The sequence below is a fragment of the Pedobacter xixiisoli genome (genome assembly GCF_900215335.1).
In the GTDB taxonomy this organism is placed as follows: Bacteria; Bacteroidota; Bacteroidia; order Sphingobacteriales; family Sphingobacteriaceae; genus Pedobacter; species Pedobacter xixiisoli.
The window spans coordinates 1,095,757-1,153,427 of the sequence record NZ_OCMT01000001.1; the positions used below are offsets into that span (position 1 = coordinate 1,095,757).

Below are 57,671 nucleotides of genomic sequence, written 5' to 3' on the forward strand. Positions count from 1 at the left end.
TAGATAATCTTAAAAAGTTATAAAACCTGGCTCTACGATCCTGAAATAAATTCAGGATGACGACCGATCGAAGTTAGCAATGATGAAAAACAGTACCGCTTCCCCTCACCATCTCGTCAAACAAAAAGTTTTTTCAAAAAAAATTGCTTTTTCAAAAATAACTGATACTTTTGATTAAAATAAAAACCAAACCAAACCAAACCAATATAAATCTTTTAATTAAACTCACTTACGGGTTTTGCACAAGCTAATCATCGAATGTTTCCTCGTATAATAAGTATGGTTTCATTCATCAAAGTTTTAGATGCTTCTTAACCAACTCGTATTATTTAAAATCCTGATATGAATAAAAAACTTTTACTAACCAGTTTATTTGCAATTGTTGTAGGTAACGCTTTTTCTCAAACTGCATTTACTTCAGGCAGCCTGTCGGTATTAAGGGTTGGAGATGGAACAACTTTGGGAACATCCGCTCTTCCTGTATTTATCGACGAGTATTCGACCAGTGGAAAGCTGATTAGAAGCATTGCATTACCAACTGCATCGACGGGAAAAAACAAACGACTGACCTTAGATGGAAATACCCCTGGTGTTTCTTCCTACGAAGGACTTTTATCGCTTTCTCAAGATGCTAAGAAACTTTCGTTAGCAGGTTACGATGCTGCTGTGGGTACAGACGCTGTAGTTGCTTCAGAAAGTGATCAAACTAACAGGGTAATTGGTGTAATAGACGGTGCGGGTAATGTAAATACTAGCACCTCGTTAAATATTTATTCTAAGGTTTATATCAGTTCGGCAGTAACCGATGGAAATAAGGTTTGGGTTGCTGGTGGAAGCGCAAATATTTACACAACTACGATTGGTTCAACCGATGCAACTTCCATTATTGGTCGTTCTGGAAGGTCTATTCGCATCTTTAAAAATCAATTATATGTTTCTCAGTCATCTGGCTTGGTAGGTCCTTTGGTTACTATTGGAAATGGCCTGCCGGTAACAGGTAAACAAATTGCAGCCGCTATACCTGGCATTACCATAAATGGAACTAGTCCAACTGGTAGAGAATTTTTCTTTGCAGACCTAAATCCAAATATCCCAGGTGATGATGTACTATACATTGCAAATACAGGAATCACTGACGGGATTACGAAATACTCTCTAGTAGATGGTTCTTGGGTTTCAAATGGAACGGTAAAAGGGCAATACACTGGTCTTACTGCTACGGTATCTGGTAACGAAGTAACCGTTTACGGAATTAAATATGGAGCTACTTCATCAGAACTATTTAAAATTACCGACAATACAGGTCACGATGGGTCTATTTCAGCACTAAGCCGCTCGATATTGGCTAAAACTGGTGCCAATACAGTATTTCGTGGACTTTCATTATCGCCTCAAAAACCCTAACCTTTTAAACCAAACTATGATGAAAAGAAAACTACTATTAAGTTGTTTGTTTGCAGTGGCTGCCCACACAGGGTTTTCACAAGTTGCATTCACCGCAGGCAGTTTATCAGTGCTGCGGATTGGCGACGGTTCAGCAACCTTAGGAGCAAATGCTACACCCGTATTTATTGATGAATATTCTACCAGCGGTATTTTGCTTCGAAGTATTGCTTTGCCTACTGCGGTGGTGGGTGCTAACCGAAAATTAACCTTATCCGGTAATTCGTCATCGGAAGGACTTTTATCACTTTCGCAAGATGGTAAAAAGCTCACCTTAACAGGTTATGATGCACCTGTAGGCACAGCTTCGATAGCAGCATCGGCTAGTGCAACCTATAACAGGGTGGTAGGGGTAATAGATGGAACGGGTAATGTAAACACAAGTACTGCACTAGATATTTTTAATACACAATTCATATCCTCAGCTGTTGTAGATGGAAATAACGTATGGATGGGTGGTGGTACAATCAATATTTATCATGCTACCATTGGGGCGACTACGGCAACTTCAATAATTGCTCGTACTGGAAGGTCTATGCGAATTTTCAATAACCAACTTTATGCCTCGCAAGTATCAGGTACAAATGGTCCCGTAGTTTCTATTGGCGCAGGCTTACCCACAACCACTGGACAGACCGCTGCAGGATTGCCTGGTATGCCAACCGCTACACCATCTGGCAGGGAGTTTTTCTTTGCGGATGTTGATGCTACGATACCTGGCTATGATGTTTTATATGTTGTTAATACAGCAATAACTGATGGTATTGCCAAGTACTCACTGGTAAATAACAATTGGGTATTAAATGGTAACATTTCGGGACAGTATACAGGTTTAACAGGAGTAGTTTCTGGAAATGAAGTGACGCTTTACGGGGTGAGATTTGGCACATCAGCTAATAAATTATTTAAAATTACAGATGCAACTGGTCACAATGTTGCAATGACTGCTACTGCTACAGATATTGCTACGGCAGCAGCCAATACTGTATTTCGTGGTTTATCCTTTTCTCCAACCGTAACCACTACGCCAGTAAAGCTACTTTCTTTTACAGGCAAAGAAGCTGCCAATGGTGTACGCTTAAGTTGGTCTACGGCTTCCGAGCAAAATAACTCACATTATGAGATTTACAGATCGACCGATGTACAGAATTTTACCAAAATTGGTACCGTTAAAGGAAACGGAACCACCAATGAGGTCCTGAACTATTCGTTCACAGATTTATCACCATTATCGGGAACGGTTTACTACAAATTACGTCAAGTAGATTTCGATAGTCGTTTTGAAGACTATGGTCCAATTCCAGTAAAATCGAGCCTTCAGAAAAACGACTTAAAAGTTCAGGTGAAAGATAACAGCTTACAGGTTTCTGTATTTGCGTCAACCAATTCAACTTCAGAAATTAAGGTCTATAACATTTCGGGAAATGCCTTGGCAAAAGTAAGCGCAAACCTAACCAGCGGTTGGAATACCGTTGAGGTACCATTTACTGCTAGCAGAGGTGTATATATCGTAGCTTCTAAAATTGGTAGTGAAATCACCAAAACAAAAATTGCAAAATAAATAGGGAAGAGGTTGCCCGAAATTGACCTTTGTCTTCATTTCGACGACGATAGGAGGAGAAATCTAGCATAATGCTATTTGAACGCTAGATTTCACTCCACTTTGTTCCGTTTTGAAATAACAGACTATTTTTTTGAGAACCCTTTTCACTTTATAAAAAGAACTGCTGTTATCAATTATTACAGCGGTATCCAATAACTGTTGCTATTACAATAAGTTAAACTAACCAAAGCTGTGGTATGAAACGATATGGCTATTTACTACTGCTGCTCATCTGCTGCATAGTACTGGAGCTGCATGCTCAAAATTTATCCAACAGAAACATTTTCGTAGTAAGAATTGGCGATGGCAGTGCCTCGCTCACTACTGCTGCAACTCCCGTTTATTTGGATGAATACAATACTTCTGGAACTTTAATCAGAACGATTGCGATGCCCATTGTCAACTCAGGAACTCATAAAAAGTTGACGCTGTCAGGTAAATATGCTTATGAAGGTTATCCGGTGCTATCTCCCGATGGGCAATCCGTTTGTTTATTTGGTTATGATGCCGCCCTTGGAACAGCTTCCGTTGGTACTTCCGTAAGCGGTACCATCAACAGAACTGCGGGTATTATTTACGCCAATCATACCATCAATACTTCGACCAGTGTTACCGATGCCTTTTCGGCCGTAAATGCCCGTTGTGCTGTTTTTGATGGAAATAAAGGTATTTGGATGACAGGTGGAACTACTGGAGTTCGTTATGCGCAAGTTGGTACTACTACTTCTACGGCATTAACCACGGTTACGGGGCGGGCCATTAATGTTTTCGATGGGCAATTGTACATGTCTTCTACCAGTGGTGATACTAGAATTGCTATCGTTGGACCAGGTGTATTACCTATTACAGGGCAAGCAGTAGCCAATTTGCCTGGTTATCCTTCAACAGGTAGTCCTTGTCAGTTTTTTTTGGCTGATGTATGCAATACGGTACCTGGTCCAGATGTACTTTATGTAGCTGATAATACCGCTGGAGTTTTTAAATACTCCTTGGTTAATGGAACATGGGTAAGTAATGGGAAAATAGGAGTAGCCAATGATCAATATGTGGGAATAACAGGTAATGCCACTAATGGAAGTGTGGTGATGTACGCCACTCGTAAAAGTGGTACTAGCGATGCAGGCGGTGGAGAGTTGGTGAGCATTACAGATAATAGCGGTTTAAATGGAACTTTTTCGGCTACACCAGTAGTTTTGGCAACCGCCGCCGCAAACACCGTTTTCAGAGGTGTGTGTTATTCATTTACTGCCGTTCCTCAAAATGACGTGCTGCCTATTTCATTGCAGGCATTTTCATTGCAAAAAAGCAACCTTACTACTACACTTAACTGGTCTTCATCTTCAGAAAAAGAAAGTGCCTACTTTGAAATACAGCGGGCACAAGACGATGGATTATTTAAGGAAATAGGGAAGGTTTTAGCCAACGGTTATTCCGATAAGCCCATTCATTATAGATATGTAGATGCCAGTCCGTTCAAAGGGTTAAACTATTATCGCTTGAAATCGGTAGACACTAATGGGCAATTCAGCTTATCTGATGTTCGCTTTATGCAATTCACCAATACCACGAAAGCTACTATCCAAGCCATTTATCCCAATGATAAAGTGTTGGAAATGCTCATTAACATGCCCGAAGTCGCTTTAACCACCTTAAGGATTATTGATATGAGCGGAAAAGTAATGAGCACCGAGCAACTCAAGCTAGAGGTAGGCTTTACCAAGATAAAACCACGGGTTAACCTAATTCCAGGAACCTATATAGCGAGCATAAGCACTATACAAGGAGAGATAACTACAAAATTTATTAAACAATAATGTTTGAGGTATGAAACAACCTAAAGTATTGCTCACAGGCTTTCTTTTTTTCATCAGTTGTCTGATTCAAATTAAAGCACAAACCACCTCCAACACCTTTTTGGTAGAAGCCGAAGAATTTCAGTTTCCCGATCGGTGGATGGCTAGTAATGAAATTGGTGTATCAAGCGGTGCCATTTTAAGTGTGGGGCAAACCGCTACGCCAAACGCCAATGCCTACACTGCTATCAACGTTAAAACCGCTGGCACTTACGATATTTGGACCCGCTCTAGGGATTATCCCGATAATAGGCCTGGTACACGGCGATTCTTGATTTACGTAAATGAGGTTGCCATGAGTCAGGAATCTGGCATACACGGACAGGATGGCTATTACTGGGAAAAAGTAGGCACCGCTACGCTTGATACAGCAGAAACGCTTTTACGTATCAAAGACACCAGAGGTTATTTTGGACGTTGCGATGCCTTGCTGTTAACTACGGTTACTTCGTTTAACCCTAATCTGCAAAGTTTAACGGCATTGCAGGCTTTCAAAATAAGTCCTAAAAAACTGGAATCAATTCCGCCCTCAGCTTTAGTGGCAGCGCCGTATCTACCCATAACCAGCTCCGCAACAACAAATGCCGAAATGAACAACGGTAAGTTAAAACTGCAGTTTGTTACGGTATTAGATGCGGCCACTAATTTACCGCGTATCGTGAGCACTACTAGTTTGTATAATGGTGGCCAATGGACTGCCGTGAATACGGGAGTGGAATCCAACAGGATTTTTTTACTACATGAAGCTACGCCTGACGTCAATTATATTGGCGTTAACCCTGCTTGGGAAAATGCTGCAGGAATGAGTACGTTCCAAAGCATGGGACAAACCTTTTCAGTATTTGACCAAGCCAACGGTAAAAATCCATTTAGTGCTGGCCAATTATTATTGTGCAGGGCTACTTCTGTTATCAAAATATCCGACGAGCAAATAAATGTGACCTATGCGAGCGATAGTGGATATACCTTAACAGGAATATGGAAATTGGCAGCAGGAGTAAATCATTTGAGTTTAACGCTTAATTACCAAGCAACCGCAACAGGCTATTACAGTTTTGCCGTGGCCGCTTTACAGCCCATTGCTGCAAGTGCGGTAAAAAATGTGCAGTTACCTCCTATGTTTCAATATCAGCGTTTGCCCAGCCAACCACTAATGGTTCCAAGTGCGCTTACGCCACAACCTGTAAGTATTGTTGAAACTACGGTGAACAATACGCCGTACAGTTATTTTGTAGCAGGTGCATTATCAAACTTTCCTTTAGAATGGGCCACTGGCGAAACTTCTCCGATGGGATTTTCGCTTAAAAACGAAAGTAACCAGGTACAACCTTTAGCTTTCGGACCCATTTTAGGTTTTGCCGACTCAAAGCTGAATACAGGTCAGTCCACTACTCGCGAATTTATGATAGGTGCCCTGCCAAGTACTTGGGATGGAGCTTTAGAATACCTATCCAACAAAGTTTACGATGTTAAAGATTATCGCAAGCAAGGCACCACATCCTTAACCAATGCGGCCTTAAATATGGTAGACCTGATTAAAAATGACAATGCATCAGGTTGGGATACCAACATGAAAGGATTTTATGACATTGAACAAGACCCTGTCATTGCTCCAGTAGTGGTGAATACTTCGCCCTTGATGTTACTGTCGGCAGCGGTACTTGGACAAGATGAAGATATGTACCTTAAAAGAGCCCTTCCTGCTATCGAATATACCCTGTCACGACGTGGCTACAGATGGTCTAACAAGCAAGGAACTTTGTATACACCTACCGAAAGCTCGCTCAAATTAAGTCCATACAGTAAGGAGTTTAATGTAGCCTATTTTGAAGGTTTGGATAAGCTGACCAAAGGGGCTAACCCTTGGTTGGTTGATTTGGCATTGCCCAATGGGGAACTGAGAACCACCACCAATAGTTGGACGGAAAAACTAGCGGCCTACCGAATGACCCAAATCGCATCTTGGTTAAGCGATGCCATTCGGGGTGCTGATTTGTTTTTGACCAACGACGTATATGCTACCAAGACCACTGCACTGGATGAACACGGTTTTTACAATACTTCATTTTATCCTAATTGGTGGGATTTGATGGATATTTATGAGCTCACAAAGTATAGTCGCTACTTAACGGCGGCAGAGAAATCAGCCTTTTATACCATTGCGGGCATCAGGTCTTATCCTAAAGTAACCACCAATCAGCAAACCATTCACCCAGGAAATAACTACAGTGGAACTACCACCATTTGGTGGAAAGGCACGCAGCAATATCGTTTGGGCTATCCTCGTGTGGCTGGTGATGTGCAGGAAAAGCAAGTTGCTCAAGACCTTGTTTCGCCTGTAGGTTTAGGTTTTGAACAACCTGTGACGCTTTTCTTTCCCAAAGCTCAAATTTTGCATGTTTACATGTCCAATTGGGCACCCAACTTGTTGCGTATATTCCAATACAATAATCGAGAAATTTTCCAGACTTATGCACGTAACTCCATTATTGGACGTTTCGCCAACTATCCAGGTTATTATGCAAGAGGTTTTACTGATGTACCGCTAAAGGTAGATTATCCGTACGTAGGGCCTGATGTAAGTTCTATCTACTACCATCATATTCCTTCTCAACTTGCTTTTTCGGTTGATTTTTTAGTCACCGAAGCCATGCAACGTTCGCAAGGAAATATCAATTTTCCATACAGTAGGCAAGAAGGGTTCGTTTGGTTCAACAATCGGATTTTTGGGGGAGGAAAGGGGAAAATCTATACGGATAAAGAGGCCACACTAGTGTTAAAGAAAGATTTGGTTCAATCGAGTAATCCCGATGTAAATTATCTTACGGCTGTTTCTGAGAACAAATTTTGGGTTATCGCTTTAAATGAATCTGCTAACCCCGCTGCGGTAAGTTTAACGCTTACAGATAGCGTAAAAGTGGCCTCTAACTCATCAAGTGAGCTTTACACCAACGATAATTGCACACCAACTACTACGTTGATGAATGGTCGTACCACACAGCTTACCTTAGGTGCAAAAAGCGTTTCGGCACTTTCATTTCCATTAATCACCCCATTTACGGAAGCCAAGCCTCCTAAATTGCCACAAGGAATGTACACCACTACGATAGATAGTCATTGGGGCACTTTTTATGCGTTCAGGATCAGGTCTCCATTTGGTTGGGATTCTATTTACGCCTATTTGGATACACCGCCATTGGAAAATGCAGAAGCTAATTTGACCACTAATCTTGATGCAAATGCCCAGCAACGAGTGGCTTATCCCTATGAGTGGTCTTTGAAAAAAATCCCTTACGACAAGCAGGTGGTACTCAACTTACAATTAACACTTAATGGTGTGGATAAGAACCTATCCGTAACGGTAAATGGTACCAATAACTGATAATTTTCGGTTGAATGGAAATTTATAAGATTTATTAATATATTTGTAGACCAAACCAAACCATACCAAATTTATAATAACCAAGATAACGAGTATTTAATATGATCATATCAGAGGCAACACATTCCCGTAATTTAAAATCTAATCAATTAACCACAGATTTTGCAGTTATTGGCGGTGGACTGGCAGGCGTTTGTACTGCCATTACGGCTGCACGTAAAGGTGTAAAAGTAGTTTTAGTACAAGATAGACCCGTTTTAGGAGGTAACTCATCCAGTGAAGTTCGTTTATGGATTTTAGGGGCAACCTCTCACATGGGTAACAATAACCGTTGGAGTAGAGAAGGTGGTGTTATCGACGAAGTTTTGGTAGAAAATACCTATAAAAACAAAGAAGGAAATGCTTTAATATTTGATACCATCCTATTGGATAAAGTATTGTCTGAGCCTAATATTACACTTTTGCTAAACACAGCAGTTCACGAAGTACATAAATCTGACTCAGAAAAAATTTCATCAGTAAAGGCTTTTTGTAGTCAAAACTCTACCGAATACCATATTCATGCTCCTTTGTTTTGTGATGCCTCTGGTGATGGAATTGTAGGCTTTTTAGCAGGTGCCGCTTTTAGAATGGGCGCCGAGAGTACAGAAGAGTTTGGTGAAAAATTTGCACCATCCAAAGAGTATGGCGAACTGCTTGGTCACAGTTTGTATTTCTACACTAAAGATACTGGCAAACCAGTAAAATTTACGGCACCAAATTTTGCCCTGCAAGACATTGCTACAGAAATTCCACGTTTTAGAAACTTTAACACCAAAGAGTACGGTTGTAAACTGTGGTGGTTGGAATATGGTGGAAGATTAGATACAGTACACGACACCGAAAAGATTAAAATGGAACTGTGGAAAGTAGTTTATGGCGCTTGGAATTACATTAAAAATTCGGGCAACTTCCCAGAAGCAGCAACCATGACCTTAGAATGGGTAGGTACCATTCCTGGTAAAAGAGAAAGCCGTCGTTTTGAAGGCGATTATATATTGCGCCAACAAGATATCATCGAACAAAATACACATGATGATGCTGTAGCATTTGGTGGATGGTCGATAGATCTTCACCCGGCAGATGGCGTATTTAGTGAGAAACCTGGCTGTAACCAATGGCATAGTAAAGGGATTTACCAAATTCCTTACCGTTGTTTATACAGCAAAAACATCAAAAACCTTTTCCTTACTGGACGAATTATTAGTGCTACACACGTAGCGTTTGCTTCTACAAGGGTAATGGCAACAGCAGCACACGTGGGCCAAGCGGTGGGTATGGCTGCTTTTGTAGCGAAGGAGAACGGTGTAAACCCAGCAGAAATTATTCATCAAAATCTGATTGGTCAATTGCAGGATGAATTGCTCAAAAGTGGTCAACATATTCCGGGATATGAATTAAACGATAGAGCAGATTTGGTACAAACAGCCAAGCTATCCGCATCAAGTGAATATGTGTTAGATGAACTGCCATCAGAATTATTGAAAAGCCTAGAAATTGCTACTGCACAAATGCTGCCTTTAAGCGAAGGAAAAGTGCCTCAGGTAATTTTTCATGCCGAGGCTGATGAAGTTACAGCACTAGAAGTCGAACTTCGAATCAGCGGAAAATTGGCAAATTATACACCTGATGTTATTCTTGAAAAGCAAACTTTGGCCATACAACCAGGTCGCAACTGTTTGCACGTAGATTTTTCTGCCCAGCTTACAGAAACAGCTTATGCATTTATCGTTTTCCATAAAAATCCTAAAGTAAAACTACATCTTACCCAACAACGTGTTACAGGAGTAATTTCTGTATTCAATTCTGTGAATAAGGCCGTATCCAATTTTGGAAAGCAAATTCCCACAGAAGATATTGGCGTAGACGAATTTGAATTTTGGTGCCCTCAACGTAGGCCAGAAGGACATAATATAGCTTTCAAATTGAATCCATCCTTAATAAAATTTGGTAAGGAGAATATTAAAACTGGTGTGTATAGGCCTGTTAACGAACCAAATGCATGGGTGGCCGCAAAAGAAGACAAAGCGCCTAGCCTTAAGATAGCATGGGAAGAAGCCCAAACTATTCAAAAGATAGAACTATTCTTTGATACCGATTACGACCATCCTATGGAAAGTGTTTTAATGGGGCACCCAGAAGACGTGATGCCTTTCTGTGTGCGTAATTATACTGTTAAAGATGATTTAGGCAATGTTGTTTTTGAAAAGACAGCCAATTATCAAACAATCAATTCCATTTTTTTAGATCAACCGATTACAACAAAATACTTAACCATAACATTAGAGCATCCTTCGGAAAATGTGCCTGCAGCTTTATTTGGAGTAAGATGTTATTGATGCGATGAAATAAATTTGATAACAAAAGTTGATTATAAAGGTCTGGTATAAATCATGAAATTTTCCAACTTAATTAAGGGTAGACGCTAAATTTTTATAAATTTTATGGATTTAGTAGCTACTTCTTGATTTAACTTTATGAAATAGATACCTGCTGGCAATTTGGCTACATTAAAGTTATGGAAAGTTGCACTCGAATCAATCTTGCTTGTTTCTATCAAACGACCATTCAAGTCAACTAAGTCAATTCTGCTTGTTTGCTGAGAGAATTTTACTTTGACGGATGTAGTTGCTGGATTTGGAAACAGTGTGATTAGATTTTCTGCATCCAAGCCAAATTCCGCAGCTTTAATTCCTATTTGTTTAGAATCGCCGTTATAGTCGGTTTGTACGAGTTGATAGTAGTTTGTACCTGCCGATGGCAATCGGTCATTAAAAGTATACTCCGTTTTGGTTTGTTTGTTTCCTTGTCCGTTTATGGTAGCAATAGGGTTGAAGTTTATTTTATTATCGGAACGTAATAAGGTAAATGATTTATTGTTGTTTTCCGATTGGGTAGTCCAGTCCAATCTTATCGAATTATTTTCGGTTTTAGCCGTGAAAGATATCAAATCTACAGGAAGTACGGTATTTGGGCTTGTAGTGAAATTGTCGATAGCAAAATAGTCATAATTTGCACTCAATTGAATTTCTAGCTGGTCGATAAGGGTGTTACTGTTATCCATTCCTTCTAGGTTAGAAAAATTAACGAAAGTAAAGCCATTTCCAGGCGAAGCATATCCAATATTGCTGCTAACATTGCTTTTTGTAACTGTAAATTTGGTTGATCCAGCAAGTTTACCTATAAAGGTAACTGAGCCTGGAGCGCCATCATTTGTTACATTAGGCTCTTGTAGGGCGTTGCCGGCAAGATAAATCCATAAATTGTTAACCTTAAATCCAGAAGGAGAAGAAATAATTCCTTTTTGTTCATAGCTGTCATCTGCATGGATGAATTTTTTGGAGTTGGAATAGCCTTGGTTCGCTGATCCAGAATCATAAACGTAAAAATTTATGCCGTTGGTACTTAAACTAAAGGTTTTACCATTGCTGACAAAAGATTTTGCATTAGCTGGAACCGTTTCGAAGGTTTCCGTAGTTTGTGCCGAAAGCCCCGTTATACTAAAGATGGAAAGTAATAGAATTAAGTAATTTTTGATCATATGAGTGAATTAAATTTGTGAAATGTGTAAAGCGACCACCTAGAAAATTTATAGCTTATATCTCATAAATAGAGGCAATGGTAATAATGCGCTGCTCATTTATAAAAGTTAGATTTTAATAATGGCAAATATCTATCTTGGTGCCAGGCCTATCACTCCAATTCGATAGAACCGGAGTTCTATTTTATAAACTAGAACTCCTCTAAAATGTATTTAGGGACTTTTGATGAGTTGAAGAAGTTAGAATGCGATTTGGGTTTTATGGAGACTATTTCTTTTTTCAACATTTAAACGTGTTTTGCTCTTATTGAATATATCATGTTTAGCTTGCTGAATATTATTACTTCATGGCAAAATAAACTCTACGTGCTTCGCTAAAAAATGATAATCATTTGCTGAGTTTTTACTTTTGTACAACTGCCTTGTGCTTCACAAGATTATATCATCAATGCATTTTTAATTGTAACATTTGGCTATCAATAATTGCATTTTTACCTCATTTGGCTAATTTTGGAGCGTTGAAAAGAACGTTGCACATATCGTTACTTAGCTTTTATCTGCTTTCTTGTACTGGTTTGCAAGAGTTTACAAGGGTGCCTGTGCTTTTTCAACATTATTTTGAACACAAAAGTCTTGATAACAACATCACTTTCTTCAGTTATGTAGAAAATCATTACAACGATGTGCCACATACAGATAATGATGAGGAAAGAGACAATCAGCTCCCTTTTAAAACACATGAGTTTTTTGCAGGTAGCGTGACTAGTCCAGCTTTACCACCTTCTTTTGAGGTGATTCCTAAAAAAGTTTATCAAATTCTGCCTAAGCAAAAGATCTTAATCAATAACGATTATATCCCTAATTCGGCATTTTCCGGAAAAATCTGGCAACCGCCAAAATTTGTTTCTTAATCACACATAGTTGAACTATTTGTCGGCTTTGCGGTGGGTATGCTAAAATAATTTTAGTGTAGCGTGTGCGAGCTATTTAGAAACGATTATCCCCATTTTTTCATGCTGAATAAAATTATTGAGTTTGCCATTAGGAACAAACTCATTATCGGGCTATTTACCATTGCCCTAATCATATATGGCAGTTTTGAGCTGACCAAATTACCCATAGATGCTGTGCCTGACATCACCAATAATCAGGTGCAAATTATTACCACAGCTCCTTCATATGGTGCCACGGATATTGAGCGATTGGTTACTTTTCCAGTGGAACAGGCCAATAGCAATATCGCTGGTATCAAAGAAATTAGAAGCTACAGTCGATTCGGTTTATCGCTAGTTACGCTGGTTTTTAATGACGATGTAGACGTTTACTGGGCCCGACAACAGGTGGCCGAACGGTTGCTTGTGGTACAGGAACAAATCCCGAAAGGTATTGGTAAGCCCGAAATGGGGCCTATTTCTACAGGATTGGGAGAGATTTACCAATACGCAGTAAAACCGAAAAAAGGCTACGAAAAGCGTTATGACATTACCGAATTACGTACCATTCAGGATTGGGTGGTTAGACGGCAGCTACTTGGTGTTAAAGGTGTAGCCGAGGTGAGTAGTTTTGGTGGTAAGCTGAAACAATATCAAGTGACTATTGACCCCAATAAATTGGTAGCGCACAAGGTGACCATTAGCGAAATTTTTGATGCCTTAGAGAACAATAACCAAAACACGGGTGGTGCTTATATCGAAAAGCAAGCAACGGTTCAATATATCAGAACTGAAGGATTGATTGGCACTAAAGAAGACATCGAAAACGTAGTAGTTAGAACTAATGAAGGTGCTACGCCATTACTCATTAGAAATGTGGCTAATGTGGAAATCGGCTTTGCTACCAGATACGGAGCCTTAACCTTTAACGATGAAGGTGAAGTTTCTGGCGCTATTGTGATGATGTTGAAAGGCGCCAATAGCAATGTGGTGATCGATAACATCAAAGCGAAGATTGAGCAGATTTCAGAAACCTTACCCGAAGGCGTAGAAATTGTGCCATTCCTAGACAGAACTAGTATGGTGAACAACGCCATTAAAACGGTAGAAACCAACTTACTTGAAGGTGCTTTAATTGTCGTATTTGTACTCGTAATTTTCTTAGGGAATTTAAGAGCTGGCTTCATTGTAGCTTCAGTTATTCCGCTTTCTATGCTGTTCGCCATTATCATGATGAACATTTTTGGCGTAAGTGGTAACCTGATGAGCTTAGGAGCGCTAGATTTCGGTTTAATTGTAGACGGAGCTGTCATTATTGTGGAAGCGGTGATGCACCAACTTGGACATAGTAAAAAGTTTGCGGGAATTTCCTTCCTCAAACAAGACCAAATGGATTTGGAAGTGAAGAGCGCCTCATCCAAAATGATGAACAGTGCAGTGTTTGGTCAAATCATTATCCTGATTGTTTATCTGCCAATTTTCAGTTTGCAGGGCATTGAAGGAAAGATGTTTAAGCCCATGGCGCAGACTGTTGCCTTTGCCTTGTTGGGTGCCTTCATCCTTTCTTTAACCTATATTCCCATGATGTCGAGCTTATTTTTAAGCAAGAAGATCAAAACCGAACCCAATATTTCGGACAAGGCGATGGCGAAAGTAGAAAATCATTACGAGAAGCTATTACAAAAAGTATTAGGTTTCCCAAAAACAGTGATTGCAGTTGTATTGGGCTTGTTTGTAACTGCCGTTGTCATTTTAGCCAATCTGGGTGGCGAGTTTATTCCGTCTATTGAAGAAGCTGACTTTGCAGTAGAAACTAGAGTGCTTTCGGGCAGTAACCTGAATACTTCTATCGAGAATATACAAAAGGTAGCTGGCATCCTAAAGGCAAGATTTCCAGAGGTAAAAAATATAGTAACCAAAATAGGAAGTAGCGAAGTGCCAACAGAACCTTTGCCAATGGATATGGGCGATATGATCATCAATCTTAAACCTAAAAGCGAGTGGACTTCTGCTAAAACCTTTGATGATTTGTCTGAAAAAATGGGCGAAGCTGCCAATGAAGTTCCAGGAGTAACTACCAGTTTTCAATTTCCAGTGCAAATGCGCTTTAATGAGTTGATGACGGGTGCTAGACAGGACGTAGTATTGAAGATTTTCGGTGAGGATTTCGACACGCTGGCGGTATATTCAAAAAAGCTGGGCAATTTGGTTAGAACGGTAAAGGGAGCTACAGAATTATACGTAGAACAAATATCGGGAACACCACAAATTGTCGTTCAATACAATAGGGCTGATATTGCGCAGTACGGTTTAAATGTTGCCGATATTAACAGAAATGTAAATACCGCATTTGCTGGACAAAGTACAGGTTTGGTATTTGAAGGCGAGAAACGCTTTGATTTGGTAGTTCGCTTACATAACGATAAACGAATGGACATTAAGGATGTACAAAATTTGCTGATTCCAACTCCAAACGGTAATCAAATCCCATTGTCGCAGGTGGCGAATGTTTCTTTGGTAAACAGCCCTAGCCAAATCCAAAGGGAAGATACCAAACGTAGAATTTTGGTAGGTTTTAACGTTAATGGGAGAGATGTGGAAAGCATCGTTAACGAACTGCAAGAGAAAGTAAAAGCAGAAATTAAATTGCCAACGGGCTATACCGTTACTTATGGTGGTTCTTTTGAAAACCTAAACGAAGCAAAATCTAGGTTGATGGTTGCTGTTCCAGTCTCGCTAATCCTTATTTTATTGTTGTTGTATTTCGCTTTTGGTTCTATCAAATACGGCTTGCTGATTTACACAGCTATTCCATTATCTGCTATTGGTGGTATATTCTTGTTGGCACTCCGTGGATTGCCCTTCAGTATCAGTGCTGGAGTAGGTTTTATTGCATTGTTTGGCATTGCGGTACTCAACGGGATTGTGTTAGTAGCCGAGTTCAATAACATTAAAAAAACAGGAGAACAGGACATGAAGAAAGTAGTATTAAAAGGCACCAAAACTCGTTTAAGGCCAGTATTAATGACGGCTTTTGTAGCATCTCTGGGTTTCTTGCCAATGGCGATCAGCAACGGTGCAGGAGCTTCGGTACAACGCCCCTTGGCCACTGTGGTGATTGGAGGTTTAATGATTGCTACTTTACTAACACTGTTTGTGCTGCCAATTTTATATGTAAGCTTCGAAAAAGGTTTGCTTCGTAAAAAGAAAATGCCAAAAGTGGCTACTATGATTTTGGTATTGATTGGGTTTTCTGTTTCATCGGCTAATGCCCAACAGCCAATTACTTTAAATGCGGCTTTAGATAGTTTGTACAAGAACAATATCAGTTTAAAAAGCAGTCAATTGAAAGCTGATTATAGCCAACAGTTAAGCAAGACTGCTACTACCATTGCTCCGCTAAACGTAAATGGCGAGTATGGTAAATTCAATAGTAATTTGGTGGATAATAAATTTAGTGTAAACCAGAGTTTTAGTTTACCAAATGTATATGCAAGGCAGAAGGACAAGTTTTTGGAAGAATGGAAAACTTCGTTAATGCAAAAGGAGCTAAGCAAAGCCGAACTCACTAAAGCAACTACACAAATATTCTACGATTTGGTAGTGTTGGAAAAACTTCAGCAGCTTTATTTACAGGCCGATAGTTCTTACAAAAAATTAAAGCAATTGGCAGAACTGAGGTTGAAAAGTGGAGAAAGCAGTTTGTTGGAAAAAGCCAGTGCCGACAATCAGTTGTTGCAGGTAAACACGAAGTTGAGGAATCTTAAAATTCAAGAACTGGTTTTACAACAACAACTGGCATTTTTGCTGAACACTAATTTACCATTGAAACCGAAAGCGGAAAGTTTAAAGGTGAAATCTACCTTCGCTGATACCTTGCAATGGGCAAATCATCCATTCATTAAACTGCAACAACAGGAAGAAAAAGCAGCATTGGCAACTACAAAAATGGAGCAATCTAAATTGTTGCCAGAGTTTAACGTGGGCTATAACAATACCACGCTGAGAGATGGTGTAAACTTTGACCAAAGCGACCGTTTTCAGTCGTTCCAATTAGGATTGAGCATTCCTTTGTTTGGTGGTTCGCAACGTAATAAAGTTAAATCTGCCAAAACTTACCAAGAGTTTAGAAAATCGGAAACTGCAAATGCGAACAAGCAAATCAGTACAAATTTGAAGGCTGCTTATACCCAATATCAACAACAATTGCTATTGGTAGAAAGCTTAGAAAAAGACGGTTTAAAAACTGCTCTAGAAATTACCTCGACCTTAAATAAACAGTTGAAAAGCGGAGAAATCAATTATTTGGAATGGACCACGTTGAACAATCAGGCCATCAGCATGAGAGAAAGTTATTTTGAAGCCATCCAACAATTGAACCGAAACATTACAGAATTGAATTACCTTTTACCGCAATAATACAAATGAAGTACTATTTATATTTAGGAGCTTTAGCCCTAACCATGACATTCGCATGTAGCAGCAACGAAACGAAAGAGGAAAAAGCTGTTCCCATCAACGAAAATGAAGTGAGCCTAACTGTTGAGCAGGCAAAAAATATCGATTTACAAATAGGAGAAGTAGGTTTTGGAGAAGTTAATGAGACTTTAAAGCTGCAGGGTAAAATTGACGTGCCGCCTCAAAACTTGGTTTCGGTAAGTATCCCTTTGGGTGGCTATCTAAAAACTACCAAAATGCTGCCAGGTACACAGGTTCGTAAAGGGCAACTTATTGCCGTAATGGAAGACCCGCAATACATTCAATTGCAACAGGATTATCTGAGCATTCACAACAAACTGAACTATGCTAGCAAAGAACTTGCCCGTCAAAAAGAACTGAATTTAAGCAAAGCCAATAGCGATAAGACTTTGCAACAAGCAGAAATAGAATATCAAAACCTGAAAGTAGAGCATACTGCATTGATAGAAAAACTGAAGTTGATCAACATTCGTACTGCTCAATTGGAAGAAGGTAAGATTTCGAAAGCAGTAAATGTGTACTCGCCAATTAATGGTTATGTGAGCAAGGTAAACGTGAATATTGGTAAATACGTTACCCCGTCTGATGTAATTTTTGAACTGATTAACCCAAGTGATATCCATTTGAACTTAACTATTTTCGAGAAAGATTTGCATCAAATTGGTATTGGTCAGCGAGTTTTAGCCTATACCAACGTACAACCCGATAAGAAATACGAAACGGAAGTGATTTTAGTTAGTCATAACGTGGAAGGTGGCAGAAGTGAAGTGCATTGCCATTTCGAAAAGTACGATAAAAGCTTGGTTCCTGGTATGTACATGAATGCTGAACTACAGTTCAAAAACCAAAAAGTACAGTTCTTACCAGAAGATGCGATTGTCAGTTTCGAGAATAAAGATTATGTTTTTGTAGAAACCAGTCCGCGTAAATTCGTTATGATGGCAGTACAAACAGGCGAAACTTCGGAAGGGAAAACAGCCATTACGAACGATTTGAAAGGTAAAAAGGTTGCCGTTAAAGGTGCTTATTCTTTACTGATGAAGTTGAAGAACACTACGGACGAAGAGTAAATAACACTACTGTAAATAGCAATCTTATCAGCCAAAATGTCCATCGATTAATTTCGGTGGACATCATATCACAAATTTGAATACGTACTTAATTGATAGTGGTAAAATCTGCATGGTTTTTAATTAAATCAACAATGTTGAAACCATATCAATAAACCTATGTTAAATTTCATTAACACACTTGCAGGATGCTGTCCGATTTTCTATTTTGCGCACTTATTTTAATTAGATTTATATGGCCTCTGGTATTTTTGCAGTTTTAGATGATATTGCAGCTTTAATGGACGATGTAGCGGTAGCTGCAAAGGTAGCGACCAAAAAAACTGCCGGAATTTTGGGAGATGACTTGGCCGTAAATGCAGAAAAAGCGACTGGTTTCCTTTCTTCACGAGAAATACCTGTATTATGGGCTATTACCAAAGGTTCGTTCTTGAATAAGCTGATCATTGTACCTTTAGCATTGCTACTCAACGCATTTTTTCCGGTTGCAATTATCGTGATATTAGTGTTGGGAGGAGCTTTTTTGGCTTACGAAGGGATGGAGAAGATTGTAGAGTACTTTTTTCATAAAAAGGAAACTCATGAAACTGCGGTAGAAGTTATCGAAGATGCGGCAGTAGCAGAAAAAGCAAAAGTGAAGTCTGCAATAACCACTGATTTTATCCTATCTGTTGAAATTGTGATTATAGCTTTAGGTTCTGTATTGGCCGAATCATTAACCATCCAGATCCTTACCGTTTCTGTTGTAGCCATTGTAGCTACAGTTGGGGTCTACGGAATTGTAGCGTTAATTGTTAGAATGGATGATGCTGGTTATCGTTTGATCAAGCACTCAGGAGAGAAGGGCTTTTTATTCTTTTTTGGTACTTTTTTAGTGAAGGCATTACCGATTATAATTAAAGGGTTAAGCATTGTAGGTACCATCGCCCTGATATTGGTAGCTGGTGGTATTTTTGTACACAACGTTGGTTTTCTACATGGCCTATTTCCATCTGTGCCATCAATTATCACTGAATTTGGTGTTGGTATAGTTGCTGGCTTAATTGTGGTAGCTTTGGTAACTGTAGTTAAAAAAATTATTTCTGCAGTTCGTAAGTAATTCATCCATATGCAGCAAGCCCTTTTCTATATCTCACTGATCGTTATCTTGTTTACATTAGTGCCTTTGGTACGTCACGATTTCTGGATTTTCAGGGTGTTTGAATATCCTCGACTCCAGAAGCTGGTATTAAATGTGGTGCTTTTGATCCTGCATTTAGTTTATCTTCCTATAGAAGTAATTGAAAAAGTGGTTTTCGCAGCGCTGATACTCAACTTCTTCTACCTCGTTTATCAGGTTTTTCCTTTTACAATTTTCGGTAAAAAGCAAATTGTTTCTGCTGCATCACCTGCTGACGACAGAAATATTTCTTTGCTGATTGCAAACGTATATCAAGATAATCGTGAGAGTGATAGCTATTTGAAGCTCATTAAAAAATGTAACCCAGATGTGGTGTTAATGGTAGAAACCAATGTTTGGTGGCAACAACAAATAGATGTTATTGGAGCTGATTATCCACATCAATTAAAAATCCCGTTGGAAAACACGTACGGGATGATATTTTATTCGCGGTTAGCGTTAAGAAATGGGAGTGTAAATTACTTGGTTAAGGAAGACATTCCTTCTATAGAAGCAGAAGTGAAACTCAAAAATGGACAGTGGGTTAAACTTCATTGTCTGCACCCAGAGCCACCGGTTCCGCAAGAAAACCCAAGGTCTACCGAAAGAGATAAAGAAATTTTGATGGTAGGTAAAAGTGCCAAAGATTGTGAATTGCCAGTTATTGTAATGGGCGATTTGAATGATGTGGCTTGGAGCTACACTACCGAATTATTTGGTAAAATTAGTGGTTTACTAGATCCGAGGAGAGGTCGCGGTTTCTTCAATAGTTTTAATGCCAAGTACTTTTTCTTACGTTTTCCGCTAGACCATATTTTCTGTTCGCCAGATTTTGCACTTTCTGGAATTAAAAGGATGGAAAGCTGTGGCTCAGATCACTTTCCAATGTGTGTAAATCTACAGTTTAATCCAAAGGTAGAGCAGCTTAACGAAGAGCCAGTAGCCGATCAGGATGACTTAGCGCTTGCTCAAGAAAAGTTAACTGCCGATACTGAAAGCTAGTTTGCAGCAGCTGTTTTTAGCGCTATTTAATTACTTTGCTTATATTGCAATTTATTAAATTAACGATTTTGCTTTTAGGAAATTTCTGGGAATGGCTTAGAGGACCACGAGATAAGTTTAACCTCGAAGAAAGGTTAATCAACGCTGTTGGTTTATTATCTGTTTGCACGCTATTTATTTTTGTAGTCTACAATATGTTCGTGGTAGTTTTACCAGAACTGGCGCTAGTTACCGCACTTACGGTAGTTTTACAATTTGTTTTTTTCTACGCATCGAGATTTCGTAGAAATTTTAATGTAGCTAGGTTCGGATTTACCTTCTGTAGCTATATTTTTTTAGCTGTCAATTACTACTACAGTTCGGGAATAGACGGACCCGTTTTATTTAGTTTTTTCGTAACGCTCATTATCATTCTAGTGATTAATGAAAAGCAACACTATCTGTATTGGCTACTACATTGTGGCGTGGTGGTAAGTTTGTTGTTTTACGAATACCGTTATGGTGTTGTAAATACTTATAATAGCGCTGCTGAACGCTCTTTCGATATTGCTTGTATCTTCTGCATTATGCTGTCGTTAGCTTTTGTATTGATAAAACTAGTATTGAAGAGCTACAATAGGGAAAGATTTCTTGCCAATCAAAGAGCCGAAGAACTTGCCATCGTACATCAGGAAAACACCAGGTTATTCTCTATCATTTCACATGATTTACGTACACCGCTTAATAACATTAAAGGTTACTTGGAGTTGTTAAATAGTCAATTATTAACTGAGAGCGATAGGAGCATGTTAGAAGTGCAGTTGTTGGAGCTTACCAATGGCACTTCAGATTTCCTTACCAATCTTTTATCTTGGTCTAAATCGCAATTAGATGGTACAAAAGTTCAACTAGTAAATGCTAATTTAGATCAACTGTTGGATGCCGTCCTAGCTACTATAAATCCCTTAGCCATTAAAAAGAATTTAGTCATTAAAAAGGAGCTTAAGGTCAATCAATTTGTTGCCGATACAGAAATGACCAAAATGGTATTAAGAAACCTACTATCTAATGCAGTTAAATACAGTAAAATGGGCGGCGAAATTATGATTAAATCCGAAGAACTGAATGGAAGGTTGATTCTTTCTGTTAGAGATTTTGGTGTCGGTATAGCTACAGAAAAGGAAATATCTATATTCACATCGCAAGTAAGCAGTTCTTTAGGCACCATGGAAGAACCTGGTGTAGGGCTAGGTTTAGTGCTCTGCGCTGATTTTGTGAAGCTTCAAAAGGGTAAAATCTGGTTCAATAGTGAAATAAATCAAGGCACTACGTTTTACCTATCTTTCCCAACTGTAATCTCATAAGCTATTTTCTGTTATTTCATTTTACGCTAAAAAACAAAAAGCTATGGCATCCACCAGAGCTTTTTGTATCAACTAACCTAAACTGTATGATAAATACTAACCAAATATTTAACACTGCAAAGGTAATCTTGCCATGTTAAGTAGGTATTAAGTTTCAATCAAAAATGATGATATTTTGTTAATGCAAAATGTATGCTCACTTAAACATTTTGCTTTTGTTTTGTGTTCATATTGTACACTAGAAAATATGAAAGAAATGAATACAGATTTGCAACGCTTTATCGAAAAATTCCAGCCAAATAAATTTAAGCTAATGGCCCAAGGTGTAGAAATTAGAGGTGCCGTAGATTTACATAATGCCATGAAAGAAGCTCGTATGCTCATAGAACGTTTTCAGCTCTCTTTAACGGTTAACCATAATGCAGAAATGTTGAGTTACCAAGGTTTCGAAGTCAATTTGCTATCGGTTAAAGATGTAGAAGCTGCTTAAGTCTTCGTTTTTATCCTAATTTTAAATCAAAAAGCTCTTTTAAAATGAGGTTAATTACGAAGGTTAACCTCATTTTAATCTTTTGTTTACACGATATGTTGATGTTTGTAACAACATCGACATGGAAATTCAGCAACAAACAGAGCGCTATATTTATGAAGTAGAAGAAACTAGTGCGCTAGACTTCGATAAGCTGTTCAAGAATTTCAGCGAAATGCTTTATAATTATGCATTTTATTATTTGAATGATATGGAAGCCGCAAAAAGTGTAGTTAACGATACCTTTTTACGGCTTTGGGATGGAAAGCGCAAACCACTTTACATCAAACCTTATTTATATCGCTCTGTTAAAAATGCTTGTCTAAATTATTTGTCTCAACGTAAGGATAATGTTGTATTTAAGGAATCCTTTGAATTGGAGAATTTATCGGATGGGTTTGTTAATGTTCATCACAACGAGGATACCATTGATAAACTTCTTTTTTTAGAAAAGGTAATATCAAACTTGCCTGCAAAAAGACAACTCGTATTTAAAATGTTCCGTTTCGAGGAATTAAGTTATGCCGAAATAGCTGAGCTACTGAATATTTCTGTGAGAACAGTAGAAGACCACTTAGCGAAAAGTATGCAGTTTATACACGCACAGGCTAAACATTTAGTTGATGGAAAGTTAACGAATACTTAACTTCTTTAAGCCCGTATTTCCTGCTGTTTTCTTGTCTTTAAGAGTAAGAAATCATTCATGGAAGATAAAATCTGGAATTATATAATTAAACGACTAACTGGTGTAGAAACAGAGGAAAGTAAACTGTTTTTAGACCAGTGGTTAAATGCTAGCGACGAAAACGTAAAACTTTATCACGAGGCCGAACAACTTTGGAAATGGACAGGATCGGTATCTAAATCTGTAATAGAGGATAATGAAAATGTCATAACTCATCCGGCGGTAGAGCAAAATAGGCGGAAATCTTTTAAAGGGATTATCAAGTATGGTGTAGCGGCGTCTCTAGCTGTATTCACTTCACTTTCTGTATATTATTTATCTAGATCTAAATCACAAGTTGATGATGTAGAGATTGCTTACACAGTTCATAAAGCTGTAAATGGTAAAGTAATGAAAGTAACACTGCCTGACAGTTCTACCATTTGGCTAAATGCTGGTAGTGAAGTAAGTTATCCTAAGGATTTTCATACAAGGAAAACTAGGGCTATTCAATTAATCGGCGAAGCTTTCTTTGAAGTAACACATAATGAAAAACAGCCTTTTGTAGTAGAAAGTGGTAATCTCAAAACTATTGTGTACGGAACTAGCTTCAATGTTAATTCTTACAAAGGCAATAAGCAAAGTTCGGTAACCGTAAAAACGGGAAAAGTGGGCGTTTTGTTAAAGCAAGACAGCTTGAGCAAACCTACCATGTTATTGCCTGGGAATAGGTTGGTCTATCATCGTGATAACGGAAAATTAGAGAAAACAACCATTTTTAAGGAGGATATAGCTAATTGGATAAATGGAGGTTTAGCATTTGACCAAGCCACGCCACAAGAAGTTTTTGCTACGCTAGCAAGAAAGTTTGATGTTGAGTTTAGTTTTGAAGAAACGGCATTCGAGGGATGTAAAATCACAGCTAAGTTCCCAAATCAATCATTAGAAACAATATTAACTACGTTAAGCGCCTCACTTCGTGTCAAATTTAAAGAAGATGGTAAAGCCATTGAAGTAAAAGGAGGGCAATCATGTAGGTGAAAATAAAAAGCCATCTCTGCTGCTACAGAAATGGCTAAAATCTTATTGCCAACGGTCTGCTAACCTTAGGCAATTATTAATAATTATTAACGGTAATAATCAGTAACAAACAAATTTATGAAAAAAAACAATGGGTTATTTAACCCAAAAGGAATTTTTATGCGAATTAGCTTAATCTTCTGCTTGCTTTCTACACTGTGCCTAACATTTAGCAGTGCAGCTGTAGTTAAAGCGCAATATGGTCTTGACAAAAGGATTGATATCACATTAAAAGACAAAACATTTCCCGAGCTACTTAAAGAAATAGAACGTAAAACAGGCGTTAGCTTTGTATACACCAACAAAGAAAATGTAGCAGGTACAGTATCGGTGAGCGACCAGTCTAAAACAGCAAGAGCGATACTTACTCCACTTTTGAAAAAATATGAATTACAAGCCGTAGAAAATGGATTGTTGGTAGTATTACGTAAGCTAGAAGCTAAAGTTTCAGTACAAGAAAAACCTGGAAGTATTGTAGGTTTCGTTAAAGATGTTGCTAACAATCAGATACTACCTTACGCTACCGTAGTGGTTAAAGGTACCAACCAAAAAGCAATTACAGATATGAATGGTTATTTCGTATTGAGTAATGTGAGCGCAGGTAAAGCAGTATTAAGAGTTACTTACATTGGCTTCAAAGCTTTTGAAACTACCGTGAATGTAGTTGGTGGTAAAACCAATAACGCTGATTTGAAACTGACTAGTGAAAGTAATGATATGAAAGGTATCACGATTACTGGTATTCGTAGAGGAGAGAGTGTGGCGCTAAATAACATGCAAAATGCGGATAACGTAAAATATGTACTTTCTGAAGAGCAAATTGAGCGTTTCCCAGATGCAACTGTTGGTGAAGCTATGCAAAGGGTTCCTGGTATCGCCATGGATTACAGTTATGGATTACCTAGAAACATCATTATTAGAGGTTTAGACCAAAGTATGGGTTCGGTTACTTTAAACGGAAACAGATTGCCATCTACGCAAACCAACTCTCGTGATATCGATTTAAACGGTATCCTTTCTTCAACGGTTGAAGCTATTGAGGTAAACAAAACACTTACCCCAGATATGGAGGCCGATGGTACTTCTGGTTCGGTAAATATCATCTCTAAAACACCAAAAATTGGAATGAAACAATTTCAAGTTAAGGGCTCGTTTGGTAATAACTTCCTTTTAGGCAAACAAAACTTTGACGGTGCTTTTAATTATGGCGAACGCAAGAATAAAATCGCTTACTTAATTGGTGTAAACTATAGCAACACCAACCGTGGTGAAGATAGGGTACAAAAGGATTATGATACCTACGAAATCAACGGTGTTGAGAAATTAAAGCTGTCGAATTTAGAGCTAGAAGGTTCTGACTTGAACAGAGAAAACATCGGTGTGCAAGGTGAATTAAGCTTTTTCCCAACAGAGAAAAGCCAAATTTATGTACGAGGAAACTATAACAAGTTCTATGAATTACAAACTAGAGGAACAAAAAGTTATAGCATTGGAGAATATACTAGCGAAACTACCGTAGCGGATGTAAATATAGGTTCTAGCGGTACGCCAAGAGATTATAACAGGGATTTATTCAGTGTATCTGGTGGTGCTAAAACAAATATCAATAACTGGATTGGTAATGTAGATGTAACCTATGCAAGTGGTCTTTACGACCAGCCAACTTACTATGACGGTTTCTTTAATTATGGTGGTTTAACGGCAAATATGGATATCTCAAATCCTAGAGCACCACAATTTGATTTTACCAATGGCAATCCCAACGATGCGAGTAAATACGTGACTTCAAACTATGTTAACAGACATCAAATAGCTAACGATAGAGATATTCAAGGTTCATTAAATATTGAACGTACTTTCGATTTGAGCGACAAAAATAAGTTCAAATTTAAGTTTGGTGGCAGAATGAAATACAAAGAAGACGACCATACCAGAAGTTATTATCAATATAAATTGAAAACCGGAACTATAGCGATGTCTAATTTCCTTTCAGATTATTCGAGAGAGAAATATTTTAATGGTCATTATAACCTTTCGGGAGCTATTGCCAACGGTTACTTGATGGAAGAATATTATCAGAATAACTTAAACCTATTTAGTAACGACGAAACTTATATCAGACAAAATACCGACCCTGATTCTTACAATGGTAAAGAAAACATGCAGGCAGGTTATGTAATGGGTAAATTAACTTTAGATAAGTTAGACATTATCACAGGGGTAAGGTATGAAAACACTGGTTTTGAGTATAATGGTAACATTGTAAACTTTAACAATACCGGAGCTTACGTATCTACCAACAAAGTAGCGGTTAAATCTAATTTCAATGGTTTTTTCCCTAGCTTAAACTTAAAGTACGCAGTTTCTCCACGTACCAACTTTAGAGCAGCGGTAACCAAATCATTATCTAGACCAGGTTATTATGATCTAGTGCCTTGGGAAGAAATTGAAGTGCGTAGAAAACGTATGAAGAAGGGAAATCCAGATTTAGACCAAGCAACTTCTGTTAACTACGATTTCTTGTTTGAGCATTACCTAAAATCTTTAGGTTTAATTTCTGGTGGTATATTCTACAAAAACATTGATAATTACATATACGAAAGTATTTATTTGCAACAAGGCGGACAGTTTGATCAATATCAAGTTACGCAAACTGTAAACGGAGCTAATGCGCATGTATATGGTTACGAAGTAGCTTGGCAACAACAATTAACCTTCTTGCCAGGCTTTTGGAATGGATTTGGTATCTACGCCAATTACACTCAAATTCAATCTAAATTTAAGGTTCCTGGCATTGTGAGCGAGCGTACGGTTCGTTTGCCATCAATGCGTCCTAAAGTGGGTAATGCTTCATTGTCTTACGAGAAATATGGTTTCTCTGGTCGTTTATCACTAAACTTCTACGATACTTTTATTGACGAATTGGCTGATGTAGAAGCTAACGATTTGATGGAAAAAGGAAGAGTACAATTGGATTTCTCTGCTTCTCAAAAAATCAATAATAAGTTCACCATTTTCATGGGAATTAGTAACATCAACAATGCGCAAACTATCCTTGATTTTGGCGATGGCAGACCTAATGACCACAAATACTACTCTAGATGGGCTAATCTAGGTTTTAAATACAATCCATTTTATAAATAAGCATGATTACAACTTTTAAGAAAAAGATGACCTTTTTGGCGGCACTAGCTTTAGTGCTGCCAACTTTGGCAAAAGCGCAAGAATTTAAGGCTGGTAAGTTCCCAGACAGAATCATTTTGACTTGGTCGGCAGATCCAAAAACCACACAAGCGGTGACTTGGCGCACCGATAGCACGGTTAACAAAAGCTTTGCGCAAATCTTGGTAGAAGACAGTTCTCCAAAATTGGATAAGCCAGAAGCGAAAGAATATCCTGCAAAAATTGAGGTGCTAAGAGGTAAAGCTTATGAGGCGGCAAATTACCACAGCGTAAATTTCGAAGGCTTAACTCCTGATAAATTGTACACTTATAGAGTAGGAGATGGGACCAATTGGAGCGAGTGGTTTCAGTTTAAAACGGCACCAGAAAAGGAGCAGCCTTTTTCTTTCATTTATTTGGGGGATGCACAGAACGATATCCGTTCAAAGTGGTCTAGGGTGATTAGAAAAGCTTTTGCTACACATGGTGATGCCCGCTTTATTGTGCATGCAGGAGATTTGATTAACCGCTCTAACAATGACAACGAATGGGGTGAGTGGCATTTTGGCGGTGGTTTCATCAATGGGATGATTCCAAGCATTCCATCGTCTGGTAACCACGAGTACTTCCGTGATGAGCAACGTACGTTAACCTTAGATCCACATTGGAGAGCGCAATACACCTTGCCAGAAAACGGGCCAAAGGGATTGGAAGAATCTGTTTACTACGTAGATTATGCCAACGTTCGTATCATTTCATTAAACTCGCAAATGATCGTGTTGGATTCTGCTTCTCTGAAAGCACAAGCGGTTTGGTTGGAAGAAGTGCTAAAAAACAACCCAAAACGTTGGACAATGATTACTTATCACCATCCAATTTATTCTACCGCGAAGGGAAGAGACAATAAAGAGTTTAGAGAGTTGTTTAAACCGCTTTTCGATAAATATCACGTAGATATTTTAATGCAAGGCCACGACCATACATACAGCCGTGGACAGAATTTACCTACTGGTGTTTCTGGTAAGGTTGGTGGGCCAATGTATGTAGTTTCTGTAGCTGGACCAAAAATGTACAAGGTAGATGTAAATCCGAAATGGATGGACGTATTTGCCGAAAACACGCAACTGTTCCAAATCATTAACGTAGATGGCGAGAATCTGACTTATACTGCTTATAAGGCATCAGGAGAGGTTTTCGATAGCTTTAAATTGAAGAAAGCCAGCAAAGACAAAGCTGCCGTGTTTACAGATTTGAACAAGAACAAAAAATAATACCCTAGTTTCTAATTATAGGCCGTTCGACATAAAGTTGAGCGGCTTTTTTATGCTATTTTCCTTCATTGTGAGCCTGAAAAGCAGATCTTATTTTAAGATCAATTTCAACACATTAGAAAGAATAGGATTATGATCATCTGCTCTCCAATTGAGATATAGGTCTGTTTTTATGGGCAGCTTAATAAACCTCAAAGCCGGACTTTCGTGGTACGAATAAGAATCTGGTAGCACAGCTATGCCCAAACCTTTTCTCACCAAGGCAATTATGGTAGAACCAAATTCTGAATGTAGGTAAACATCTGGTACAAAATCATAAGAGCTAAATAACTGCTGAATAATGTGCCCGTAACTGCTTCCTTCATCAATAGTTGGTAAAATGAATTTTTGCTGCTCAAGTGTTTCCCTCGTTAAATCGTCTATAGTTTGGTAAGGATGATTTTCTGGTATCACCAAAGCCAGATGGTCGGTATAGATCTTCTTTGATTTGATGCCAGGCATATTGTTGATATCCCTAGTTATGGCTAAATCGATCTTATAATTTGTCAAAAACTCTTGTTGGTTCTCGTATAAAACTTGAACCAGTTTAATCTGTAGTTTAGGATATTCTTCTGAAATGTTAGCCAAAATATCAGGCATAATGGAAGCTGATATCGAATCGGGATGAGCAATTTTTATCATCCCGCTTTCTCCCAAATGAATTTGTTTGGCAAATTGATGAATGTATTCAATCTCATTGAGCTCTACTTCCCACTTATTCTTCAAAAAACGACCAGCAGGAGTGAGCTTTACATTTCTTTTGTTTCGCTCAAATAATAGTAGCCCCAGCTCATTTTCTAACGATTGGATTTGTCGCGTTAAAGCAGATTGAGTGATATTCATCTTTCCGGCTGTATTCCAGTAATGAAGCTCCTTTGCTAAAGCCAGAAAGTATCTGATCTGTTGTAAGTCCATTAATGCAATTTAAGCATTAATAAATGATAAAATAGCATTTTATTGCATTTGTTGTTGCGTTAGATTTGTACCATGGAAAATATAGCAATAGCACGTGCTTCAGTAAAAGATGTACTCCAGCTGCAATACATCAGTAGAGCAACTTTCTCACAGACTTTTTCGGATATCAATACCGAGGAGAATATGAGTAAATATCTCGACGAAAGCTTTGCGACTGAACAGTTGTATGAAGAATTGAGTAATGAGCTGTCACAATTTTATTTTGCCAAATTTAGCGGTGAGGTAATTGGTTATATGAAACTAAATACTGGTGCAGGTCAGAAGGAAAATCCTGATGAAAATGCATTAGAAATAGAACGGATTTATGTGCTGAAAGATTTTCATGGCAAAAAAGTAGGCCAGTTACTTTATAATAAAGCTATTGAAGTAGCAAAAGAACTAGCCGTAGACCATGTTTGGTTAGGTGTATGGGAAGAAAATTTTAGGGCGATTGCTTTTTACACCAAAAATGGTTTTGTAAAATTTGGGCAACATGAATTTGTATTGGGCGATGATATACAAACTGATCTATTGATGAAGTTAGAATTAAACAAAGAAGTTTAATCTTAGATAAACACACAAATGAATATTAATATACGTAAAGCTGTAGAGGCAGACAGCAATAAAATCTGGGTGCTAATGGAACAACTGGCTGTATTTGAAAAGTATATCAACAGCTTTGCCATTACACCCGATATCGTTAAAGAAAGTGGTTTTCGTAAAAGTCCGCCAGATTTTTATTGTTTGGTAGCAGAAGACCAAGAAGCAATTGCTGGAATTTTGGTTTACTACTTTCTGCCCTATACAGCTCAAAATCGCCCTGCTATTTATATGAAGGAGCTTTATGTAGATGAAAATTATCGTGGTCATAAAATTGGCGAGCAACTGATGCAAGCTTTAAAAGAAGAAGCTGTATCGCAAAAATGTGCACAAATAAAGTGGACTGTTGCACCTTGGAATAAAGCTGGACAACGGTTCTATGAAAGGCTAGGAAGCTAATCAAAATAATGATTGGTTGAATTACGAATTGAACTTATAGGCTGATTGCAAATGGAGAGAAAGAACTTATTACTAATTCTATTAATATTTGGAACTGCATTTTGGGGCATTTCATTTTCTGTAACCAAGTTAGCAATGGGAACAGAAACTCCCTCCACATTTCTTTTTTATAGATTTTTACTCGCTACTTTAGTGCTATCGGTTATTTTTTGGAAGCACTTGGTGAAAACCAAACTTAACGATATCAAGACCGGAGCAATATTGGCGGTTCCTTTATTTTTGGGTATTCATTTGCAAACCTTGGGCATCAAAGCAACACACGCTTCGCAATGCGCTTTCATAGCCGGCATGACGGTGGTCATTGTGCCTTTGTTAAAGTTGTTGTTGTATCGCAAAGCAGCGGCGTCTAAAATCTGGATCGCATCAATTATCGCTTTAAGCGGCTTATTTATCATCTCCATCAACGGCCAATTTAAAATTAGCACTGGAGATTTATATACCTTAGCTGGAGCTTTTGGATTTGCCGTTTATTTAATCGTGGTCGAAAAACAAGCTGCTATTAAAAACTTGGTGCCAACCATTATTCCAATGTTCGCTACCTGTACAGTATTAACTTTTGGCTTAGCATTAACAGATGAAGCAGCAAACTGGGTACCAACAGCTAATACATTTTGGATTGGAGTTATTTACTGTGCGCTGTTTTCTACTGCTTACATGTACTCTATTTCCAACATTGCTCAAAAGTATATTAGTGCCGAGAGGGTAGCAGTAATTTATCTTTTCGAACCCGTATTTGGAGCTTTGGCGGCTTATTTTATCCTAAGTGAAAATCTATCTTGGCGCTTACTTTTAGGTGGTGGAATGATTTTTTTGGCGACAATTATTTCTGAAGTGAATTTTAAAGGATCTTTTAAAAAGAAGCATCGATTAGTAGGCTAGGCAAGACAACTATAAAAATTAAAACTTTTGGTTACCATTAGCTAAAGGTAGGGCAAAACCAAAAGACGCTCCTTGGTCTTGTTCAGAATTAACCCAAATTCTACCATTCATTTGTTTGATAATCTCTACCGAAATATATAATCCCAAGCCCAAACCAGGAAAAGCATATTCATTGGTATTGGATACTCTATAAAATTGTTCGAATATTTTCTCCTGTTTATCAGAAGCGATACCTATTCCGAAATCTTGTACGCTGAATTGAACTTCGTTAAATGAAACCTCAGTTTGTATAATTATCTTTTTGGCATCAGGAGAATACTTAATGGCATTGGTTATCAGGTTGCTAATTACCTGACTTAAGCGATCTCTATCTAAATCTACTAGGCTGTTGCTATTCAGTTTTTTTTCAATTTTATGCTGCTCGCTGGTAACCTGTATTTCATCAGCAACTTCTGCCACAAGTTGGTCGAAATCAAAAATAGACGGTTTAAAGGCTAATTTTCCGGTATTTATTTTGGTTACATCTAACAGATCGGCTATCAAATTTGTCAACCTATTGATCTGGTTATTCATTTTATGAATCAGTTCTAGATTTTTATCATCACCAGAACGTTTTAACATCATTTCTACTATCTGTGCGTAGGCTTTAATGCTGGTTACTGGTGTTTTCAACTCGTGGCTAGCTATTCCTAAAAAATCATCTTTTTGGCGTTGCAACTCTTTTTGCTCTGTAATATCTGTATTGCTTCCATACCATTTTAAGATATTGTGGTTATTATCTTTCAATGCTACAGCACGTACCAACCACCAACGATATTTTTCGTGTTTATCTTTTAAACGAAATTCTGCTTGGTAGGGCATTCCTGTAGTTAACGAATTTTTCCATGCAACTAAAGTTCTTTCCAAATCATCGGGATGCACTAATTCTGTCCAGCCCGTACCAAGTGCATCTGTAATAGCAACTGCACTTTGTTCGTACCATTGTTTGTTAACGAAATCAATCATACCCTCGGTAGTAGCTGTCCACACTACGGTAGGAACCGAATTTGCCAAAAATTCCATTTCCTGCATTGCCTGTGCAAGTTTATCTTTAGCTTTTAGTTCTGGTCTTAGGTCCCTAGCGGTAGCACCTCTACCTATAATTTCTCCTGTAATTGGGTTTTTAATAAGGATGTAATTCACTTGGCAGGGAATCGCTTCGTGGGTTTTACTATTTTTTAGACATAGTGTTCCTGTCCAACCTTTTTCATCATCAATCTGCGGAATGATGGTTTCCTGTACACGTCTTAACTCTTCTGGTTCATAAAAATCCCTTGCAGTCATGCTGTTCATGGGCGTATTTTCTTCAACACCCAATAATTTTTTACCCGCATGGTTCATGTAAATTAAATTACCCTGCATATCTGCGATAGACATTACATCAGCATTGTAATTAACTAAGGATAGCATTTGTTGCTCATTCAACGAAGTATTTACCTCTGCTGTGATATCTCTTGCTGTGCCAGCAAAGCGATAGGTAACGCCCATCTCATTTAAGTAGGCCCTGCCTTTACAGTGTACCCAACGTATCTTTTTACTTGCCGTACCTAAAGTGCGAAAACGAACATCATAATTAGCCAAACGCTTTGGGTCTACAGCCGCCGCTACAGCATCCATTACCATTTGCTTATCTTCTGCAACAATACAATCCAACACTTGATGATAATTAATATCTGCTTCGCCTTCGAAACCAAAAAGGGCTCTACAGCGCTGGTCCCAATAAACTTCTTCTGATACTGGCGCAAGCTCCCAAGTACCTATCTCTGCAGATTGAAGGGCGAGACTAAGCCGCTCTTGCATTTCTGACAGTTCCTGTTGTGCTTTTACTAGAGGGGTGACGTTTATCGCACTATGAATAATGGCTTCCGTTTTTCCGTTGACGCCTAAAATTGCTTTATAGGTATAGTTAAAATAAGATATTTGCAATTTTCCATCAACCAGTAATTCTGCTCCATCACGTTCGGCGTGATGCGTTATACCCGTATCGTAAACTTTTTGTAACAAGGCTATAAAAGGCTGGCCAGCAAGTTCGGGCACAGCTTCAATTAAAGGCTTCCCAATAACAGTTTCATCTTTCCCCCAAAATGCCAACATTTGCGCATTTGCCGCAGTAACAACAATATCTCTAGTGTGATAAATAGCTGTTGCTGATGGTGCTGCATCAATTAAGTCATTAAATCTATTTTTGGAGTAATTTGAATCCATTAATTTTTGAAAAAAATAATATTAATACTTATATAAATAGAATTACCTGCCTACTTTCCCTAAAGTATTAAATATTTTATTCACTTTGTTGTAAACAATAAGTATTTATATTTGTTCACCTAACGATTTATTATTTTATACCGAATGAAAAAGAAAGTATGGGTTATTGAGGACGACCCAGATATAGGGGAGGTGATTTCCTTGCTATTAACAGATGAGGGCTATGATGTATCCCTTTTTCCGAATGCTACCACTTTTAAAGAATCTCTACCTAATGCAGATGCAGATGTGATGGTGATGGACGTAATGTTACCAGATGGCAATGGTATTGATCTTTGTCATGGTGTTAAAACAAGCACTTCGTTGGCACATGTACCCGTACTAATGATGTCTGCCAATAAGGGATTAGCAGATTTAAATGGCTATTATCATGCAGACGATTTTATTGCCAAGCCATTTGACATTGATGAAATGGTGAGGAAAGTAAGACGTTTAACCGTTTAACTTGGTACTAAATAAATAAAGCAAAAAACTATAATTGGATTTACTATAGTTTTAATACGGTATTACAGCTTATACGAATATTTTATTTTGATTAATTGAAATATTCTCTCTAAGTTTAATAGTGCTAGTATGCTTTATAAATAAAAATACTAGCTTTACTACATGAGCGACCCGAATTTAGAGACTTGTGACAACGAGCCCATACACATACCTGGAAGTATACAAAATCATGGCTTTTCAATCGCTCTTGATAAAGCCTTGGTCGTTAGGTACTGCAGTGAAAACATCCTATCATTCTTAGAAATAAATGCTCAAAGTATTTTAGGTGTTGAATTAGGTAATATCGAAATTTTCAAGAATGAAGCAAGCCAAAATTTGGAAAGATTGGTTCGTTTTGCAGCACAGCAGGATTTTTTATCCAATCAAAATGCTTTTTCTTATCAATTAAATAACAACGTATTTAACGTTATAGTTCATTTTTATAACGATTATCACGTCATTGATTTTGAGCCAGCAATCTCTAATTTAACTCATGACCTTCAATCTTTAGTTGGCCGCTCTCTATCAGAAATTTTATCTGATAAAAAAATAGAAAATCTCTTAGGTAACGTAGCACAACAAATAAAGAAGATTATTGGCTACGATAGGGTAATGGTTTATAAATTCCATGATGACGGACATGGAGAAGTAGTTGCAGAAGCGAAATCAGATGCTTTTGAATCTTGGTTGGGCTTACATTATCCAGCTTCTGATATACCAAAACAAGCTAGGGAACTTTACAAAATAAACCTTGTAAGGTTAATTGCTGATGTAAATACTACACCTTCGGCTTTAATAACGCAAGCTGTAAATGGTAAAGCGATACCTTTAGATCTTACACATAGTACTTTGAGAGCAGTTTCTCCAATCCATATTCAATATTTAAAAAATATGGGAGTGGCTTCTAGTTTTAGTGTGTCTATTTTAGAAGGAGATAATTTATGGGGCTTAATCGCATGTCATAATTATACACCGAGGTTCATTAATTACAGAGAAAGAGAAAGTGCCAAATTAGTAGGCCAGGTATTGTCTTCAGCGATTAGTTTTAGAGAGCAAGAAGAGGATCAGCAACACGCTGCAGAACACAGACAAGCCGTAGAAACCATTACTAGGTATCTGCTTAGAAATGTATCAGTTCAAGATGCATTAATCAATCGGGAATGTACCCTTGAAAGTGTATTGGATTGTGGTGGAGCAGCCTTATATTTCGAAAATAAATTACATGTTACTGGTAATGTTCCTGATGATGGCTTTATCAATAAATTGGTAGACTGGTTAGGTGAGAGAACCTATAATGATGGTTTTTATACTACCAATAAATTGGTTGATGATTTTCCGTTAGCTGGCAAACATAAACTAACCGCTTGTGGGCTTTTGGCTTGCAGGTTAGGCAAAAACTTAAAGGAATATATGTTATGGTTCCGTCCAGAAGTGAAAACTTTAGTAAAATGGGCTGGAAATCCTGAAAAGATTATAAAAACAGATGAGAATGGAATCTCGCATATTTCGCCTAGAAACTCATTTCAAGAGTGGTCGCAACAGGTAGAGTTGAGTGCTGTTTCATGGAAAAAACATGAGTTGGAAGCTGCAATTTCTTTACGAGATGAAGTAAATTACGCCATTAGTAGAAAAGCTAATGAGTTAAGAATTGTAAATGAAAAACTAAGGGTAGCTTATGAAGAGTTAGATGCGTTCAGTTATACAATTTCCCACGATTTGAAGAATCCTTTGGCTACGATAAAATCTTATTCACAGCTGATTAAGAAAGGGGATAGGAGCATGGATAAGGTAATTATGATGGCAGAACGGATTGATGCCGGTACACAGAAAATGCAATCAATGATTGATGAGGTGTTAGCGTATTCTAAAGTCGGGCAGTCTACGTTGCAGAAGCGTGAAATTGATATGCATAAGTTACTGGAAGATCTCCGTGACGATTTAATGATAGCCAATAATAATCCTAATTTATTAATTGAAATTAAAGAAGCTCCAGAAATTGTTGGCGATCAGTTAATGGTATTACAGGTATTTTCAAACGTGGTTGGAAATGCTGTAAAATATTCTTCTAAAACAGAATTCCCCAAAGTAACTGTCTCTGGAACAAAAAACGACAAAGAAATTGTTTACGCAATCTCGGATAATGGTATAGGTATACCTAAAGAAGAGCATGACCATATTTTTGACTTGTTTAGTAGAGCTTCAGGAGGTCGAGATTTTGAAGGGACTGGTGTTGGGCTTTCTATCGTAAAACGTATACTCGAGAAACACGAAGGAAATATTTGGCTAGATAGTACACAGGGTACAGGAACGGTGTTTTTTGTTAGTTTCCGTAGATATGATCCATTAAATATAATGAACTAGAGTAATATTTATTATTCTAGTATTGTTCTTTTTAAGCTATCTGTTTATGAATTGCTTACAATCTTTATCGGATTGCTTAAAATCTTATGGATAGGACATTTATCTGCGATAATCATTAATCGTTTTCGTTGTTCTTCGTCTAAATCTCCATGTAATTCTATTTTACGCTCTATCGTAGTGCTTTTATCCATCTCATCTTCAGGGCAAATCGTAAGGTGAATTGTCAACCCAGTAAGGGGTATTTGTTTTCTATCCGCATACATTCTAACTGTAATAGCTGTACAACTGCCTAAACTGGCAAGCAATAGTGCTCCGGGTGCCATTCCTTCATTTGTACCACCTAATTCTTCTGGCTCATCTGCATAAATGAAATGTCCATCAGCAAATATTTTGGTTTTATATCTAGATTCGTCTAATTCTATAACTGCAGTAATCTGTTTTTTACTCATCTTTTTATTTTTTATAAATTTATCAAATTAAACACTAGGTAGGTAATTTAGGTACGATATTAATATTGAAATGGAACAACAAGACAACACTAACGATAGATTAAAAGTTTTTCAATCTTTTATTGGAAAAGAAGTAAACAATTCTCCTTCAAACTTTATGAATTGGCTAAAGCCTACTGTAATTAGTGCTGAAAAGGGCAGTTTACACTGTAGCTATATAGTTCGCTTGGAAATGACCAACCCTTACGGAATTTTACATGGAGGTATTACCGCTGGTATTATAGATGATTTAATTGGTGCTACTGTTTTTACGTTGGGTTTAAACAATGCTTACACAACTATAAACAATAACATCGATTATTTTGCCCCAGCTAAAGAAGGGGATGTTATTACAGCAAAAACAAGCATCGTAAAACAGGGCAGAACCATTATTAATCTTCAATGTGAGGTGTTTCTTCCTTCTAAAAACCGATTAATCGCAAGAGGATATTCTAATATGTTAAATATAGGCTAGTTTTTAACAAATTTTAACAAAAAATACTTGTTTATGAAGCAGTTTGCGTAATTGTGCGTATATTCAGTTAACAATCAACTAATAATCAACTAATAATCACAAACTATGAACAGGAAATTTACGCTAACCTTGTTAGGGTTCCTGCTATTGGCTGTATTTACTTATGCCCAAAAGGCTGTTAAGGGTAAAGTTACAGACGTCACCAATGGTCAAGGGATTCCAGGAGCAAGTGTTTCAGTTAAGGGACAAGCTGGTAACACAGTTGTAACCAATAATGATGGTTCTTTCACCATTAACGTCCCATCAGACAACTCGCTGTTGGTAGTTACCTATATTGGGTACACTACTAAAGAAGTTTCAGTCGGAACACAGTCAACAATTAATATTGCTTTAAATGAGAGCTCGCAAACCTTAGAAGGGGTTGTGGTAACTGCTCTAGGTATTAAACGTTCAGAAAAATCAATAGGTTATTCTACCCAACAAATTAACGGCGACAACCTGACGTTAACGAAAGAGCAAAATGTGATTGGTTCTTTAGCTGGTAAAGTCGCTGGTGCTCAGGTTACTGGCTCGTCTGGCGGAAGTATGGGTGGTACGCAGAAAATTAAGATTAGAGGAGTGAATTCTGTAACTGGTGGCGGGCAACCTTTAATGGTTATCGACGGTACGCCAATATCTAACACTAATTTTAGTGGTTCTAATGGAAATGGTGTTGATTACGGAAATGTTGGGCAGGATATTAACCCAGAAGATGTAGAAAGTATTAGTGTACTTAAAGGCCCAGCGGCATCGGCTTTATACGGATTAAGAGGACAGTATGGAGTTCTTTTAATTACTACCAAAAAAGGAGCCATGGGAGCAAACAGAATAGATGTTAGTCTTAATTCAGCATTTACAATAGAAAAAGTAGGTAATTTTATGCCACTTCAAGATATTTATGGTGTAGGTAACAATCAAACTTTTCAGACTTTTTCTAATGGAGAGAAGTATGTAAATGGAAATGATGAGAGTTGGGGGCCAAAAATGGACGGAACTCCAGTTCGTATGTATTACAGTTTTTATCCGCAAGACGCTGAATTTGGTAAATTAACTCCATTTTTGCCTCAACCAAACAATATTAAGGATTTTTTTGAGACTGGAACAAATACTAATAACGGTATTAGCATTAGCGGATCTGGACAAAATTCTAACTTTAGGTTAGGGTATAATAACACCTATATTAATGGTACTTATCCTAATTCATGGCTTAAAAGAAATAATGTAAGCTTTGCTGGAAGTTTGAAATTAACAGATAAGTTGACTGTTGGAACAAATGCAAACTATGCAAACAATAGCGCCCAACGCCCTGTACAGGGTTATCAAGGTTCATTTACTGGCGCAAATCAATGGTTTCAAAGAAACATAGATATTAACCGTTTAAGAAATTATAAATATGCTGATGGAACTGTTCTAAATTGGAATGTCAATCCAAGCTTATCGGGTACTACATTAGGTACGATAGTAACGAACAGACCATCTGATTGGAATAATCCATTTTTTGATGCTTATGAAAATCTTAATTTGGACAGTCGCGACCGTATATTTGGCGATATTAACTTGACCTACCAAGTTTTACCAGAATTAAAACTTAGTGGTTTTGTTAGAACGGATAGATTTACTCAAAATATCAATAGGCGAAATGCGCTTGGAGGCAGATTAGACGAAAGTTTCAGTACTGGTAAATATCAGAGTGCTGACAATAATTACGAATTTTTAGCTCAATATTTAAAAAAAGTTAACGATTTTGATTTTAACTTAAATGTTGGCGCCAACTTATTAACTCAATCATACAACTATCTTACGGCTGCAACTGCTGGAGGACTATCATCTCCTGGGTTTTATAGCATCGAAGCTTCTATAGATAGACCTACAAGCTTCTCTTACCTACGAGAAAAGGAAGTTCGAAGTATGTATGCAATGGGCTCAGTAGGCTATAAGGACACTTACTTTTTAGACGCCTCTGTACGTAACGATATATCATCGGCTTTGCCAAAAGATAACAACTCTTATTGGTATCCTTCAGTTTCAGGTAGTTTTATCTTTAGTAACCTGCTTAAATCTAATGTGCTTTCTTTTGGTAAATTACGCTCGTCATTTGCTATTGCAGGGGCTGATTTAGCTGCTTATGAAACTGTAATGGGATATGTTACTGGAAATGTCTACAAAACAACCACTAACACAGTTACAACAGGCTTTGTTCCCGATAAGTTAAAAAATCCGAGTATCGAACCTTCATTTGCAAATTCTTTTGAGATTGGTACAGATTTAAAATTTCTTAAAAATAGAATTGGTATTGACTTTACTTACTATAAACAGCGTAATAAAAACCAGATTATTGATTTATCAGTTTCTGGAGGAAGCGGCTTTACAAGTTTCGTAGTTAATGCAGGAGATATTCAAAATCAAGGCATTGAAGTTTCTTTAAATGCAAATCCAGTAGCTAGTAAATTATTTCAATGGAATACTATTCTAAATTTTGCCAGAAATAAGAGTAGAATTAATGAGTTGTATCCTGGTATAAATGTCTACCAATTAGATGCAAATGTGTATTCTAGCCAAACGGTTTATTTAAATGCAACTGTTGGTAAAGAGTTTGGCTCTTTGGTAGGCCCTGGTTATGCTAGAGATGCAAGCGGACAGCTATTATTAGGTGCTGACAACATGCCAGTACAAGAATTGAATAAAGATTTCGGTTCTGTTGTTCCTGAATTTACCGGGGGGTTCGTGAATAATTTTAAAATTGGAAAATTTGATGTAGCAGCTATGATAGATTTTCAGAAAGGTGGTCAATTTTTTAGCTGGAGTAAAATGTTAGCGGTAAAATCTGGGCAAGCTGCTGAAACTGTAGTGCTTAATGATAAAGGCATGAATGTTCGTGAACCCTTAGCTAATGGAGGTGGTGTTCGTATGACTGGCGTATATGCACCAGGTACAATGATTACAATTGCGGGTGTACCAACAAATGTAGGTGGACAAAATTTTGATGGATATGTGGATGCTAGAGTTTATTTTAGAAATAAGATTGGTACTCAAATTTATGAAGAGTGGTTATATGATGCTTCTTATATCAAGTTAAGAGAAGTTAGTGTGGGTTACACTTTCGATAAAGATTTAATTAAGAAATTACCGGTAAAATCAGTAAGATTATCAGCAATAGCAAGAAACCCATTAATGATTTGGCAAAAAGCACCTAAAGGTTTAGACCCATCCGAATTATCATCTGGAAGTGCATCTATTAGTTGGATCGAAAAGGGAGAACTACAAACCGTTCGTTCTTATGGTGTTAATCTAAACGTTATTTTCTAAATAGAATCAATATGAAAAGATATATAAATGAGTTTAAATTTACGGCATTGGGTGTGGCATTACTTTTTGCTGGCTGTAAAAAATTCGATTCGAAATATTACAATGATCCAAATAATCCTGTATCTCAATCAAGTATGCAATTGGTTGCTAATGCAGAGTATTACCTTCCTGATATAAGTTCTTCGCCGAATGGAGTACATTATGCTCAGCACTTGTCGTTAACCGCATTTACCGACAATAGTAGATTTGTGCCTACAAACTTTAATTTTTATACTTGGTTGGCTGGTCCGATTAAGAATTTAGATGAAGCAATAGCGAAGGCTAACAATTTGTCAGACGGTCCAGTAGCTAATCAAAAAGCCGTAGCAAAGATTTTGAAAGCATACTTCATGTGGTTTGCAACAGATAGATGGGGTGATTTGCCTTTTAGCGAAGCTTTAAAAGGAAAAGATAATTTTACGCCTGCTTATGATAAGCAGCAAACGATTTATAATTCCTTATTTACGTTGTTGGATGAAGCTAATACCGAAATTATTACCGTTAATGGAAATGTTAAAAATGATATCGTTTATAACGGAGATATTAATAAATGGAAACGACTAGGTAATACTATTCATTTACTAATGGCGCTCCGATTATCGAAAGTTGATGCGATAAAAGGGAAAGCGGAATTTTTAAAAGCTCAAGCTAATGGGATTATGGCAGCTAATACAGATAACTTAGCTTATCCACATTTGGCTGAGCAAGTTCACGAAAACTACTGGTACAATTCATTTACACGCTTGGGTAGAAATTGGTATGCTTTAAGTAACACGTTAGTGAATTACATGAAGCCGATAAACGATCCTAGATTACCTGTATACGGAAATTTAAATTCGACTGGTACTTACGGAGGATTAGAGTTTGGAAAAGCCTCTCCAACTACAGCAGACATCAATGCCTCTTCGTTATTGGGCTCATCTTTAAGGCAACAGAACTCCCCGGTACAATTGGTTACTTATGCTCAAGCTCTTTTTGCATTAGCAGAGGCTGCTAAACTAACTTGGATTGCTGGAGGAGATGCACAAGCAAAAATTTATTACGATAATGCCGTAACGGAATCTATAAGACAATGGACTGGTAACACCGCTAGCGTAGCTGCTTATCTAGCGCAAACCGATGTGGCTTACGACCCTTTAAATGCTTATTCAAAAATAGGACATCAAAGGTGGGTACATTTATTTTTGCACGGTTATGAGGGCTGGTCAGAGTGGAGAAGAACTGGTTTTCCAAGTTTAACTGTTCCAGTGGGAATAAACGGCGGGTTAATGCCACGTAGAGATGGCTATCCGACTCAAGAGAGAGCTAATAATACTACCAATTACAATGCTGCAGTTGCTGCGTTCCCGTACGGAGGTACTGACGGACTCAACGCAAGAGTTTGGTGGGATAAACCTTAATCCATTAATCATAAAAAAACCGCATCAAATTGATGCGGTTTTTTTATGTAATTATATTTCAATTAACTGTTCCCGAAAAATAAATAAGCCAGTCCAATTGCGGTACAAACACCAGCCAAATCTGCGATAAGCATTGTGCCAATGGCGTAACGTGTATTTTTAACAGATATAGAACCAAAATAAACTGCAATTACATAAAATGTAGTATCTGCAGCTCCTTGGAAAACGCCCGACAATTTACTTGCAAAAGAATCAGGTCCGTAAGCTGTCATGGTATCTACCATCATTCCTCTAGCGCCGCCGCCGCTCAACGGTCTTATCAACGCGGTAGGTAAAGCTTCCACAAAACGAGTATCTGCACCAAAAAAGGTGAAGAAGTTCTTTATTCCCAGAATAACTACGTCAAAAGTTCCGCTGGTACGTAACATGCTAATCGCTACTAGCATACCTACCAAGTATGGAATAATTTTTACAGCAGTTTCAAAACCACCTTTTGCACCGTCTACAAAAGCGTCAAAAACATCTATCTTTTTGTAAACGCCACCTAATAAAATAGCTAGCACGATAAAGAGAATAACGCCACTACTCAATGTACCAGAAAAAGAGGCAATATCTTTCGAGTTTAAAGTAGTAATATACCAAACTAACAAACCAATTACTGCGCTAATACTTAAGATCCAACCCAAAATTACGGGCTGAAAAATATTAATCTTTTGCTTAAAGGAAACAATTAACATGGCGGTCATTGTACCCACAAAAGTTACAATTAAGCAAGGAATGAAAATATCGGTCGGGTCGGATGCATTAGAAGAAGCTCTCAATGCAATAACACTTACTGGAATTAAACTTAGGCCCGCTGCATGTAAACACAAAAACATAATTTGGGAGTTGCTCGCAGTAGCTTTATTAGGGTTCAATTCTTGTAGGCTTTCCATTGCTTTTAAACCGAAAGGAGTAGCTGCATTATCTAATCCTAATAAGTTGGCAGAGAAATTCATCACCATGTGACCAGTAGCTGGGTGGCCTTTAGGTACCTCTGGAAACAACTTAGAAAAAAACGGCCCTACAATTTTAGATAGTAATCGGATACCACCAGCTTTCTCAGCAATACTCATTAAACCCATGAAAAATGCCAAGATGCCAATTAGTTTTAAGCACATTTCTACTGCATTCCAACAAGTTTGTATTACGCCGTCTACTTTAGTTAAGTTGGTTGGGTCATCACCTTTACCAATCACCATCCAACTAAATATCTCTGTTTGACCAAAAAAGAAGCATTTAATAGCAGCTACAGTAATAGCTACGATAATAAATGCCGACCAAATTCTACTTAATGCCATTTGTTTAGTTTTATGCGTTGAATTTAGTGTTTTTGCGGTATTTTACCACAAGTGAGGAAAGATTTAATTTGAAAATTTTTTGACACAGATGCACAGATTAATACTTCTAAGCCTCAATTTAAATTATATTTGCATCTGTGGCTACAAAAATTAAGTTAACAAATAGCCATCCTTAAAAGCTAAAATGATTTGCTTCTCCATTATTAATTCAAAATTTGCTGCTTTATTAAATACGATATCACCTTTCAATTCGCAGTTATTAGCATCGTAAACTTCATAAGCATCACAGAAGCTCAAATCGCCAATATCTTGTATACTGTAACTTTTAAAAGTGCTCATTCCATCTGTATTTGGGCATTCATCGTAATTGATACCGACACTTACCTTGATATTATTTAAAATAAGGTTATTGATCATTACGTGAAAAATTTGCTTGTTGTTTTTGGGAATAGCAAAGTAATTTTCAGTCTTTTGATTTTCGTAGTTTTTACTTGCGATAGAAATTAATCCAGATAGGATAGAAGCGAAGTAATATTTTCTGATTTGCTGTTTTTCAGTATCATCTTGATAACCTCCAGCTTCAATTAAAATGGTAGATGTACCCGCTTTTTGAAAGTTATCACCGAATGCCCTCGGCTCATACTCGTCATCAAATAAACCGATGTGATGCGGTAGAATTTGGTCTAATTCTTTAAACATATCAGCTATTACTAGCATCGCATTTTCACGAACTTGATTTATAGAAAGCCCTTTATCAAATGCAGGAGCTAAGTATGAAAGTGTAGCTGGTTTTAGTGTTTCATCAACACTCCATAAAGTAGTTTGATCGTGTAAGTTAAAACCGAAATGAGGATCAAAATCATTTCTAGCCTGTTTTAAAATTTTTCCTTCAGGTGTGGTAGTTTGTATGAAATCTCTGTTGATATCAATCTGTTGTGCGTTACGTCTTGTAAACATAGCTGCGCCATCAGGGTTTACCATTGGAATGATCAATAGTTCGCAATTATCGTTAATCAGTTTTACGGTTTCATTGTCTTCTTGCAAGAAGTTAAACAGATCTAAAATGGCCATGGTACCAGTAGCTTCGTCGCCATGCATTTGGCTCCATAACAGCACTTTAGTTTTTCCATTTCCCCATTTTACAGCGTTGATGCTTTTGCCTTTTACAGAAGTACCGAGTTCATTGACTGCAAAAGCTGAAGGTAGTTTTTTAAGTAGGGAGATGACATCTTTGTGTTTGAAGAAGCGGTTGGTCAGTGCTTTTTCTTCGAAAGTGATGTAGTCTAATAATATTGAATGTATGGCCATGATATTTCAAATATAAAAAAAGCGAAGCAATCTTTCTTGTATGAAAGATTGCTTCGCTATGCTCGCAATGACGATTTAATAAGGTCATTGCCAACTGATAACTGCCAACTGAAAACTGAAAACTGATTACTGATTACTACCTAAGGTTTCTCGTCGGTTAATTCAAAGCCCCAAGTTTTTCCTTTTTCGGTTGCAGGTACGCCGCCTACCATCCAAACTGGAGCTTTAGCACCTTTCAAATAGTAATCAAAAAACTGTTGCTCACGAATTTGGATATCTTTTCTGTTTTGACGTTGCACCAAGTTGTGTGCTTCGTTATTATAATTTAACAACCAAACAGGTTTTCCTAAACGTTTTAAGCCTGTAAACATCTCAATTCCTTGGTACCAAGGCACAGCTCCGTCGGCATCATTTGCCATTACCACCACTGGCGTGTTTACTTTAGGGAAGTTAAATAAAGGTGAGTTTTGAATATATAACTCAGGTTTTTCCCATAAAGTTGCACCAATTCTGCTTTGTGTTTTTTCGTATTGGAACTGACGGTTCATTCCGCTTTCCCAACGGATACCACCATAAGCCGAAGTCATGTTCACCACAGGTGCACCGGCCCAAGCTGCAGCGTACATGTTGGTTACCGTAATTAAGTGCGCCACTTGGTAGCCGCCCCAGCTTTGCCCTTGGATACCGATTTTGGCGCCGTCAACCCAAGCATTTTTCTTTAAATGCTCTACACCAGAGTTGATAAACTCTTCAGCAGATTTACCTGGATAACCAGTTTCGTAACTGATATCTGGAGCAAATACCAAGTAACCATTACTCACGAAAAAAGGAATGTTTAAACGCGAAGGAGTAGGAGCAGGAGCTTGATAAGTGTATAAACCATCAGAAAGTTTTTCGTAGAAATATACGATCATTGGATATTTCTTGTTAGGATCAAAATCCTCTGGTTTATATAAAATACCTTGAGATTTGAAACCTTTTGGAGTTGTCCAATTTACCAATTCGGTAGTGCCCCAATTGTAGTTGGCTTGTTGAGGGTTAGTGCTACTTAGTTTTGTAGTCGTTTTAAAATCCTTTGAAATGTAAACATCTGGTGATTTGATGTAGCTTCCTTTATCGTAGATGAACAAATCCGCATCTTTAGCTTTAACTAGTGAAGAAAACTTTGCTTTTTCCATTGTCAGCTGTTCTGGTAGTTTATTGTCGTTTATCGCTTTGCGGAAAATGCCATTTTCTTTGGTCGCATTATTTAAAGCATCAAAATATAAAACTTCATTTTTTTTAAAGAAGCGGTCATCGCTATTGCCACCATTATTTCTCATTCCCATTAATCGCTCTGAACCAACACTTACACGCTCTACACGAAGTGTGATATTATTAGAACGACCGAATCCAATAGTTACATTTTTAGGTGCAGATTTACCATCTGGAGAAAATGCCCAAACATCGTAACGGTCGTTAATCAATACCGATTTGTCGTCTTCAGTCCAGCCTGCTATTCCATAGCTTCTAGCGTAATCTGGTACATCATTTTCTTCATCAGCGAACTTAACTGACATGTTGTTGTTTAGCAAAGTAACTTTACCTGTACTTACTTGGTAAGTATACCAATTGCTATTTTCGTTGTTAAAATAAAGCACATATTGTCCACCTGGCGATGACATTGCCTGTCCAGTTAAGCCCTCGATGATTTTTTTACGACTGCCGTTCTTTATATCCACTAAATAATAATCTTTTTTACTACTGCCTGTCCATTGTTGTGCTGCACGGTTGCCGAAGTCTGTAGAAGCCAATACGTAGCTGGCATCTCCCTCGTTTACCAAAGAAGCATCTGGTAATTTTACGTCAGTTAACGGAATAATTTTAGGGTCTGAGCTATAAACATCGATTACGCTTAAATAACTTCTTTTAGCTTCTCTATCTGCGTTTTTCAACTGCATAGTTTGCAAATAGTCATCTTTGTAGCCCCAAATATCTAGTTTTGCATTTTCGAAATCTACTAATGTAGTATCTTTTGGTTTTTTCTCAGGAGCAATACCAAAAAACAATTTGGTTCCATCTTTACTGAAATTTAATCTGCCATCTGCGCTCACTGCATATTTAGCGGGTAAACCCGGCGTTTCGTTATCAACAAGAACTTGTGCAGTATCTAACGACAAAGAGTTATAATAGATATTGTAATCTTTAATTTCTTTCTTCTCTGGATCAGTTTCGCCTAAGAATGCTAAGTGCTCACTTTCATCATCAAAAGTAAAACCTTTAAAATTACCCTTATCTTTTACTAAAGTTTTTAAAGTCCATTTTTCTGTGTTCAATAAAAATACACCCTGTTTAGCAGCTGCATCTTTTTTAGAACCAGTAGAAGTGAAAGCTAATTGCTTACCATCTTTACTGAATGCATATTCCGTTACATATTTGTAAGTTTTTTCAACTCCGGTAACTAAATTTTTAACAATTAAATCAGTTCCTTCTTTACTTGCGCCAGCACCGGCTGCAGGTTCATCAGCAAATACATCGCTATCTTTTTTTTCTGGCGTAGCCGATGCTTTAGTTTTTTTAGCTGTATCTAATGGTTTTTCTAATGTATAGGCAATAATTGCTGCCCCTTTATCAGGAAAAGAGAAAGATTTAACACGAGGAACTTTAGTTACGTTTAAATTAGTCAGATTAACGATAGCTAAAGTATCTTTTGTTTGCTCGTCTGCTTTCTTCTTCTTGATTTTGGCGAGTCTCACATCTTTAAACAAAGGCTTAACTGCCAGAGCAGCAAATTTGGAATCACTGCTAAATGATAAGTTTGTACCTCTAGCTATGGTTAATTTACGACCTGAAGGTGTAAGCGTTTCTTGAAAGTAAAGGTTTCCATCACCTTCTTGTGGACTAACGATAAAACTAGCCCAAAGTCCATTATTGGTTAGCTGTTTACTGCCTACAGATTGCCAACTATCGTAAACACTGTGGTCTAAAGGTTTTTTTTGAGCAAATACAGCACCGCTGATGAGCATAAAAAACAGAAAGAATTTCTTTTGCATGAGTTTTTTATAAATACTTTTTAAGTTGTTGGTTAAACTGTTCTAAAAATCGTAATAATAGCCAGTTAAAGCAAATGTTAAGGGAAATATTACAATAGCTTTCGTAGAAAATAAAAGCCACAGATAAACAGATTTTTAGAATGTAAATCATTGGTGTATCTGTGGCAAAAAAAAAATCCCGCAGGTGCGGGATTCTCAATTATTGTTTTGTTGTTTCTATTTTTTCTTCTGGTTAGCTTGTTGTTGCTGCGTACGCATGTATTCTTCTAAACGAGCTTGGAAACCAGTTTTCTTTTTTTCAACTTTCGGCTTAGCCTTATTATCTTGTAAGATGGCATGAATTTTATCATCATTTACCATCTTTCTAATTAAGAATTGTTGCAAGAAAGTAAGCATGTTGGCTAAGAAGTAGTAATAGTTTAATCCTGATGGATAGCTATTTAATACCCCTAAGAAAATGATTGGCATAATATAACCAATGTATTTCATTTGTCCAGTAGCACCAGAAATCTGATTATTGAAATAGGTGTAGATTAACGTAGAAATCGTCATTAAAATACACATTAAACTCAAGTGGTCGCCAATGAAAGGTACATTGAAACCGAAGTTGATAAAGTTGTCATAAGTAGACAAATCTTTCATCCAAAGGAAACTCTCACCTCTTAACTCGAATAAGTTAGGGAAGAAGAAGAAGAAAGCCATTACAAACGGTAATTGCAGTAACATCGGCAAACAACCACCAATTGGATTAACGCCAACCTGTTTGTAAAGTTTCAGATATTCCTGCTGTAAAAGAGTAGGATTATCTTCGCCAACTTTAGCTTTAATTTCGTCCATTTCTGGCTTTAAAACTCTCATTTTAGCCATCGAAACGTACGATTTGTAAGTTAACGGCGACATAGCAAGCTTCAACAAGATCGTTAATACTAAAATGATTAAACCGTAACCCCAGTTAAAGCCTTCCAAGAAGTTAAACACTGGCAATACCACAAAACGATTGATGTATTTTAAAGGCCAGTAACCTAAATCTACTTGTTTCTCTATCTCGTGACCTTGGTCTTTTAAAGTACTGAATTTGTTAGTACCGAAGTAGAATTTGAAGTTATAGTTCTGAGCGGCCAATTGGTTAAATGGCAAAGTCATATTTGCGCCGTACCATTTAATTTTACCAGGTTCAGTGGAAACTTTAACCTCTAAGTTCCCTTTATCGAAAGGTACAGTAGGAATTAAAACTGCTGAGAAAAAGTGTTGCTTAAAAGAAAACCATTCGATTTTTCCTTCTGTAAGTTCTTTTTTCTCGTCTTTATGTAAGTCTAAGTGATCTGGAGTTTCCTCTACATATTTAAAGTAAGGGCCAGAATGTTCTTGCTCTTTTTTAGCATCTTTTTCTTGTTGCAATAACGTAGTTTCCCAGTTTAAGTTTACGTTATTGCCTTGCAACAGTTGGTTAAACCCAGTTAAATTGATGTTGAAATCTAAATTAGAACCATTCGCTGGAAGTGCATACACAAAATCCACATATTTATCTGCGCTATAATTGGCACGCATGGTAACACCATTGCCAGTTTTAGTAGCGGTAAAATATAAATCGTTAGTGTTGGTAATTTTACCAGCAATATTCAAGTTTAGACCAAACTTGTTTTGGTTTCCATCAAATAAAACTAAAGGCTTATTGCCATAGGTTTTTTCATTTTTGACTTCTACCGATTGGATTTTACCACCTAAATTATTGAAAGTGATTTTTAAGTTCTCATTTTCTAAAACTGTAGTTTGTTCAGTTCCAGTGATATTTCCTCCAAAAGGCCCCGATAATGCTGCTGTATCAACTGTTTTTACAGGGGTAGCTGCTAGTTTTTCTTGGTTTTTAGCAGGTTCTTTAACACCTGCTCTTTTTAATGAATCTGCTCTTTGTACTTCTCGTTCTTTTTTAAGTTCAGCTTCCGACGGTTTCATTAAGAAAACGCCACCTGCTAAAATAATCATGATCAAGAACAGACCCGTGAATGTATTTCTATCCATTATACTGTTTTATACTGCTTTTAAATTGCCTTCTTTTTTACCTGCTCCATTGCAGCGGCCACAAATTTAATAAAAAGTGGGTGAGGATTAGCAACTGTTGATTTTAATTCTGGGTGGAACTGTCCGCCTACAAAGAAAGGATGGTTTTTAAGCTCTACGATTTCTACTAAACCACTCTCAGGATTCATACCAGAAGCAATCATGCCAGCTTCTTCATATTGCGCTAAGTATTTGTTGTTGAACTCGTAACGATGACGGTGTCTTTCTGAGATGTGTTGTTTTCCGTAAGCAGCGAAAGCTTTTGTACCTTTTTTGATATCACATGGATAAGCACCTAAACGCATAGTGCCACCTTTTGTAGTAATGTTTTTTTGCTCTTCCATCATGTTAATTACTGGATGTGGAGCATTTTCATCAATTTCAGTCGTATTTGCATCTTTCAATCCTAATACGTTTCTGCCGAACTCAATTACACAGCACTGCATACCTAAACAGATACCGAAGAAAGGAACATTATTTTCTCTTACGTATTTAATGGCTTCAATTTTACCTTCGATACCACGACTACCAAAACCTGGAGCAACTAAAACACCATCTAAGTGACCTAGTTTTTCCTTTACATTATCGGCATAGATACTTTCTGACGGAATATATTCTACACGAACTTTGCACTCATTTTTCGCACCAGCGTGAATAAATGATTCCGTGATTGATTTGTAAGCATCTGGTAATTCTACATATTTACCAACTAACCCGATTTTAACTTCAGAAGTTGGATTTTTTAAACGACCTAAGAAGTCTTTCCAGCTTTCCATACTAGGCTCGGCCTTGGTAGGTAGCTTTAATTTACTTAATACCGTTTTATCCAATTGCTCTTTGTACATCAACAATGGCACATCATAAATTGTAGATGCATCCATAGATTCGACTACCGCGTTGATGTTAACGTTACAAAATAAAGCGATTTTTCTTCTAATATCTTGACTTATTGGATGTTCTGTTCTGCAAACTAAAATATCAGGTTGGATACCATATTCCAATAATGCTTTAACAGAGTGTTGTGTTGGTTTGGTTTTTAACTCACCTGCAGCAGCTAAATAAGGAACTAGCGTTAGGTGAATAACTAATGCATTGTTGTTGCCTTCTTCCCATTTAAACTGACGAACAGCTTCTACAAATGGTAAAGATTCGATATCACCAACGGTACCACCAATTTCTGTGATTACGATGTCATAATCTCCGCTTTCGCCTAAAATACGCATGTTGCGTTTGATCTCATCAGTAATATGTGGTACAACTTGTACAGTTTTGCCTAGAAATTCTCCCTGACGTTCTTTATTAATTACGTTTTGGTAGATACGACCAGTAGTAATGTTATTGGCTTGTGAAGTAGGAACATTTAAGAAACGTTCGTAGTGACCTAAGTCTAAATCGGTTTCTGCGCCGTCTTCAGTTACAAAACATTCGCCATGTTCATAAGGGTTCAAAGTTCCTGGATCAATGTTGATATAAGGGTCGAACTTTTGGATGGTTACTCGGTAACCTCTGGCTTGTAAAAGTTTAGCTAAAGATGCGGAAATGATGCCTTTTCCTAAAGAGGAAGTAACACCGCCCGTAACAAAAATATACTTAGTCATGGATGAATTTTTGTTGCAACAAATACATTTTATTGCTTTTTGTACGGGATACAAAGGTAAGAAAATATTGCTGTTGTTTCAGTGCTGTTGATAATATATTTTTAGACGAGGCAATACGTTGACCTACAAATGATAATATAAAAATAACGTTTGTTCATAATTTCTTGAAGCGTTATCTTTTTAAGAATTTTAGCCACAGATACACAGATTTCGCTGTCTAAAAATTTTATCTTTGCATCTGCGGCTAAAAAATTATTTAGTTTTAGTAGGTCTAACCTCAATTTTTGACGGTAAAACATTGGGGTTTAAATTCAATAAATCTACCACCATTTGGCCTAAATCCTCTGGCTGGATTTTCCATCCATCTGCGTCATTTGGTTGGTGGTCATTGAAATGAGAAGTTACCGAACCGGGCATAATAGTCGTCGTTTTTACATCATACTCTCGTAAATCTAACATGGCTGCTTGCGTAAAACCAACTACACCAAATTTAGAGGCGTTATAACCAGCGCCGCCCGCAAAAAAGTTTGTTCCAGCTAAACTCGCAATAGAAATATAATAACCTTTGTTAGCTTTCAGTTGTTCAACAGATGCTTTTAAAGTATGGAAAACTCCAGTTAGGTTGGTGTCAATCATTGCGTTCCAATCTTCTAAACTTAACTGGTCAATAGGCCCAAACTTGCCTACGCCAGCATTAGCGATAACGATATCTAACTTACCAAACTTAGCGACAATTTCAGCAACAGCAGCTTCTTCGTCTGCATAATTAGCAACATTAGATGCTACAGCCAAAACATTCTCACTGCCTAAATCAGCTTTTGCTTTTTCTACATCTGCTAACTTTCTACCTGAAATAGCCACCTTTAAACCTGCATCAACCAATGCCTTAGCAATTCCAAAACCTATTCCTTTTGTGCCCCCTGTAATGTAGGCAACCTTATTTTCTAAACTCATATGCTTGTATTAAATATTGAAACCAAAAGTGCGAAAACCATATGTATTCAATGTTTTTTGTATGTAAAATAAGTGAGTAATTAACTAATTCCTAATCCTTGATAACCAATTACGTCTTCAGTTCCAATTTTTTCTTTCAAACGTTTTTCATCCGTTAAATCTAATCTTAAAGGTGTAATAGATACGTAATTACGCTCCATTGCCCAACGGTCACTATTCTCTTCCGATTGTTCAAGTGATCTTACCGAAATCCAAAAATTCTTTCTTCCCATTGGATCTTCTCCTGGAATTACTGTGCCATCATATAGACTTACTGATTGCCTGGTCCACATCATTTTTATTGGTTCTTTCGGGAAATTCACATTGTAAAGTGCCACTTCGTTGGTTTCAAAAAGTAAGCTCAAACATCGTTCTACAAATGGAGCTAAAAGCTCAAAATCAGGTTCCGTTTTACCTACAGGTGTACTTAAGGCAATTCCTTTAATACCTAGTAATACAGCTTGTTTTGCAGCTGCTAATGTTCCTGAATGCCACATCGAATTGCCTAAGTTGGGGCCCATGTTAATGCCTGATAAAACTACCTCGGTATCTGGATACATGTGTAAACCTAACGCCACGCAATCTGCTGGAGTTCCATTTACACGATAGGCTTCGATGCCTTCAAAGGTAATGGGCGATTTTTTATAGTTAAGTGGTCTCGAATGGGTAATGGCATGTCCCATAGAAGATTGCTCTACATCTGGTGCTACAACTCTAACAGTCCCGAATTTTCTTGCCGTTTGCGCTAATGCCGCTATGCCTGGGCTATATATGCCGTCATCATTAGTGATTAAGATATTCATATTCATTAATTATTAGTGATGTATTAAAAACTATTAGAATGCTGTTATTGTTGACATTAAATGAAAATAGATTATTCGCTATGAAAATAGAACAGACAAAAATCCAACTAATACATAATCCAACTGCTGGCGCAGAGGAACACGAAGCAGAACATTTGTTGGAAATGTTAAAATCATCTGGCTATCGCTGTAATTACGCCTCCTCGAAGAAGAAAATCCTCAAAAAAATAGCTACAGATGTGAAGTATATCACTGTTGCTGGAGGCGATGGAACTGTTCGTAAAGTGATTTTGGCGATGCTAGATAAGAAGCTAAAATTCAAAAGACCTATCGCTATCTTACCACTAGGAACTGCCAACAACATCGCAAGCTCTTTAAAAATAGAGGAAAATCTAAGATTAAATGCTGAATCTTGGAAAAAAGAAAAACTACAGAAACTAGATATTGGCGTAGCTAAAACGCGGAAGGATGAAGAACATTTTATAGAATCATTTGGCTTCGGTTTGTTTCCTGCATTGATCAAATGGATGGATGAACAACCAAGAGCTGAGTCAGAAGAACCGGAAGATGAAGTAAAGCAAGCACATAATGCGCTATTGCACTTAACTAAGCACTATGAACCTCTAAAGGCATCTTTACTCTATGATGGCAAAGAAGTGAATGATGAGTTTATAATGATAGAACTACTGAACATCTCTAGACTAGGACCAAAGTTACAATTGGCAAAAGCCGATCCTGGAGATGGCATGTTGGAGCTAGTTGCTGTGAGAGCTAAACAACGTCCAATTTTAATCAAGTATTTTGAAGATATTGTTGCAGGCAAAAAACCAGTTTTTCCGATAAAATCTATACCTATAAACCAAATTAAAATAGCGCTAGAAACTAAGGACATTCATGTAGATGACGAGCTGAAAGAAAGTAAATTACACACATGGATTGTCGATGTTTTACCTAACATGGTAGATATCGTACTCACAAGCTAATCTCAAAATGAAATTTAAAGTCTATTATTCTCTGTTTCTTATTTGTGCGCTTCAGGCATGTAAAAGTGGGCCTTTTAATTTACTTAAACCTGCATCGCCACATCAACAATATGAAAGGAAGCTGGTAAATGCTGGACTAAATCAAAACGTAATGGGTGCACAATGGATCAATAAAGCAAATACTTTATTGCAAAATTACGTTAGCATCAAATTACCATACAAAGAGACTGGATATTTTGCAGCAGATAAAATTGAAGGTGCCAGTTTTAAATTTAGTCTACAGCGTGGACAGCTACTTACTGTAAAATTGAATAAGCAATCCGTAAATAGCTTCTCTATCTACATGGATATTTGGGAACAGAAAGATAATGGAGAATTGAAAGTTCTCGCTTTTGCAGATAGTATTGGAAATGATTTGCAGTTAGAAGCTAAAAATACTGGAGATTACTATTTACGTTTACAACCTGAACTCTTGGTTGGAGGTTCTTATACGTTGGAACTCAATATCGGTCCTTCTTTAGGTTATCCTTTAAAAGCGGTAAATAGAAAACAGATTCAAAGCTTTTTCGGTGTGGGTAGAGATAATGATACTCGTAGACATGAAGGAATCGATATTTTTTCATCTTTTAGAACGCCTGTAATTGCCGTTGCTGATGGTACGGTGACAAGAGTGAACGAAAATAACTTAGGTGGAAAAGTAGTTTGGTTTAGACATAATAATAAGGATTACACTTTATATTATGCACATTTAGATGAACAGACCGCTACTACGGGGCAAGAAGTTTTGATAGGAGATACGTTAGGTTTAATGGGAAATACAGGTAATGCTAAAAATACGCCTCCACATTTGCATTTCGGTATTTATACCAGCGAGGGTGCAGTAGATCCATTGCCATTCGTAGACCCTTTAATACCCCCATTGCCAAGTATCAAAAGCGATATTGCAAAACTAAATACAACACTACGTACTGTAAATAGAGCTATAGAGATTTCAGATAACCAACAGTTCATCAACCCAGAAAAGTTGAAGCAAAATACCATAGTTCGAGTATTGGCGGCTAGCAATACTTTTTATAAAGTAGAATTGCCCAATGGGAAATCTGGTTATATAGCTAATAAATCATTGGTAGAGACTAAATCGCTATCAACTAGAAAAATATCCAGCGTGATGCAAAATTTATTGGATAGCCCAAATTTAGCAGCTGGCGTAAAAGCTAATTTAGTTATTGGCCAAACAGTAAACGTGATGGGTGTTTTTGAAGATTTTCAATTGGTTAGTACTACCGGGGGAGAAGTAGGGTGGTTAAGTTTAAAATAAGCTAAAAACTAGTGTGGCATTGGTAATATTGCAAAAACCTGCAAAAACAAGTATAATCAATTATGTTTTTTAGGAGTTGTTGATTATCTTTATCATTCAATCAAATAAATAACCATGAAATTGTTGCCCCTATTAGCTATTACGGCATTGCTATTCTGTTGTTCGCCAAAAATTAAGGCAACAAACACCGACACCGTTAAATCAAACATAAAAACTGGAGCAGAACAAACTGAACTTTATCTTCCGTTGCTAAAAGGTAAAAAGGTAGCCATACTGGCCAATCAGACCTCTATTATTGGCAAAGCTCATTTGGTAGATAGCTTACAGAAACTTGGAGTAAATATTGTAAAAGTATTTGGTCCTGAACATGGTTTTAGAGGAAATGCAAGTGCAGGCGCAAAAGTTTCTGATGAGGTTGATCAACGTACAGGTATTCCTATTATTTCATTATATGGCAAAAAGAACAAACCAAGTGCAGCAGATTTAGCTGATGTAGATATTTTAATTTATGATCTGCAAGACGTTGGCGTTCGTTTTTATACCAATATCAATGCTTTATCTCGTTTAATGGAAGCTTGTGAAGCCAGCAAGAAGACGCTTTTAATTTTAGATCGTCCTAATCCAAATGCCTATTTAATTGATGGACCGATTTTAGACATGAAATACAAATCGGGTATTGGAATGTTTCCTATACCGATGTCGCACGGTTTAACTGTTGCTGAATTTGCTCAAATGGCAAATGGCGAAGGATGGCTAACGAATAAAGTTAAAGCAGATTTAAAGATTATACCAGTAGCAAATTATACGCATGATACCCCATACACCTTGCCAGTTCCACCATCACCAAATTTAAATACGCAGCAAGCTATTTTGTTGTATCCAAGCGTATGTATGTTTGAAGGAGTTTATGTAAATCATGGTAGAGGAACATATAACCCATTCACCATTTTAGGTAGTCCAGCATACAAAGGCATTTATAGCTTCAGTTTTACACCGAAAAGTATAAAGGGCATGGCCGAAAGTCCAATTTTTATGGACGAAATTTGTTACGGTATCGACTTACGTAATTACGATACAGATAAATTAATAAAAAGCAAGAAGATCAATTTTAGCTGGATTATGGAGCTTTATAAAGCGCATCCTAAAAAAGAACAGTTTTTTGAGTCTAAGTTCAGCAACCAAATGAACAACATTGAAATTCAAATTGGTCGTGGTGATTTTAGACAGCAGATTATTGATGGCGTGCCTATTGAAACGATACGAGCAGGCTGGGAGCCAGGATTAAAAGCTTATAAAGAGATGAGAAAAAAGTATTTGCTTTATCCTTAAGGATTATTAAGACTATACTATTAAAAAGACATTCAGAATTTTGAATGTCTTTTTAATTTACTCTCAATTTTTCAATTACGATTTTAGCAATATCTCTCGTTACTTGAGTTGGCGAATTACAGTCGCAATTTGTTAGGCCAACTACATAAATATCTTTGCTAGGGATATAAACTCCCATGGTTTTAAATCCGAAAACACTACCTCCATGTTCTCTAGTTGAAATACCATTGATGTTTAGCAAATGCCAACCGTAACCGTAGTCTACAACATCACCGTTGTTTAAATTTGATTTTGTAAATGCCTTCTTGACAGAACTCGATTTTAATAGAAGGTTTTGATTTAATGCATTTTGCCATTTCTGCATATCCTCCAACGTGGACATTAACGAACCCGAAGCATAAGGAATGTTAAAACTAATCTTTGTTCTGTTTACGTATTGATTTGATTTTTTCTGATAGCCATAAGCTCTATTTGGAATAATGGCGATATCACTTGCGTAGCGAGAATGCTGCATTCCTACTTTAGCGAAAA

39 protein-coding genes (1 of these 39 running past the window's edge) are annotated in these 57,671 nt (G+C 37.4%); 27 read left to right on the plus strand and 12 right to left on the minus strand.

The annotated features are described in order from the left end of the window. Positions 1 to 342: 342 nt before the first annotated feature. The 5 genes from CRO54_RS04240 to CRO54_RS04260 all read left to right on the plus strand — a co-directional run bounded on the left by CRO54_RS04240 (position 343) and on the right by CRO54_RS04260 (position 10,659). Positions 343 to 1,404 (plus strand): hypothetical protein, encoded by a 1,062-nt coding sequence (locus CRO54_RS04240; RefSeq protein ID WP_097129042.1) that lies wholly within the window; start codon positions 343 to 345, stop codon positions 1,402 to 1,404. A 19-nt stretch (positions 1,405 to 1,423) separates the two neighbouring features. Then, positions 1,424 to 3,004 (plus strand): T9SS type A sorting domain-containing protein, encoded by a 1,581-nt coding sequence (locus tag CRO54_RS04245; RefSeq protein ID WP_097129044.1) that lies wholly within the window; start codon positions 1,424 to 1,426, stop codon positions 3,002 to 3,004. A 239-nt stretch (positions 3,005 to 3,243) separates the two neighbouring features. Continuing rightward, on the plus strand, positions 3,244 to 4,860 hold the full coding sequence (locus tag CRO54_RS04250) for a T9SS type A sorting domain-containing protein (RefSeq protein ID WP_097129046.1): 1,617 nt from the start codon (positions 3,244 to 3,246) through the stop codon (positions 4,858 to 4,860). A gap of 10 nt (positions 4,861 to 4,870) precedes the next feature. Beyond that, complete coding sequence (locus tag CRO54_RS04255) at positions 4,871 to 8,281, plus strand: glycoside hydrolase family protein (RefSeq protein WP_179747330.1); 3,411 nt, start codon at positions 4,871 to 4,873, stop codon at positions 8,279 to 8,281. Between the two features lie 101 nt (positions 8,282 to 8,382). Next, positions 8,383 to 10,659, plus strand: coding sequence for an FAD-dependent oxidoreductase (locus tag CRO54_RS04260; protein ID WP_097129048.1), 2,277 nt, complete (start codon positions 8,383 to 8,385; stop codon positions 10,657 to 10,659). 86 nt (positions 10,660 to 10,745) lie between these two features. On the opposite strand, the gene CRO54_RS04265 is transcribed toward CRO54_RS04260, so the two are convergent. After that, a complete protein-coding gene (locus CRO54_RS04265; RefSeq protein WP_097129050.1) occupies positions 10,746 to 11,861 on the minus strand; it encodes a T9SS type A sorting domain-containing protein in 1,116 nt (371 codons plus the stop codon). A gap of 518 nt (positions 11,862 to 12,379) precedes the next feature. Between CRO54_RS04265 and CRO54_RS04270 the strand changes: the two genes are divergently transcribed. The 11 genes from CRO54_RS04270 (at position 12,380) to CRO54_RS04320 (ending at position 28,552) form a co-directional block, all read left to right on the plus strand. Continuing rightward, the gene (locus CRO54_RS04270) at positions 12,380 to 12,772 is read left to right on the plus strand and encodes a hypothetical protein (RefSeq protein WP_138765747.1); all 393 of its coding nucleotides are present in this window, start codon (positions 12,380 to 12,382) and stop codon (positions 12,770 to 12,772) included. Between the two features lie 102 nt (positions 12,773 to 12,874). Beyond that, complete coding sequence (locus CRO54_RS04275; RefSeq protein ID WP_097129054.1) at positions 12,875 to 17,212, plus strand: CusA/CzcA family heavy metal efflux RND transporter; 4,338 nt, start codon at positions 12,875 to 12,877, stop codon at positions 17,210 to 17,212. A gap of 5 nt (positions 17,213 to 17,217) precedes the next feature. Further along, complete coding sequence (locus CRO54_RS04280; RefSeq protein WP_097129056.1) at positions 17,218 to 18,342, plus strand: efflux RND transporter periplasmic adaptor subunit; 1,125 nt, start codon at positions 17,218 to 17,220, stop codon at positions 18,340 to 18,342. 235 nt (positions 18,343 to 18,577) lie between these two features. Next, positions 18,578 to 19,441: a DUF808 domain-containing protein gene (locus CRO54_RS04285; RefSeq protein WP_097129058.1), complete on the plus strand. Its 864-nt coding sequence runs from the start codon at positions 18,578 to 18,580 to the stop codon at positions 19,439 to 19,441. 9 nt (positions 19,442 to 19,450) lie between these two features. Further along, positions 19,451 to 20,503, plus strand: a complete 1,053-nt coding sequence (locus tag CRO54_RS04290; protein WP_097129060.1) for an endonuclease/exonuclease/phosphatase family protein — start codon at positions 19,451 to 19,453, stop codon at positions 20,501 to 20,503. A gap of 68 nt (positions 20,504 to 20,571) precedes the next feature. Further along, the gene (locus CRO54_RS04295; RefSeq protein WP_138765748.1) at positions 20,572 to 21,846 is read left to right on the plus strand and encodes a sensor histidine kinase; all 1,275 of its coding nucleotides are present in this window, start codon (positions 20,572 to 20,574) and stop codon (positions 21,844 to 21,846) included. Positions 21,847 to 22,093: 247 nt separating this feature from the next. Then, the gene (locus CRO54_RS04300; RefSeq protein ID WP_097129064.1) at positions 22,094 to 22,336 is read left to right on the plus strand and encodes a hypothetical protein; all 243 of its coding nucleotides are present in this window, start codon (positions 22,094 to 22,096) and stop codon (positions 22,334 to 22,336) included. Between the two features lie 121 nt (positions 22,337 to 22,457). Then, positions 22,458 to 23,021 (plus strand): sigma-70 family RNA polymerase sigma factor, encoded by a 564-nt coding sequence (locus CRO54_RS04305; protein ID WP_097129066.1) that lies wholly within the window; start codon positions 22,458 to 22,460, stop codon positions 23,019 to 23,021. Between the two features lie 57 nt (positions 23,022 to 23,078). Then, the gene (locus CRO54_RS04310; protein ID WP_097129068.1) at positions 23,079 to 24,080 is read left to right on the plus strand and encodes a FecR family protein; all 1,002 of its coding nucleotides are present in this window, start codon (positions 23,079 to 23,081) and stop codon (positions 24,078 to 24,080) included. A 117-nt stretch (positions 24,081 to 24,197) separates the two neighbouring features. Then, positions 24,198 to 27,263 carry a TonB-dependent receptor gene (locus tag CRO54_RS04315; RefSeq protein WP_097129070.1) on the plus strand — a complete coding sequence of 1,022 codons (3,066 nt, stop codon included), beginning with the start codon at positions 24,198 to 24,200 and terminating at the stop codon, positions 27,261 to 27,263. A gap of 2 nt (positions 27,264 to 27,265) precedes the next feature. Continuing rightward, positions 27,266 to 28,552, plus strand: a complete 1,287-nt coding sequence (locus tag CRO54_RS04320; RefSeq protein ID WP_097129072.1) for a purple acid phosphatase family protein — start codon at positions 27,266 to 27,268, stop codon at positions 28,550 to 28,552. A 90-nt stretch (positions 28,553 to 28,642) separates the two neighbouring features. Here the strand turns inward: CRO54_RS04320 and CRO54_RS04325 are convergent, their stop codons facing one another. Continuing rightward, positions 28,643 to 29,506, minus strand: coding sequence for a LysR family transcriptional regulator (locus tag CRO54_RS04325; protein WP_097129074.1), 864 nt, complete (start codon positions 29,504 to 29,506; stop codon positions 28,643 to 28,645). 72 nt (positions 29,507 to 29,578) lie between these two features. Here CRO54_RS04325 and CRO54_RS04330 point away from each other — a divergent pair, with 72 nt between their 5' ends. Genes CRO54_RS04330 through CRO54_RS04340 form a run of 3 tightly spaced genes read left to right on the plus strand, consistent with a single transcriptional unit; the run spans position 29,579 to position 31,483 of the window. Further along, positions 29,579 to 30,109 (plus strand): GNAT family N-acetyltransferase, encoded by a 531-nt coding sequence (locus CRO54_RS04330; RefSeq protein ID WP_097129076.1) that lies wholly within the window; start codon positions 29,579 to 29,581, stop codon positions 30,107 to 30,109. An 18-nt stretch (positions 30,110 to 30,127) separates the two neighbouring features. Next, complete coding sequence (locus CRO54_RS04335; RefSeq protein ID WP_097129079.1) at positions 30,128 to 30,544, plus strand: GNAT family N-acetyltransferase; 417 nt, start codon at positions 30,128 to 30,130, stop codon at positions 30,542 to 30,544. Between the two features lie 51 nt (positions 30,545 to 30,595). Then, on the plus strand, positions 30,596 to 31,483 hold the full coding sequence (locus tag CRO54_RS04340) for a DMT family transporter (RefSeq protein ID WP_097129081.1): 888 nt from the start codon (positions 30,596 to 30,598) through the stop codon (positions 31,481 to 31,483). A gap of 18 nt (positions 31,484 to 31,501) precedes the next feature. On the opposite strand, the gene CRO54_RS04345 is transcribed toward CRO54_RS04340, so the two are convergent. After that, positions 31,502 to 33,727 carry a PAS domain-containing sensor histidine kinase gene (locus CRO54_RS04345; RefSeq protein ID WP_097129083.1) on the minus strand — a complete coding sequence of 742 codons (2,226 nt, stop codon included), beginning with the start codon at positions 33,725 to 33,727 and terminating at the stop codon, positions 31,502 to 31,504. 144 nt (positions 33,728 to 33,871) lie between these two features. Between CRO54_RS04345 and CRO54_RS04350 the strand changes: the two genes are divergently transcribed. Further along, positions 33,872 to 34,231 carry a response regulator transcription factor gene (locus CRO54_RS04350; protein ID WP_097129085.1) on the plus strand — a complete coding sequence of 120 codons (360 nt, stop codon included), beginning with the start codon at positions 33,872 to 33,874 and terminating at the stop codon, positions 34,229 to 34,231. 162 nt (positions 34,232 to 34,393) lie between these two features. Continuing rightward, the gene (locus CRO54_RS04355) at positions 34,394 to 36,631 is read left to right on the plus strand and encodes an ATP-binding protein (RefSeq protein WP_097129087.1); all 2,238 of its coding nucleotides are present in this window, start codon (positions 34,394 to 34,396) and stop codon (positions 36,629 to 36,631) included. 44 nt (positions 36,632 to 36,675) lie between these two features. Here CRO54_RS04355 and CRO54_RS04360 read toward each other — a convergent pair whose 3' ends face one another. After that, entirely contained in the window at positions 36,676 to 37,080 is a 405-nt protein-coding gene (locus CRO54_RS04360) for an OsmC family protein (RefSeq protein WP_097129089.1), read from the minus strand. A gap of 70 nt (positions 37,081 to 37,150) precedes the next feature. Between CRO54_RS04360 and CRO54_RS04365 the strand changes: the two genes are divergently transcribed. The 3 genes from CRO54_RS04365 to CRO54_RS04375 all read left to right on the plus strand — a co-directional run bounded on the left by CRO54_RS04365 (position 37,151) and on the right by CRO54_RS04375 (position 42,378). Continuing rightward, positions 37,151 to 37,594 (plus strand): PaaI family thioesterase, encoded by a 444-nt coding sequence (locus CRO54_RS04365; protein ID WP_205943948.1) that lies wholly within the window; start codon positions 37,151 to 37,153, stop codon positions 37,592 to 37,594. A gap of 105 nt (positions 37,595 to 37,699) precedes the next feature. Then, the gene (locus tag CRO54_RS04370) at positions 37,700 to 40,939 is read left to right on the plus strand and encodes a SusC/RagA family TonB-linked outer membrane protein (RefSeq protein ID WP_097129091.1); all 3,240 of its coding nucleotides are present in this window, start codon (positions 37,700 to 37,702) and stop codon (positions 40,937 to 40,939) included. Between the two features lie 11 nt (positions 40,940 to 40,950). Then, on the plus strand, positions 40,951 to 42,378 hold the full coding sequence (locus tag CRO54_RS04375) for a SusD/RagB family nutrient-binding outer membrane lipoprotein (protein WP_097129094.1): 1,428 nt from the start codon (positions 40,951 to 40,953) through the stop codon (positions 42,376 to 42,378). 62 nt (positions 42,379 to 42,440) lie between these two features. On the opposite strand, the gene CRO54_RS04380 is transcribed toward CRO54_RS04375, so the two are convergent. The 7 genes from CRO54_RS04380 to surE form a co-directional block, all read right to left on the minus strand. Beyond that, positions 42,441 to 43,718, minus strand: coding sequence for a nucleoside recognition domain-containing protein (locus CRO54_RS04380; RefSeq protein WP_097129096.1), 1,278 nt, complete (start codon positions 43,716 to 43,718; stop codon positions 42,441 to 42,443). 150 nt (positions 43,719 to 43,868) lie between these two features. Beyond that, entirely contained in the window at positions 43,869 to 45,026 is a 1,158-nt protein-coding gene (locus CRO54_RS04385) for a M14 family zinc carboxypeptidase (protein WP_097129098.1), read from the minus strand. A gap of 140 nt (positions 45,027 to 45,166) precedes the next feature. After that, positions 45,167 to 48,058: a S9 family peptidase gene (locus CRO54_RS04390; RefSeq protein WP_097129100.1), complete on the minus strand. Its 2,892-nt coding sequence runs from the start codon at positions 48,056 to 48,058 to the stop codon at positions 45,167 to 45,169. 216 nt (positions 48,059 to 48,274) lie between these two features. Further along, on the minus strand, positions 48,275 to 50,077 hold the full coding sequence (gene yidC / locus CRO54_RS04395; protein ID WP_097129103.1) for a membrane protein insertase YidC: 1,803 nt from the start codon (positions 50,075 to 50,077) through the stop codon (positions 48,275 to 48,277). 20 nt (positions 50,078 to 50,097) lie between these two features. After that, complete coding sequence (locus tag CRO54_RS04400; RefSeq protein WP_097129106.1) at positions 50,098 to 51,714, minus strand: CTP synthase; 1,617 nt, start codon at positions 51,712 to 51,714, stop codon at positions 50,098 to 50,100. Between the two features lie 252 nt (positions 51,715 to 51,966). Then, on the minus strand, positions 51,967 to 52,668 hold the full coding sequence (locus tag CRO54_RS04405; protein WP_097129108.1) for an SDR family oxidoreductase: 702 nt from the start codon (positions 52,666 to 52,668) through the stop codon (positions 51,967 to 51,969). 80 nt (positions 52,669 to 52,748) lie between these two features. After that, positions 52,749 to 53,510 carry a 5'/3'-nucleotidase SurE gene (gene surE / locus CRO54_RS04410; protein WP_097129910.1) on the minus strand — a complete coding sequence of 254 codons (762 nt, stop codon included), beginning with the start codon at positions 53,508 to 53,510 and terminating at the stop codon, positions 52,749 to 52,751. An 80-nt stretch (positions 53,511 to 53,590) separates the two neighbouring features. Here surE and CRO54_RS04415 point away from each other — a divergent pair, with 80 nt between their 5' ends. The 3 genes from CRO54_RS04415 to CRO54_RS04425 all read left to right on the plus strand — a co-directional run bounded on the left by CRO54_RS04415 (position 53,591) and on the right by CRO54_RS04425 (position 57,140). Continuing rightward, positions 53,591 to 54,493 (plus strand): diacylglycerol/lipid kinase family protein, encoded by a 903-nt coding sequence (locus tag CRO54_RS04415; RefSeq protein ID WP_171047820.1) that lies wholly within the window; start codon positions 53,591 to 53,593, stop codon positions 54,491 to 54,493. Positions 54,494 to 54,500: 7 nt separating this feature from the next. Then, a complete protein-coding gene (locus CRO54_RS04420; RefSeq protein ID WP_097129112.1) occupies positions 54,501 to 55,811 on the plus strand; it encodes a peptidoglycan DD-metalloendopeptidase family protein in 1,311 nt (436 codons plus the stop codon). A 114-nt stretch (positions 55,812 to 55,925) separates the two neighbouring features. After that, complete coding sequence (locus CRO54_RS04425) at positions 55,926 to 57,140, plus strand: exo-beta-N-acetylmuramidase NamZ family protein (protein ID WP_097129114.1); 1,215 nt, start codon at positions 55,926 to 55,928, stop codon at positions 57,138 to 57,140. A gap of 52 nt (positions 57,141 to 57,192) precedes the next feature. Here the strand turns inward: CRO54_RS04425 and CRO54_RS04430 are convergent, their stop codons facing one another. Continuing rightward, a protein-coding gene (locus CRO54_RS04430) for a serine hydrolase domain-containing protein (RefSeq protein ID WP_097129115.1) crosses the window boundary here: on the minus strand, positions 57,193 to 57,671 show its final stretch. It continues 592 nt past the right edge of the window; only the last 479 of its 1,071 coding nucleotides appear in the window; its start codon lies beyond the right edge, outside the window; the stop codon is at positions 57,193 to 57,195.

What these genes read in the sequence shown, in the direction of transcription:
- CRO54_RS04240 (WP_097129042.1), top strand. Translation starts at nt 343, where the DNA reads ATGAATAAAAAACTTTTACTAACCAGTTTATTTGCAATTGTTGTAGGT.
- CRO54_RS04245 (WP_097129044.1), top strand. Translation starts at nt 1,424, where the DNA reads ATGAAAAGAAAACTACTATTAAGTTGTTTGTTTGCAGTGGCTGCCCAC.
- CRO54_RS04250 (WP_097129046.1), top strand. Translation starts at nt 3,244, where the DNA reads ATGAAACGATATGGCTATTTACTACTGCTGCTCATCTGCTGCATAGTA.
- CRO54_RS04255 (WP_179747330.1), top strand. Translation starts at nt 4,871, where the DNA reads ATGAAACAACCTAAAGTATTGCTCACAGGCTTTCTTTTTTTCATCAGT.
- CRO54_RS04260 (WP_097129048.1), top strand. Translation starts at nt 8,383, where the DNA reads ATGATCATATCAGAGGCAACACATTCCCGTAATTTAAAATCTAATCAA.
- CRO54_RS04265 (WP_097129050.1), bottom strand. Translation starts at nt 11,861, where the DNA reads ATGATCAAAAATTACTTAATTCTATTACTTTCCATCTTTAGTATAACG.
- CRO54_RS04275 (WP_097129054.1), top strand. Translation starts at nt 12,875, where the DNA reads ATGCTGAATAAAATTATTGAGTTTGCCATTAGGAACAAACTCATTATC.
- CRO54_RS04280 (WP_097129056.1), top strand. Translation starts at nt 17,218, where the DNA reads ATGAAGTACTATTTATATTTAGGAGCTTTAGCCCTAACCATGACATTC.
- CRO54_RS04285 (WP_097129058.1), top strand. Translation starts at nt 18,578, where the DNA reads ATGGCCTCTGGTATTTTTGCAGTTTTAGATGATATTGCAGCTTTAATG.
- CRO54_RS04290 (WP_097129060.1), top strand. Translation starts at nt 19,451, where the DNA reads ATGCAGCAAGCCCTTTTCTATATCTCACTGATCGTTATCTTGTTTACA.
- CRO54_RS04300 (WP_097129064.1), top strand. Translation starts at nt 22,094, where the DNA reads ATGAAAGAAATGAATACAGATTTGCAACGCTTTATCGAAAAATTCCAG.
- CRO54_RS04305 (WP_097129066.1), top strand. Translation starts at nt 22,458, where the DNA reads ATGGAAATTCAGCAACAAACAGAGCGCTATATTTATGAAGTAGAAGAA.
- CRO54_RS04310 (WP_097129068.1), top strand. Translation starts at nt 23,079, where the DNA reads ATGGAAGATAAAATCTGGAATTATATAATTAAACGACTAACTGGTGTA.
- CRO54_RS04315 (WP_097129070.1), top strand. Translation starts at nt 24,198, where the DNA reads ATGAAAAAAAACAATGGGTTATTTAACCCAAAAGGAATTTTTATGCGA.
- CRO54_RS04320 (WP_097129072.1), top strand. Translation starts at nt 27,266, where the DNA reads ATGATTACAACTTTTAAGAAAAAGATGACCTTTTTGGCGGCACTAGCT.
- CRO54_RS04325 (WP_097129074.1), bottom strand. Translation starts at nt 29,506, where the DNA reads ATGGACTTACAACAGATCAGATACTTTCTGGCTTTAGCAAAGGAGCTT.
- CRO54_RS04330 (WP_097129076.1), top strand. Translation starts at nt 29,579, where the DNA reads ATGGAAAATATAGCAATAGCACGTGCTTCAGTAAAAGATGTACTCCAG.
- CRO54_RS04335 (WP_097129079.1), top strand. Translation starts at nt 30,128, where the DNA reads ATGAATATTAATATACGTAAAGCTGTAGAGGCAGACAGCAATAAAATC.
- CRO54_RS04340 (WP_097129081.1), top strand. Translation starts at nt 30,596, where the DNA reads ATGGAGAGAAAGAACTTATTACTAATTCTATTAATATTTGGAACTGCA.
- CRO54_RS04345 (WP_097129083.1), bottom strand. Translation starts at nt 33,727, where the DNA reads ATGGATTCAAATTACTCCAAAAATAGATTTAATGACTTAATTGATGCA.
- CRO54_RS04350 (WP_097129085.1), top strand. Translation starts at nt 33,872, where the DNA reads ATGAAAAAGAAAGTATGGGTTATTGAGGACGACCCAGATATAGGGGAG.
- CRO54_RS04355 (WP_097129087.1), top strand. Translation starts at nt 34,394, where the DNA reads ATGAGCGACCCGAATTTAGAGACTTGTGACAACGAGCCCATACACATA.
- CRO54_RS04360 (WP_097129089.1), bottom strand. Translation starts at nt 37,080, where the DNA reads ATGAGTAAAAAACAGATTACTGCAGTTATAGAATTAGACGAATCTAGA.
- CRO54_RS04365 (WP_205943948.1), top strand. Translation starts at nt 37,151, where the DNA reads ATGGAACAACAAGACAACACTAACGATAGATTAAAAGTTTTTCAATCT.
- CRO54_RS04370 (WP_097129091.1), top strand. Translation starts at nt 37,700, where the DNA reads ATGAACAGGAAATTTACGCTAACCTTGTTAGGGTTCCTGCTATTGGCT.
- CRO54_RS04375 (WP_097129094.1), top strand. Translation starts at nt 40,951, where the DNA reads ATGAAAAGATATATAAATGAGTTTAAATTTACGGCATTGGGTGTGGCA.
- CRO54_RS04380 (WP_097129096.1), bottom strand. Translation starts at nt 43,718, where the DNA reads ATGGCATTAAGTAGAATTTGGTCGGCATTTATTATCGTAGCTATTACT.
- CRO54_RS04385 (WP_097129098.1), bottom strand. Translation starts at nt 45,026, where the DNA reads ATGGCCATACATTCAATATTATTAGACTACATCACTTTCGAAGAAAAA.
- CRO54_RS04390 (WP_097129100.1), bottom strand. Translation starts at nt 48,058, where the DNA reads ATGCAAAAGAAATTCTTTCTGTTTTTTATGCTCATCAGCGGTGCTGTA.
- yidC (WP_097129103.1), bottom strand. Translation starts at nt 50,077, where the DNA reads ATGGATAGAAATACATTCACGGGTCTGTTCTTGATCATGATTATTTTA.
- CRO54_RS04400 (WP_097129106.1), bottom strand. Translation starts at nt 51,714, where the DNA reads ATGACTAAGTATATTTTTGTTACGGGCGGTGTTACTTCCTCTTTAGGA.
- CRO54_RS04405 (WP_097129108.1), bottom strand. Translation starts at nt 52,668, where the DNA reads ATGAGTTTAGAAAATAAGGTTGCCTACATTACAGGGGGCACAAAAGGA.
- surE (WP_097129910.1), bottom strand. Translation starts at nt 53,510, where the DNA reads ATGAATATCTTAATCACTAATGATGACGGCATATATAGCCCAGGCATA.
- CRO54_RS04415 (WP_171047820.1), top strand. Translation starts at nt 53,591, where the DNA reads ATGAAAATAGAACAGACAAAAATCCAACTAATACATAATCCAACTGCT.
- CRO54_RS04420 (WP_097129112.1), top strand. Translation starts at nt 54,501, where the DNA reads ATGAAATTTAAAGTCTATTATTCTCTGTTTCTTATTTGTGCGCTTCAG.
- CRO54_RS04425 (WP_097129114.1), top strand. Translation starts at nt 55,926, where the DNA reads ATGAAATTGTTGCCCCTATTAGCTATTACGGCATTGCTATTCTGTTGT.